52 protein-coding genes and 7 tRNA genes (2 of these 59 running past the window's edge) are annotated in these 55,468 nt (G+C 72.6%); 17 read left to right on the top strand and 42 right to left on the bottom strand.

Annotated elements, in window-relative coordinates:
• The 6 genes from ACFXMG_RS21700 to ACFXMG_RS21675 all read right to left on the bottom strand — a co-directional run.
• Positions 1-314: the 5' portion of a shikimate dehydrogenase gene (locus tag ACFXMG_RS21700; protein WP_383824553.1), read on the bottom strand. The gene continues 529 nt to the left of window position 1, outside the view; the window shows 314 of its 843 coding nt (coding positions 1-314); the start codon lies at positions 312-314; its stop codon lies beyond the left edge, outside the window.
• Entirely contained in the window at positions 295-2,139 is a 1,845-nt protein-coding gene (gene mltG, locus ACFXMG_RS21695) for an endolytic transglycosylase MltG (RefSeq protein ID WP_383824556.1), read from the bottom strand. The genes ACFXMG_RS21700 and mltG overlap by 20 nt, the downstream gene beginning before the upstream one ends.
• Positions 2,140-2,240: 101 nt before the next feature.
• The gene (ruvX, locus tag ACFXMG_RS21690; protein WP_383824661.1) at positions 2,241-2,705 is read right to left on the bottom strand and encodes a Holliday junction resolvase RuvX; all 465 of its coding nucleotides are present in this window, start codon (positions 2,703-2,705) and stop codon (positions 2,241-2,243) included.
• A gap of 2 nt (positions 2,706-2,707) precedes the next feature.
• Positions 2,708-5,377, bottom strand: a complete 2,670-nt coding sequence (alaS, locus tag ACFXMG_RS21685) for an alanine--tRNA ligase (protein WP_383824558.1) — start codon at positions 5,375-5,377, stop codon at positions 2,708-2,710.
• A complete protein-coding gene (locus tag ACFXMG_RS21680) occupies positions 5,377-5,727 on the bottom strand; it encodes a DUF6167 family protein (protein WP_383824561.1) in 351 nt (116 codons plus the stop codon). Before ACFXMG_RS21680 ends, alaS begins: the two co-directional genes overlap by 1 nt.
• An 8-nt stretch (positions 5,728-5,735) precedes the next feature.
• A complete protein-coding gene (locus ACFXMG_RS21675; RefSeq protein ID WP_383824564.1) occupies positions 5,736-6,173 on the bottom strand; it encodes a DUF948 domain-containing protein in 438 nt (145 codons plus the stop codon).
• A 181-nt stretch (positions 6,174-6,354) separates the two neighbouring features.
• Here ACFXMG_RS21675 and ACFXMG_RS21670 point away from each other — a divergent pair, with 181 nt between their 5' ends.
• Positions 6,355-8,514, top strand: coding sequence for an ATP-binding protein (locus tag ACFXMG_RS21670; protein WP_383824566.1), 2,160 nt, complete (start codon positions 6,355-6,357; stop codon positions 8,512-8,514).
• A gap of 33 nt (positions 8,515-8,547) precedes the next feature.
• Here ACFXMG_RS21670 and rpsD read toward each other — a convergent pair whose 3' ends face one another.
• The 5 genes from rpsD to ACFXMG_RS21645 all read right to left on the bottom strand — a co-directional run bounded on the left by rpsD (position 8,548) and on the right by ACFXMG_RS21645 (position 13,690).
• On the bottom strand, positions 8,548-9,162 hold the full coding sequence (gene rpsD / locus ACFXMG_RS21665) for a 30S ribosomal protein S4 (protein ID WP_383824569.1): 615 nt from the start codon (positions 9,160-9,162) through the stop codon (positions 8,548-8,550).
• A 401-nt stretch (positions 9,163-9,563) separates the two neighbouring features.
• Positions 9,564-10,916 carry a replication-associated recombination protein A gene (locus tag ACFXMG_RS21660; RefSeq protein WP_383824664.1) on the bottom strand — a complete coding sequence of 451 codons (1,353 nt, stop codon included), beginning with the start codon at positions 10,914-10,916 and terminating at the stop codon, positions 9,564-9,566.
• 45 nt (positions 10,917-10,961) lie between these two features.
• Entirely contained in the window at positions 10,962-11,567 is a 606-nt protein-coding gene (locus ACFXMG_RS21655) for a vitamin K epoxide reductase family protein (protein WP_383824571.1), read from the bottom strand.
• 142 nt (positions 11,568-11,709) lie between these two features.
• Positions 11,710-12,972: a histidine--tRNA ligase gene (gene hisS, locus ACFXMG_RS21650; protein ID WP_383824573.1), complete on the bottom strand. Its 1,263-nt coding sequence runs from the start codon at positions 12,970-12,972 to the stop codon at positions 11,710-11,712.
• 10 nt (positions 12,973-12,982) lie between these two features.
• Positions 12,983-13,690 carry an MBL fold metallo-hydrolase gene (locus tag ACFXMG_RS21645; RefSeq protein ID WP_383824575.1) on the bottom strand — a complete coding sequence of 236 codons (708 nt, stop codon included), beginning with the start codon at positions 13,688-13,690 and terminating at the stop codon, positions 12,983-12,985.
• A gap of 154 nt (positions 13,691-13,844) precedes the next feature.
• Between ACFXMG_RS21645 and ACFXMG_RS21640 the strand changes: the two genes are divergently transcribed.
• Entirely contained in the window at positions 13,845-14,588 is a 744-nt protein-coding gene (locus tag ACFXMG_RS21640; protein ID WP_383824578.1) for a peptidylprolyl isomerase, read from the top strand.
• A 227-nt stretch (positions 14,589-14,815) separates the two neighbouring features.
• Complete coding sequence (locus ACFXMG_RS21635) at positions 14,816-16,045, top strand: DUF349 domain-containing protein (RefSeq protein WP_383824579.1); 1,230 nt, start codon at positions 14,816-14,818, stop codon at positions 16,043-16,045.
• Positions 16,046-16,128: 83 nt separating this feature from the next.
• On the opposite strand, the gene ACFXMG_RS21630 is transcribed toward ACFXMG_RS21635, so the two are convergent.
• The 15 genes from ACFXMG_RS21630 to pgsA all read right to left on the bottom strand — a co-directional run bounded on the left by ACFXMG_RS21630 (position 16,129) and on the right by pgsA (position 31,451).
• Positions 16,129-18,573: a RelA/SpoT family protein gene (locus ACFXMG_RS21630; RefSeq protein WP_383824581.1), complete on the bottom strand. Its 2,445-nt coding sequence runs from the start codon at positions 18,571-18,573 to the stop codon at positions 16,129-16,131.
• 257 nt (positions 18,574-18,830) lie between these two features.
• Positions 18,831-19,382: an adenine phosphoribosyltransferase gene (locus ACFXMG_RS21625; protein ID WP_383824583.1), complete on the bottom strand. Its 552-nt coding sequence runs from the start codon at positions 19,380-19,382 to the stop codon at positions 18,831-18,833.
• Positions 19,379-20,455, bottom strand: coding sequence for a protein translocase subunit SecF (gene secF, locus ACFXMG_RS21620; protein WP_383824585.1), 1,077 nt, complete (start codon positions 20,453-20,455; stop codon positions 19,379-19,381). The genes ACFXMG_RS21625 and secF overlap by 4 nt, the downstream gene beginning before the upstream one ends.
• A 1-nt stretch (position 20,456) precedes the next feature.
• On the bottom strand, positions 20,457-22,244 hold the full coding sequence (secD, locus tag ACFXMG_RS21615) for a protein translocase subunit SecD (RefSeq protein WP_383824587.1): 1,788 nt from the start codon (positions 22,242-22,244) through the stop codon (positions 20,457-20,459).
• A 148-nt stretch (positions 22,245-22,392) separates the two neighbouring features.
• Positions 22,393-22,842, bottom strand: coding sequence for a preprotein translocase subunit YajC (gene yajC, locus ACFXMG_RS21610; protein WP_383824667.1), 450 nt, complete (start codon positions 22,840-22,842; stop codon positions 22,393-22,395).
• A gap of 202 nt (positions 22,843-23,044) precedes the next feature.
• Positions 23,045-24,136 carry a Holliday junction branch migration DNA helicase RuvB gene (gene ruvB, locus ACFXMG_RS21605; RefSeq protein WP_383824590.1) on the bottom strand — a complete coding sequence of 364 codons (1,092 nt, stop codon included), beginning with the start codon at positions 24,134-24,136 and terminating at the stop codon, positions 23,045-23,047.
• A 38-nt stretch (positions 24,137-24,174) separates the two neighbouring features.
• On the bottom strand, positions 24,175-24,807 hold the full coding sequence (gene ruvA / locus ACFXMG_RS21600; RefSeq protein WP_383457296.1) for a Holliday junction branch migration protein RuvA: 633 nt from the start codon (positions 24,805-24,807) through the stop codon (positions 24,175-24,177).
• Complete coding sequence (gene ruvC / locus ACFXMG_RS21595) at positions 24,804-25,334, bottom strand: crossover junction endodeoxyribonuclease RuvC (RefSeq protein WP_376602404.1); 531 nt, start codon at positions 25,332-25,334, stop codon at positions 24,804-24,806. Before ruvC ends, ruvA begins: the two co-directional genes overlap by 4 nt.
• Positions 25,335-25,469: 135 nt before the next feature.
• Positions 25,470-26,222, bottom strand: coding sequence for a YebC/PmpR family DNA-binding transcriptional regulator (locus tag ACFXMG_RS21590; protein ID WP_383824593.1), 753 nt, complete (start codon positions 26,220-26,222; stop codon positions 25,470-25,472).
• A gap of 63 nt (positions 26,223-26,285) precedes the next feature.
• Positions 26,286-26,879 (bottom strand): pyridoxal 5'-phosphate synthase glutaminase subunit PdxT, encoded by a 594-nt coding sequence (gene pdxT / locus ACFXMG_RS21585; protein ID WP_383824596.1) that lies wholly within the window; start codon positions 26,877-26,879, stop codon positions 26,286-26,288.
• Positions 26,880-26,885: 6 nt separating this feature from the next.
• Positions 26,886-27,794: a pyridoxal 5'-phosphate synthase lyase subunit PdxS gene (pdxS, locus tag ACFXMG_RS21580; RefSeq protein WP_383824599.1), complete on the bottom strand. Its 909-nt coding sequence runs from the start codon at positions 27,792-27,794 to the stop codon at positions 26,886-26,888.
• Between the two features lie 135 nt (positions 27,795-27,929).
• Positions 27,930-28,472: a hypothetical protein gene (locus ACFXMG_RS21575; protein ID WP_383824602.1), complete on the bottom strand. Its 543-nt coding sequence runs from the start codon at positions 28,470-28,472 to the stop codon at positions 27,930-27,932.
• Between the two features lie 260 nt (positions 28,473-28,732).
• The gene (locus ACFXMG_RS21570; RefSeq protein WP_383824604.1) at positions 28,733-29,887 is read right to left on the bottom strand and encodes a glycosyltransferase family 4 protein; all 1,155 of its coding nucleotides are present in this window, start codon (positions 29,885-29,887) and stop codon (positions 28,733-28,735) included.
• A complete protein-coding gene (locus tag ACFXMG_RS21565; protein ID WP_383824607.1) occupies positions 29,884-30,789 on the bottom strand; it encodes a phosphatidylinositol mannoside acyltransferase in 906 nt (301 codons plus the stop codon). The genes ACFXMG_RS21570 and ACFXMG_RS21565 overlap by 4 nt, the downstream gene beginning before the upstream one ends.
• Positions 30,786-31,451 carry a phosphatidylinositol phosphate synthase gene (pgsA, locus tag ACFXMG_RS21560; protein WP_383824610.1) on the bottom strand — a complete coding sequence of 222 codons (666 nt, stop codon included), beginning with the start codon at positions 31,449-31,451 and terminating at the stop codon, positions 30,786-30,788. The genes ACFXMG_RS21565 and pgsA overlap by 4 nt, the downstream gene beginning before the upstream one ends.
• 265 nt (positions 31,452-31,716) lie before the next feature.
• On the opposite strand from pgsA, the gene ACFXMG_RS21555 reads away from it, so the two are divergent.
• Complete coding sequence (locus ACFXMG_RS21555) at positions 31,717-33,924, top strand: elongation factor G-like protein EF-G2 (protein WP_383824613.1); 2,208 nt, start codon at positions 31,717-31,719, stop codon at positions 33,922-33,924.
• Positions 33,925-34,099: 175 nt separating this feature from the next.
• Entirely contained in the window at positions 34,100-35,758 is a 1,659-nt protein-coding gene (locus ACFXMG_RS21550) for a hypothetical protein (protein WP_383824615.1), read from the top strand.
• A gap of 77 nt (positions 35,759-35,835) precedes the next feature.
• On the opposite strand, the gene ACFXMG_RS21545 is transcribed toward ACFXMG_RS21550, so the two are convergent.
• Positions 35,836-36,399: an HIT family protein gene (locus tag ACFXMG_RS21545; protein ID WP_383824618.1), complete on the bottom strand. Its 564-nt coding sequence runs from the start codon at positions 36,397-36,399 to the stop codon at positions 35,836-35,838.
• A gap of 65 nt (positions 36,400-36,464) precedes the next feature.
• Here ACFXMG_RS21545 and ACFXMG_RS21540 point away from each other — a divergent pair, with 65 nt between their 5' ends.
• Entirely contained in the window at positions 36,465-37,178 is a 714-nt protein-coding gene (locus tag ACFXMG_RS21540; protein WP_383824621.1) for a potassium channel family protein, read from the top strand.
• Positions 37,179-37,190: 12 nt separating this feature from the next.
• On the opposite strand, the gene thrS is transcribed toward ACFXMG_RS21540, so the two are convergent.
• The 3 genes from thrS to ACFXMG_RS21525 all read right to left on the bottom strand — a co-directional run bounded on the left by thrS (position 37,191) and on the right by ACFXMG_RS21525 (position 41,160).
• Complete coding sequence (gene thrS, locus ACFXMG_RS21535) at positions 37,191-39,167, bottom strand: threonine--tRNA ligase (RefSeq protein ID WP_383824624.1); 1,977 nt, start codon at positions 39,165-39,167, stop codon at positions 37,191-37,193.
• 128 nt (positions 39,168-39,295) lie between these two features.
• A complete protein-coding gene (locus ACFXMG_RS21530; RefSeq protein WP_383824628.1) occupies positions 39,296-40,594 on the bottom strand; it encodes a hypothetical protein in 1,299 nt (432 codons plus the stop codon).
• Complete coding sequence (locus ACFXMG_RS21525; protein ID WP_383824631.1) at positions 40,594-41,160, bottom strand: DUF4365 domain-containing protein; 567 nt, start codon at positions 41,158-41,160, stop codon at positions 40,594-40,596. The genes ACFXMG_RS21530 and ACFXMG_RS21525 overlap by 1 nt, the downstream gene beginning before the upstream one ends.
• Before the next feature lie 121 nt (positions 41,161-41,281).
• On the opposite strand from ACFXMG_RS21525, the gene ACFXMG_RS21520 reads away from it, so the two are divergent.
• Positions 41,282-42,010: a 3'-5' exonuclease gene (locus ACFXMG_RS21520; RefSeq protein WP_383824633.1), complete on the top strand. Its 729-nt coding sequence runs from the start codon at positions 41,282-41,284 to the stop codon at positions 42,008-42,010.
• Between the two features lie 100 nt (positions 42,011-42,110).
• Here ACFXMG_RS21520 and ACFXMG_RS21515 read toward each other — a convergent pair.
• Positions 42,111-42,182 (bottom strand) — tRNA-Val (locus ACFXMG_RS21515).
• Between the two features lie 39 nt (positions 42,183-42,221).
• Positions 42,222-42,668 carry an SRPBCC family protein gene (locus ACFXMG_RS21510; RefSeq protein WP_383824636.1) on the bottom strand — a complete coding sequence of 149 codons (447 nt, stop codon included), beginning with the start codon at positions 42,666-42,668 and terminating at the stop codon, positions 42,222-42,224.
• Between the two features lie 80 nt (positions 42,669-42,748).
• Here ACFXMG_RS21510 and ACFXMG_RS21505 point away from each other — a divergent pair, with 80 nt between their 5' ends.
• Positions 42,749-45,181, top strand: a complete 2,433-nt coding sequence (locus ACFXMG_RS21505) for an SCO7613 C-terminal domain-containing membrane protein (RefSeq protein WP_383824639.1) — start codon at positions 42,749-42,751, stop codon at positions 45,179-45,181.
• Positions 45,182-45,247: 66 nt separating this feature from the next.
• On the opposite strand, the gene ACFXMG_RS21500 is transcribed toward ACFXMG_RS21505, so the two are convergent.
• Positions 45,248-45,322, bottom strand: a tRNA-Val gene (locus ACFXMG_RS21500).
• A 54-nt stretch (positions 45,323-45,376) separates the two neighbouring features.
• Positions 45,377-45,799, bottom strand: a complete 423-nt coding sequence (locus ACFXMG_RS21495; protein ID WP_383824642.1) for a TIGR02611 family protein — start codon at positions 45,797-45,799, stop codon at positions 45,377-45,379.
• A 189-nt stretch (positions 45,800-45,988) separates the two neighbouring features.
• Between ACFXMG_RS21495 and ACFXMG_RS21490 the strand changes: the two genes are divergently transcribed.
• Together ACFXMG_RS21490 and ACFXMG_RS21485 are read left to right on the top strand one after the other, a co-directional pair.
• Positions 45,989-46,402, top strand: coding sequence for an SsgA family sporulation/cell division regulator (locus ACFXMG_RS21490; RefSeq protein ID WP_030493555.1), 414 nt, complete (start codon positions 45,989-45,991; stop codon positions 46,400-46,402).
• A 193-nt stretch (positions 46,403-46,595) separates the two neighbouring features.
• Positions 46,596-47,153, top strand: a complete 558-nt coding sequence (locus tag ACFXMG_RS21485) for a CGNR zinc finger domain-containing protein (RefSeq protein WP_383824645.1) — start codon at positions 46,596-46,598, stop codon at positions 47,151-47,153.
• 37 nt (positions 47,154-47,190) lie between these two features.
• Here ACFXMG_RS21485 and ACFXMG_RS21480 read toward each other — a convergent pair whose 3' ends face one another.
• Entirely contained in the window at positions 47,191-47,373 is a 183-nt protein-coding gene (locus ACFXMG_RS21480; protein WP_383824647.1) for a hypothetical protein, read from the bottom strand.
• 132 nt (positions 47,374-47,505) lie between these two features.
• Positions 47,506-47,946: a hypothetical protein gene (locus tag ACFXMG_RS21475; protein ID WP_383824649.1), complete on the bottom strand. Its 441-nt coding sequence runs from the start codon at positions 47,944-47,946 to the stop codon at positions 47,506-47,508.
• Positions 47,947-48,138: 192 nt separating this feature from the next.
• Here ACFXMG_RS21475 and ACFXMG_RS21470 point away from each other — a divergent pair, with 192 nt between their 5' ends.
• Positions 48,139-48,654: a DsbA family protein gene (locus ACFXMG_RS21470; protein WP_383824651.1), complete on the top strand. Its 516-nt coding sequence runs from the start codon at positions 48,139-48,141 to the stop codon at positions 48,652-48,654.
• A 67-nt stretch (positions 48,655-48,721) separates the two neighbouring features.
• Here the strand turns inward: ACFXMG_RS21470 and ACFXMG_RS21465 are convergent, their stop codons facing one another.
• The 3 genes from ACFXMG_RS21465 to ACFXMG_RS21455 are packed head-to-tail and all read right to left on the bottom strand — an operon-like array spanning position 48,722 to position 51,513.
• Complete coding sequence (locus ACFXMG_RS21465; protein WP_383824654.1) at positions 48,722-49,561, bottom strand: GNAT family N-acetyltransferase; 840 nt, start codon at positions 49,559-49,561, stop codon at positions 48,722-48,724.
• Between the two features lie 42 nt (positions 49,562-49,603).
• A complete protein-coding gene (locus ACFXMG_RS21460) occupies positions 49,604-50,434 on the bottom strand; it encodes an aminotransferase class IV (RefSeq protein ID WP_383824656.1) in 831 nt (276 codons plus the stop codon).
• Positions 50,431-51,513 (bottom strand): chorismate-binding protein, encoded by a 1,083-nt coding sequence (locus tag ACFXMG_RS21455; RefSeq protein WP_383824658.1) that lies wholly within the window; start codon positions 51,511-51,513, stop codon positions 50,431-50,433. The genes ACFXMG_RS21460 and ACFXMG_RS21455 overlap by 4 nt, the downstream gene beginning before the upstream one ends.
• 325 nt (positions 51,514-51,838) lie before the next feature.
• Here ACFXMG_RS21455 and ACFXMG_RS21450 point away from each other — a divergent pair.
• From ACFXMG_RS21450 to ACFXMG_RS21430, 5 genes are all read left to right on the top strand, one after another.
• Positions 51,839-51,911: transfer RNA gene (locus ACFXMG_RS21450), tRNA-Gly, on the top strand.
• Positions 51,912-51,950: 39 nt separating this feature from the next.
• Positions 51,951-52,024 (top strand) — tRNA-Cys (locus ACFXMG_RS21445).
• A 1-nt stretch (position 52,025) separates the two neighbouring features.
• Positions 52,026-52,097, top strand: a tRNA-Val gene (locus ACFXMG_RS21440).
• Positions 52,098-52,131: 34 nt separating this feature from the next.
• Positions 52,132-52,203 (top strand) — tRNA-Val (locus ACFXMG_RS21435).
• Between the two features lie 28 nt (positions 52,204-52,231).
• Positions 52,232-52,303 (top strand) — tRNA-Val (locus ACFXMG_RS21430).
• A gap of 133 nt (positions 52,304-52,436) precedes the next feature.
• Here the strand turns inward: ACFXMG_RS21430 and ACFXMG_RS21425 are convergent.
• From ACFXMG_RS21425 to ACFXMG_RS21415, 3 genes are all read right to left on the bottom strand, one after another.
• Positions 52,437-52,724: a zf-TFIIB domain-containing protein gene (locus ACFXMG_RS21425; RefSeq protein ID WP_383826559.1), complete on the bottom strand. Its 288-nt coding sequence runs from the start codon at positions 52,722-52,724 to the stop codon at positions 52,437-52,439.
• Between the two features lie 47 nt (positions 52,725-52,771).
• On the bottom strand, positions 52,772-53,722 hold the full coding sequence (locus ACFXMG_RS21420; RefSeq protein ID WP_383826681.1) for a phosphotransferase family protein: 951 nt from the start codon (positions 53,720-53,722) through the stop codon (positions 52,772-52,774).
• A gap of 617 nt (positions 53,723-54,339) precedes the next feature.
• A complete protein-coding gene (locus ACFXMG_RS21415) occupies positions 54,340-54,507 on the bottom strand; it encodes a hypothetical protein (protein ID WP_031005464.1) in 168 nt (55 codons plus the stop codon).
• 514 nt (positions 54,508-55,021) lie between these two features.
• Between ACFXMG_RS21415 and ACFXMG_RS21410 the strand changes: the two genes are divergently transcribed.
• A protein-coding gene (locus ACFXMG_RS21410; RefSeq protein WP_383826684.1) for a serine/threonine-protein kinase crosses the window boundary here: on the top strand, positions 55,022-55,468 show its 5' portion. It continues 726 nt past the right edge of the window; 447 of the gene's 1,173 nt are visible here — the first part of the coding sequence; its start codon is at positions 55,022-55,024; its stop codon lies off the right edge, out of view.

The raw sequence follows: 55,468 nt of genomic DNA, 5'->3' as shown, positions 1-55,468 counted from the left end.
ACCCGGCGGCCGTCCTCGCGGAGGATCACCGTGTTGACCGCCTCCACGGAGGCCGCGGTGTCGCTGACCTCGTCGAGCAGCGGGATGATCGCCCGCTTGAGCGGCATGGTCAGCGACAGGCCGGCCCACGAGCCGTCGAGCTCCGCGACGAAGCCCGGCAGGGCCTCCTCGTCGATCTCGAAGCGGTCGTACGACCACTCGTCCAGACCGAGCTCCGCGTACGCGGCCCGGTGCAGGACCGGGGAGAGCGAGTGGGCGATCGGCGCGCCGAGGACGGCGGCGCGACGGCCCGTCTCACTGACCTGAGCTGTCATTGAACTTGTCCCTCAGCCTGTTGTGCTCGTCCAGCGTCTTGGCGAACTCGGTCTTGTTCATGCCGTCGGTCGCGACGAAGTACAGCCAGCCGTCGTTCGTCGGATCGAGCATGGCGGCCAGCGCCTCGTTGCCCGGGTTGCTGATCGGACCGGGCGGCAGACCCCGCTGCGTGTACGTGTTGTACGGGTCCTGGTTGGTGTTCGCCTCCTTCTCCGAGATCTTGATCTCGGACTGGCCCTTCAGGTAGTTCAGGGCCGAGTCGAACTGGAGCAGCTGGTTCGTCTGGACGTTGTCCGGCTGGAGGCGGTTGTAGATGACCTCCGCCATCTTGCGGAAGTCATCGTGCGTCTTGCCCTCCGCCTGCACCAGGCTCGCGACCGTCACCAGTTCCCAGGCGTTGTCGAGGCCGTGCTTCTTCGCCTGACCCTCCAGGTCCAGCTTCGTGTACTCCTGGTTGGCGCGGCTGACCATCTTCTTGAGGGCGGCCTCCGGGGTGTTGCCCTTCGCCACCGGGTAGCTCGCCGGGAAGAGGAAGCCCTCCAGCGGGTCCTTGACGTTCTCGTGGTTCTTGGCCCAGGCGGGCAGGCCGAGGGAGTCGGCCTTCTTGAAGGCGACCTCCTTCGTGGTGCCGGGCGCGAGGCCGAGGCGGGTGTCGAGCTGCTCGTACACCCAGACGTTGCGCTTGCCCTCGGGGATGATCAGGTTGGCCTGGCTCGCCGGGTCGAGCATCAGCGCGACCGCGCTCTCCGCCGACATCTCCTTCTTCAGCGTGTAGGCGCCGGCCTGGATCGAGTTGCCCTTGGCGTTCTTCTTCTGCGCCGCGACGAAGGCGTCGACGCTCTTCACGACGCCGGCCTGCTTGAGGATGTTGCCGATCTCGTTGCCGAACGCGCCCTTGGGGATCTCGACCTGGACCTCGCCGGCCCCGGCGCCCGCGAAGTCGGGCGCCTCGCCGAACTGGCCCTGCCAGAACTGGTAGCCGAAGTAGCCGATGCCACCGATGCCGCCGGCCAGGACCGCGGCCACGACGAGGCAGGCCACGCCGTTCTTGCCCTTGCGTTTCTTCTCCTTGCCGCGGCGCTCGCGGTCGCGGTCGTCGCCGCGCCCGCCCCGGCCCCGGCGACCCGAGGGCTCCTCGTCCGCGTAGCCGTCCTCGTCGTCGTCACCGGTGAAGAAGGGGTGCGACTCCTCAGGCTCCTGACGGGCGGGTTCCGGCTCCGGCTCGGGCTCCCAGTCGACGACCGGCTCCGGCGGCTGCTGCCGGCGGCCGGGCGGCTGGGGCGGCGGGTACGCCTCGGGCGTGCCGTAGAGATCGGGCTGCTGCCCGCCGTACGGATCGGCGGGCGGCGTGTTGTAGGCCATGGCGGCCTGGCCGGACTCCCAGTTGCCGTCATAGGCGCCGTCGTAGCCGCCGCCGTCGTACGTCTGTCCGTGCTGCCCGGGCGTGTCGTAGCCCTGGTTCCAGCCGGTCTGACCGTACGCCTGCGGCTGCTCCTGGCCCTGGTTCCCGTACGCCTGCGCCTGGGCCTGCGCCTGGTCCCCGTACGCCTGCGCGTGCGGGTCGGCATAGCCCTGCTGCGGGTGCTGGGGCTGCTGGTACTGCTGCTGGTACGCGCCCTGCTGCTGGTACGGGTCGGTCCCGTAGCCCTGCTGGGCGTACGGGTCCTGGTAGGTCTGGCCACCCTGCGCGTACGGCGTCGCCTGCTGAGGCTGCTGCGGCTGCTGCTGGTGGTACTGCTGCTGACCTTCCCACCCCTGGTCCCCGTACAGCGGGTCCGTGGGGTGCCACGGTTCGGGGCCAGGGCCCCGGCCATACTCAGTCATCGATCCCCAAACAGCCGCGAGGCTTCCGGACGATCCGCCTCTACGTAGTGCGGCACTTGTTCGAACACCGCCGCATCGCGCGGAACGTTACCGTATCGCGATCAGATGACCACTTCGACGCCCTCACCGGGCGGATTACCTGATACCCGTTCGGACTCAAGAGCGTTCTGAAGGATGATCACAGCGGCGGCCTGATCGATGACGGACCGGCCCTTCTTGGACTTCACGCCGGAGGCCCGCAGCCCCTGCGTCGCCGTCACCGTGGTCATCCGCTCGTCGACCAGGCGGACCGGCACGGGGGCGATCCCCCGCGCCATCTCCCGCGCGAAGGCCCGGACCTTGGTGGCCGCCGGGCCCTCCCGCCCGCTGAGCGAGCGGGGCAGGCCCACGACGACCTCGATCGGCTCGTACTCCCCGACGATCTGGCGGAGCCGCCGGTGGGCGGCCGGGACGTCACGTCCCGGCACGGTCTCCACCGGCGTGGCGAGGACCCCGTCGGGGTCGCACGAGGCGACCCCGATCCGGGCGTCCCCGACATCGACCGCGATACGGCGGCCGCGACGCATCGTCACGCCGTCTCCACCACGAGGCGCTCGACGGCGGCGATGGCCTCGCCGACGGCCTCCGGGTTCTGGCCGCCGCCCTGGGCGACGTCCGGCTTGCCGCCGCCACCGCCGCCGAGGGTCTTGGCGGCCGTGCGGACCAGCTCGCCGGCCTTGAGACCGCGCTCGCGGGCGGCCTCGTTGGTGGCGATGACCGTCAGCGGCTTGCCGTTGACCGTGGTGAACAGGGCCACGACGGCCGGGCGGTCCGAGGGGATGCGGCCGCGCACGTCGAGGACCAGCTTGCGCAGGTCGTCGGCGCCGGTGCCGTCCGGGACCTGGCCGGTGACCAGGGCGAGACCGCGGATGTCCTTGGCGGAGTCGACCAGGCCGGCGGCGGCCTGGAGGACCTTCTCCGCGCGGAACTTCTCGATCTCCTTCTCGGCGTCCTTCAGCTTGCCGAGCATGGAGGCGACCTTCTCCGGCAGCTCCTCCGGACGGCCCTTGACCAGCTCCTGGAGCTGGGCGACGACCGTGTGCTCCTTGGCGAGGAAGTTGTACGCGTCGACGCCGACCAGGGCCTCGATGCGGCGCACGCCGGAGCCGATGGAGGACTCGCCGAGCAGCTTCACCAGACCCAGCTGGGCGGTGTTGTGCACGTGGGTGCCGCCGCACAGCTCCTTGGAGAAGTCGCCGATGGTGACCACGCGGACCTGCTCGCCGTACTTCTCGCCGAACTCGGCGATGGCGCCCTGGCGCTTGGCCTCGTCGATCGGCATGACCTCGGCGTGGACCTCCAGCTCGCGCGAGAGAACCTCGTTGATCTTCTGCTCGACGTCGGTGAGGACCGTGCCGGGCACGGCGTTCGGCGAACCGAAGTCGAAGCGGAAGCGGCCGGGCTGGTTCTCCGAACCGGCCTGGGCGGCCGTCGGGCCGAGGGCGTCGCGCAGCGCCTGGTGGGTGAGGTGGGTGGCCGAGTGGGCGCGGGCGATGGCCCGGCGGCGGCGCACGTCGATGGTGGCGTACGCGGTGGAGCCCACGGTCACCTCGCCGACCTGGACCGAGCCCTTGTGCACCGAGACGCCCGGGACGGGCTGCTGCACGTCGCGGACCTCGATCACGGCGCCGGAGTGCAGCCGGATCCGGCCCTGGTCGGCGATCTGGCCGCCGCCCTCGGCGTAGAACGGGGTGCGGTCGAGGACGACCTCGATCTCGTCGCCCTCCGAGGCGGCCGGCGACGGGACGCCGTTCACCAGCAGGCCGACGACCGTGGACTCGCCCTCGGTGTTGGTGTAGCCGGTGAACTGGGTGGCGCCGGAGGAGTCGGCGATCTCACGGTAGGCGGAGACGTCGGCGTGGCCGGTCTTCTTGGCCTTGGCGTCGGCCTTGGCGCGGTCCCGCTGCTCCTTCATCAGGCGGCGGAAGCCGTCCTCGTCCACGGCGAGGCCCTGCTCGGCGGCCATCTCCAGGGTGAGGTCGATCGGGAAGCCCCAGGTGTCGTGGAGCAGGAACGCCTTCTCACCGGCGAGGATCGTGCCGCCGGCGGCCTTGGTCTCGGTCACGGCGGTGTCGAGGATGTTGGTGCCGCCCTTGAGGGCCTTCAGGAACGCGGCCTCCTCGGCGAGGGCGACCGTCTCGATCCGCTTGCGGTCGGTCTCCAGCTCCGGGTACTGCTCGCCCATGGTCGTGATGACCGTGTCGACCAGCGCGCCGACGACCGGGCCGGTGGCGCCGAGCAGGCGCATGTTGCGGACGGCGCGGCGCATGATGCGGCGGAGCACGTAGCCGCGGCCCTCGTTGCCCGGGGTGACGCCGTCGCCGATGAGCATGACCGAGGTACGCATGTGGTCGGCGACCACGCGCAGCGAGACGTCGCTGTCGTGGGCCTTGCCGTAGGCGACGCCGGTGAGCTCGGTGGCCTGGTCGATGACGACCTTGAGGGTGTCCGTCTCGTACATGTTCTGGACGCCCTGGAGGATCATCGCCAGGCGCTCCAGGCCGAGGCCCGTGTCGATGTTCTTCGACGGCAGCTCGCCGAGGATCGGGAAGTCCTCCTTGCCGGAGCCCTCGCCGCGCTCGTACTGCATGAAGACGAGGTTCCAGATCTCGACGTACCGCTCGTCGTTGACGGCCGGGCCGCCCTCGACGCCGAACTCGGGGCCGCGGTCGTAGTTGATCTCGGAGCACGGGCCGCACGGGCCGGGCACGCCCATGGACCAGTAGTTGTCCTTCTTGCCGAGGCGCTGGATCCGCTCGGCGGGGACGCCGACGACATCGCGCCAGATGCGCTCGGCCTCGTCGTCCTCCAGGTAGACGGTGATCCAGAGCTTCTCCGGCTCTAGCCCGTAGCCGCCGTGCTCGACCGGGGAGGTCAGCAGCTCCCAGGCGAGCTTGATGGCGCCTTCCTTGAAGTAGTCGCCGAAGGAGAAGTTGCCGCACATCTGGAAGAACGTGCCGTGGCGGGTGGTCTTGCCGACCTCTTCGATGTCCGGCGTACGCACGCACTTCTGCACACTGGAGGCGCGCGTGAACGGCGGCTTGACCTCGCCCAGGAAGTAGGGCTTGAAGGGCACCATGCCGGCGGGGACGAGCAGCAGAGTCGGGTCGTCCGCGATGAGCGACGCCGAAGGGACGACGGTGTGCCCGCGCTCCTCGAAGAAGCTCAGCCAGCGGCGGCGGATTTCAGCCGACTCCATCAGTGGTCCTCATTCCGGTTGTACGAGATCGTGCGCGACGAAAACGTGGTCGTGGTCTTGTGCGGGGTGGGGCCGAGGGCGGCCCTGCGGCGGGGCTCCGGGAGCTCCCGGTCCGCGGGAGGCGGTGCGTCGAGGCCGAGCGCCTCGCCCAGCTCGGCCTCCCGCTGGACCATGCCCGCCCTCACGTCGAGGGCGAAGTCCTTGAGCCGGTGACCCGCCTCGACCGCCTTGTTCGCGGCCTGCGCCGCGAGGCTCTCGGGGGTCAGCTGCTGGATCTTGCGGTTGACCTTGGTGGTGGCCCAGACGCCGGCGGCTGCGCCGGCCGTGAACCAGAACGTGCGGCGGAACATCGCGCCTCTCAGCCCTTCTGCTTCCGGCGCCGTGCCAGGGGCACGGTACGGCCGACGATCACAGTACGTCGCCCGGTGGCGGGCGGCACCTCCTCGCGGTCCCGGCCGCGGCCGAGCGCCCTGCGGACCCCGAAGCCGAACGCGGCGACCTTGACGAGCGGGCCGCCGAAGGTGGAGGCGACGGTCGTCGAGAGCGCGGAGGCGTTGGCGGTGACCTCCTGGACGTCGGACGCGATCGCGTCCACCCGGTCCAGCTGGGTCTGTGCCGAGCGGACGGTCGCCGACGCGTCCGCGAGCAGGGGAACGGCCTGCTCGGTCACGTCCGCCACGAGTTTGGTGGTCGCCTTGAGCGTCTGCGCCAGCCTCGCCAGCACCACGGCGAGGAAGGAGACGAGGATCGCCCAGAACACGGCCACCAGGATCCCGGCAACCTCTCCACCGGTCACTCCGCACCGCTCTCTGCTGTCGTCGTTGCTGTCGTCGTTGTCGTTCGGGTCGTGCGAGAAAAGTCGTCCTCCGACCCTATCGCGCCCACGCTGCCGACCCCTACCGCATTACCGCCCGTGGGGCGGGAGTTGCGCGATCAGATTGTACGGAGCGCGCGCGGATGAGTACGCTCCGTGTCCCATGCGACGCAGCAATCTCCCGGCGGAGCTCAACCGGTTCGTGGGCCGGGCCGCCGAGCGGGCCGAACTGGCCGCGCTCCTGGCCGAGTCACGCCTGGTCACCGTCCTCGGCGTGGGCGGGGTGGGCAAGACCCGGCTGGCCCTGAAGGCGGCCGCCTCAGCGCAGAAACGCTCCGGCGAGGAGGTCCGGCTCGCCGAGCTGGCCCCGCTGCGCGACCCCGGGCTGGTCGAGCACGCCCTCGTGGAGGCGCTCGGCCTCACCGACCACACGCTCCGCGCTCCCCGCGAGGTGCTGCTGGACCACCTCGCCGAGCGCCGGCTGCTCCTCGTCCTCGACGGCTTCGAGCACCTGGTGGAGACGTGCGCCCCGCTCGTCCACGAGCTCCTCGCCGCCGCCCCCGGGCTGACCGTGCTCGCCGCCGGACGCCGGCCGCTGCGGCTCCCCGGCGAGGCGGTGCTGACACTGGCGCCGCTGGACGAGGCGGACGCCCTCGCGCTCCTCGCCGAGCGGGCGGCCCTGGCCGGCGCGCCCGCCCTCACGGAGGACGGGAGGGTACGCGAGCTGTGCCGGCGGCTCGACGGGATCCCGCTCGCGCTCGAACTGGCCGCGGGACGGCTGCCGCTGCTGTCGGTGGACCAGCTCCTGGCCCGGCTGGACGACCGCTTCCGGCTGCTCGGCGACGGCGGGCGCGGGGTCCTCCCCCGCCACCGGACGCTGCGTACCGCGATCGGCTGGAGCCACGAGCTGTGCACGCCGCCGGAGCGCCTGCTGTGGGCACGCCTTTCGGTCTTCGCCGGTCCGTTCGACCTGGAGGCCGTGGAGTACGTGTGCGGGGGCCCCGACCTGCCGCAGGAGGAGATCCTCGACCTGATGGGCGGGCTGCTGGCGCAGTCGCTGGTGACCCGCGAGGACACGGCGGCGGGCCCGGGCTACCGGATGCTGGACACGGTGGCGGCGTACGGGGCGGAGTGGCTGGCGGCGCTCGGCGACACCGAGCGGATGCGGCGGCGGCACCGCGACTGGTACATGGGCCTGGCGACCTGGTGCGAGCTGGAGTGGTTCAGCCCCCGGCAGGCGGAGGTGGCGGCCCGGACGGCCGCGGCGTTGCCGAACCTGCGGGCGGCGCTCGACGTGTGCCTGGAGCTGCCGGAGGACGCGCACCTGGCCCAGCACCTGGCGGGCACGCTCTGGTTCGCGTGGGTGGGGTGCGGGCGGCTCTCGGAGGGGCGGCACTGGCTGGACCGTGCGCTGGCGCTGGAGTCGGGGCACGAGGAGGCGCGGCTGAAGGCGCTGTGGGTGCTGGGCTATGTGGCGATCCTCCAGGGCGACGCGACGGCCGCGGTGGCGGCGCTGCACTCCTGCCGGGAGCGGGCGCGGGCCTCGCGGAACCGGCTGGCGGAGGCGTACGCGACGCACCGGCTGGGCTGTCTGGCGCTGCTCTCGGACGACTTCCCGCGCGCCGAGGAGCTGCTGGGCCGGGCGCTGGACGCGTACGGCGAGCTGGGCGAGCTCAACAGCAATGTGCTGATGGGCCAGGTGGAGCTGGCGATGGCGCGGGCGTTCCGGGGCGATCTGGAGGGCGCGACGGCGATCTGCCGTGAGGTCCGGGAGGTCTGCGAGGAGCGCGGCGAGCGGTGGACGCGGGCGTACGCGCTCTACGTGCTGGCGTTCTCGGCGTGGACGCGGGGCGCGCTGCCGGAGGCGCGGGAGCTGCTGGTGGAGTGCGTGACGATCAACCACCTCTTCCGCGACCTGGTGGGGGTGGTGCTGGCGGTGGAGCTGCTGGCGCTGGTCACGGTGAGCGAGGGCGATCCGGTGGAGGCGGCGGTGCTCCAGGGGGCGGCGCTGCCGGTGTGGGACGCGGTGGGGGTCCAGCTCTTCGGGTCGGGTTCCTTCGACGGGCCGCGGGCGCTGTGCGCGGGGCGGGCGGTGGAGGAGCTGGGGGCGGAGCGGTACGAGGAGGCGTTCCGGCGGGGGCAGGGGCTCTCGCTGGACGAGACGGTGGAGCGGGCGGTGGCCGACCCGCCGGGCGCGGTCGCGGACGGGCGGCCGGGGGCGGCGGCGCCGCGGCCGTTCCGCACGGCGCGTCCGCCGGTGGTGCCGGGAACGCGGAAGCCCGCCGGCTCCCCCACCGGAAAGGGCGGGGAAGCGGCGGGCTGAAACACCGCGGGGGTGAGTCCTCCGACCGCTGGATCAGCGGGCGTAGTACTCGACGACCAGCTGCTCGTCGCAGATGACCGGGATCTCCTTGCGGTTCGGCTCACGGTCCAGGCGGAAGGCCAGGGCCTTCAGGTTCACCTGGAGGTAGCGCGGGATCTCGCCGTCGGGGGCGAAGCCACCCTCGCGGGAGACCTGGAAGAGGGTCTTCGCGCGGGACTTCTCGCGGACCATCACGACGTCGTCGGGACGGACGCGGAAGGACGGCTTGTCGACCTTGCCGCCGTTGACCTGGATGTGGCCGTGGACGACCATCTGACGGGCCTGGTAGATGGTGCGGGCGATGCCCGAACGCAGGACCAGGGCGTCGAGGCGGCGCTCGAGCTCGACGACCAGCGCCTCGCCCGTCTTGCCCTCGGCCTTCTTGGCGCGGTCGTAGGCGCGCGCCATCTGGCGCTCGCTGATGTCGTACTGGGCACGCAGACGCTGCTTCTCGAGCAGACGGACCTTGTAGTCCGAGTTCTGCTTGCGGCCGCGGCCGTGCTCGCCCGGCGGGTAGGGACGGGCCTCGAAGTACTTGACGGCCTTCGGCGTCAGCGCGATGCCGAGGGCACGCGACTTCTTGACCTTGGGGCGGGCCTGGTTCGCCATGAACCAACCTCTCTATCTGAACGAATACGGCTTCACCAGTGGTTAGGGAGGTCGCAATCCGCAGCCGGGAAAACCCGCCGGGCCCCGTGAGGGACCTGTCGGGCAGCCGCTTCCCGGTCTGGGCACGTACGTGCAGCACGCGAACGACCCACCGCCGTTCCCGGGAATCCGGGGGGTGGTGGGTGGCACGCGACACCTTCGAGGTGCGCGACGCTCCTGGAAACCCTGCCCGGGGGCCGGGTCTCCTGCTGACTGTCCCGCTCTGGTGGCGCCGGCCTGGGGCCGGACACGGGACGCAGCGATCCCGACCAGTGTACCGGCTCCCCGGAGCGCCGCGTCCCGGGGGCCGTGGTCCGAGGGCAGGAGGCGGCGGGCCGCTCCGCCCGTCAGCCGCCGTCCTGTCAGCCGCCGTCGTTCCGCAGGCGCTCGCGGACCTTCTCCACCACGTCCGCGTAGCGGGCCTCGGCGCCGTAGCGGGTGGGTTCGTAGTACCGCTTGCCGTGGAGGGCGTCGGGGGCGTACTGCTGGGCGGCGATCGCGCCGGGTACGTCGTGGGGGTAGACGTACCCCTGGGCGTGGCCGAGTTTGGCGGCGCCCTTGTAGTGCCCGTCGCGGAGGTGGGCCGGGACGGGGCCCGCGAGGCCGTTCCGCACGTCCTCGCGGGCGGCGAAGATCGCGTTGGTCGCCGCGTTGGACTTGGGGGCCAGGGCGAGGGCGATGGTGGCGTGGCTGAGGGTGAGGGCGGCCTCTGGGAAGCCGATCATGGCGACGGCCTGGGCGGCGGCGACGGCGAGCGGCAGGGCCTGGGGGTCGGCGAGGCCGATGTCCTCGCTGGCGGAGATCATCAGGCGGCGGGCGATGAAGCGGGGGTCCTCCCCCGCCTCGATCATGCGGGCCAGGTAGTGCAGGGCCGCGTCGACGTCGGAGCCGCGGATGGACTTGATGAGGGCGCTGGCGACGTCGTAGTGCTGGTCGCCGTCCCGGTCGTACTTCACCGCGGCGCGGTCGACGGCCTCCTCCACGGTCTGGAGGGTGATCTCCCGCTCGCTCTTGGCGAGGGCGCCGCCTGCGGCGGCCTCCAGCGCGGTCAGGGCGCGGCGGGCGTCGCCGCCGGCGATCCGCAGCAGATGGGCGCGGGCGTCGTCGGCGAGCTCCACGGCGCCGCCGAGGCCGCGCTCCTCGCTCACGGCCCGGTCCATGAGGCCGCTCAGGTCCTCGTCGGTGAGGGACTCCAGGGTGAGGAGCAGCGAGCGGGAGAGGAGCGGGGAGATCACCGAGAAGTACGGGTTCTCGGTGGTGGCGGCGATGAGGGTGACCCAGCGGTTCTCGACGGCGGGCAGCAGGGAGTCCTGCTGGGCCTTGGAGAAGCGGTGGATCTCGTCGAGGAAGAGGACGGTCTCCTTGCCGTAGCCGCCGGAGGCGCGGCGGGCGCCGTCGATGACGGCCCGGACCTCCTTGACGCCGGCGGTGATCGCGGAGAGCTCGACGAAGCGCTTGTCGGTGGCCTTGGAGACCACGTACGCCAGGGTGGTCTTGCCGATGCCGGGCGGGCCCCAGAGGATCACCGAGGAGGCGCCCGCGGGGCCGCTTCCCTCCCCGACGAGCCGCCGCAGCGGCGATCCGGGCTTGAGCAGGTGCCGCTGGCCCACCACCTCGTCGAGGGTGCGGGGGCGCATCCGGACCGCCAGCGGGCTGCTGGACGGGTCCTTCTCCTGGCGTTCTTCGGCGGCTGCGGTAAAGAGGTCGGGCTCCACGTCCATGAAGCCTAGGTCACGCCACCGACAAGCGGGCGGGAGCGGTCAGCTCGTCCAGAAGTCCCACCAGCGGGTCAGGATCAGCATGCCGATGATCCCGAGGTGCAGGACGGGCAGGACCCAGGTGAACTCGGTGAAGAAGGTCCGCAGTCCGGCCGGGGCGGGGATGACGCCCTTGCGGACGTTGTGCGAGGTCACGTACCAGAACATGACGATGGTGGCGGTCCAGGCGAGGCAGCACCACAGGCAGAGCGAGTTGATCTCGTACAGGGACTGCTGCATGAGCCAGGTGCAGAAGACGACGCCGAAGAGGGTGCCGGCGTTGAGGCCGAGCCAGAACCAGCGGCGGTAGCGGGCGCCGGCGAGGAGGGCGACGCCGATGGCGATCACCATGCCGTAGGTGACGAGGCCGAGCATGGGGTTGGGGAAGCCGAAGACCGATGCCTGCTCGCTCTTCATGATGTTCCCGCAGGACACGATGGGGTTGAGGCTGCACCCGGGGACGAAGTTCGGGTCCTCCAGGAGCTTGAACTTGTCGAGGGTGATGATCCAGGCGGCGAGGAGTCCGGCCGCGCCGGTGATCACCAGGAGCCAGGCGAGGCCCTTGCTCGCGCCGATGGTCCCCGTCGTCTCGGTATCGGCTTTCGTCATGCCTGCCTGTCCTCTTCCGTCACTCGCGGGCCCGGTGGCCCTGGTCATTCTGCAACAAGGCGTACGCCATCGGCCGTTCGCGGGGCATAAGGAAGGGCCCGGACCGCGTGCGCGGACCGGGCCCCTGCCCCGCTTCGGGACGTCAGGCGAGCTGGGCGCGGACGGCGTCCAGGACCTCGTCCAGGGCGACGGCGCGCTGCTCGCCGGACTCCATGTCCTTGAGCTGGACGACGCCCTCGGCGAGGTCGCGCTCGCCCGCGACGAGCGTGAGGCGGGCGCCGCTGCGGTTGGCGTCCTTCATGGCGCCTTTGAGGCCCTTGCCGCCGAAGGAGAAGTCGGCGGCGATGCCGGCCCGGCGCAGCTCGGTGACCTTGCCGAAGAGGACGCGGCGCGCCTCCTCGCCGAGGGCGACCGCGAAGACGCTGGTGGTGGCGGGCAGGTCGAGGGTCACGCCCTCGGCCTCCAGGGCGAGGACCGTGCGGTCGACGCCGAGGGCCCAGCCGACGGACGGCAGCGCGGGGCCGCCGATCATCTCGGAGAGGCCGTCGTAGCGGCCGCCGCCGCCCACCGCGGACTGGGAGCCGAGGCCGTCGTGGACGAACTCGAAGGTGGTCCGGGTGTAGTAGTCGAGGCCGCGGACCAGCTTGAGGTCGTCCTCGAAGACCACGCCGGCGGCGGTGATCAGCTCGCGGACCTGCTCGTGGTACGCCTTGCACGCGTCGCACAGGTAGTCGCGGAGCAGCGGCGCGTCGACGAGCTGCTTCTGCACGTCGGCCCGCTTGTCGTCGAGGACCCGCAGCGGGTTGATCTCGGCCCGGCGCAGGGTCTCCTCGTCGAGGTCGAGGCCGCGCAGGAAGGTCTGGAGGGCCTCGCGGTAGACGGGGCGGCACTCCTTGTCGCCGAGCGAGTTCAGCAGGATGCGGTACTGGCGCAGGCCGAGGGCGCGGTACGCCTGGTCGGCCAGGATGATCAGCTCGGCGTCGAGCGCCGGGTCCTCGGCGCCGATCGCCTCGGCGCCGACCTGCGAGAAGTGGCGGTAGCGGCCCGCCTGGGCCCGCTCGTAGCGGTAGTACGAGCCGGAGTACCAGAGCTTGACCGGCAGGTTGCCCTGCTTGTGCAGGTTGGCCTGGAGGGCCGCGCGCAGCACGGAGGCGGTGCCCTCGGGGCGCAGGGCGAGCTGGTCGCCGCCCTTCGTGGTGAGGGTGTACATCTCCTTGGTGACGATGTCGGTGGACTCGCCGACGCCGCGGGCGAAGAGGTTCACGTCCTCGAAGCCGGGGGTCTCGACGTAGCCGTAGCCGGCGTTCCTCGCCTGGGCGGAGATGGCGTCCCGGACCGCCAGGAAGACGGCGGAGCGGGGCGGGATCAGGTCGTACGTGCCCTTGGGGGCCTGAAAGGTGCTCACGAAAGTCTCGTCACATTCCTCGTCGGGGAGCCTGTTCGCTCCCGAGGCCGGAGGCCACCTGCCGCAGATACGGGTTGGTGGCGCGCTCCTGGCCGATGGTCGTCTGGGGACCGTGGCCGGACAGGACGACGGTCGAGTTGTCGAGCGGCAGGACCACGCGGGCCAGCGATCCGAGCATCTCGTCCATGTCACCGCCGGGCAGGTCGGTGCGTCCGATGGAGCCGGCGAAGAGCAGGTCGCCGGAGAAGAAGACGGAGGGGATCTCCGAGGTCTCCGGCGTCCGGAAGGTCACCGACCCCTTGGTATGACCGGGCGCGTGCGCGACCGAGAACCGCATGCCGGCGAGGTCCAGCGCGGCCCCGTCGGTGAGCTCGCGCACCTCGCCCGGCTCCCCCACGGTCAGCTCGCCCATGAGCGGCATCCCGATGGAGCGGCCGAGGGCCTTCTCCGGGTCGCTCATCATGTACCGGTCGGCGGGGTGGATCCACGCGGGTACGTCATGGGCGCCGCAGACGGGGACGACGGACGCGACATGGTCGATGTGGCCATGGGTGAGGACCACCGCGACGGGCTTGAGCCGATGCTTCCTCAGCGTCTCCTCGACTCCCTGGGCGGCCTGGTGGCCCGGGTCGATGATGACGCACTCCTCGCCTGCGGCGGGGGCGACCACGTAACAGTTGGTGCCCCAGGCCCCGGCGGGGAACCCGGCAATCAGCACGATCGTCCTTCTGTGTCGTCCGGCAGATGACTGCGGCCTTGCGGAATGCAGCAGATCAGAGCCTACCGGCGCTGCGTATTCCACAGCCAACCCGTATACGGTACGGGCACATCCGGCCAGGACAGGAACACACGAGCGACAAGGAGCGGACCCGGTGGTCACCAGCGATCAGCGGCGGCGGCAGCTCGCCAGGGACAAGTACGCGCGGCAGCAGCAGCGGCGGGCGGAGACGCAGCGCAAGGCCAAACGCCGCAACACCGTGATCGCGGGCTCCCTCGCGGTGGTGCTCGCCGCGGGCGGAGCGGTGTACGCCTCCGTGCAGCTGCTCGGCGACGACGCCAAGAACACGGACACGGGCGGCGAGCCGAAGATGAGCATCGCCGCCGAGGGCACGTACGACCTCGCCCTCACGACCAACGAGGGCGACATCACCGTCACCATGGACGCGGCGAAGACCCCGCGCACGGTGAACTCCTTCAAGCACCTCGCCGACAAGAAGTACTTCGACGGTACGAAGTGCCACCGGCTCACGACCGCCGGGATCTTCGTGCTCCAGTGCGGCGACCCGGAGGGCACCGGCATGGGCGGCCCCGGGTACACCATCCCGGACGAGAACCTCGACTCCCTGGGCAAGCCCGGCGCCGACGGCAAGGTCACGTACAAGGCGGGCACGGTCGCCATGGCCAACACCGGGCAGCCCGGCACCGGCGGCTCGCAGTTCTTCCTCGTCTACAAGGACTCGCCGCTGCCGCCGCAGTACACCCCCTTCGGCACGATGGACGCGGCCGGTCTCGCGGCGGTGCAGAAGGTCGGCGCCGCCGGGGCCGACGGCGGCCAGGGCGACGGCGCCCCGAAGAAGCCGGTCACCGTGGAGAAGGCGACCGTCACCGAGAAGTGAGACGGGGCGCTCCGCGGGACGGCGGCCCGGAGGTCCGCACGCACGTGACCGTGGAATTTCGGTCGCGCTGAGTGCGGACAGCCGGGCCGCCGTTCGCCTAGATTGGCGTTGTGCAGCGCGGTCCGATCCGTCGGCCGCGCGGCGGAAGGCGGGCGAGGCCCGCCCAGGAACTGTGGACGATGCCCGGGGGCCACCACCCCGCGAGGGCATCATGGTGAGGAGGCGCTGTGAGCAGCGACCCGTGGGGCCGCGTCGACGAGACGGGCACCGTGTACGTGCGGACGGCCGAGGGTGAGAAGGTCGTCGGATCCTGGCAGGCGGGCACTCCAGAGGAGGCGCTGGCCTACTTCGAGCGCAAGTACGAGGGCCTGGTTGTCGAGATCGGCCTCCTCGAGAAGCGGGTGAAGACCACCGACCTCTCGTCGAAGGACGCCCAGACGGCGATCGAGCACATCCGGCACCAGGTCGACGAGCACCACGTCGTCGGCGACCTGGCCGCGCTCACCGCCCGTCTGGACAAGCTGGTGGAGTCGGTCGACTCGCGCCGCGAGGAGCGCAAGGCGCAGAAGGCCAAGCAGGCCGACGAGGCGCGTTCCGCCAAGGAGGCCCTGGTCACCGAGGCGGAGGAGCTGGCGCAGAGCGAGCAGTGGCGGTCCGCCGGCGAGCGGCTGCGGGCGCTCGTGGACACCTGGAAGGGCCTGCCCCGGCTCGACCGCAAGTCCGACGACGAGCTGTGGCACCGCTTCTCGCACGCCCGCTCGGCCTTCTCCAAGCGCCGCAAGGCCCACTTCGCCCAGCTGGACGCGCAGCGCGAGGACGCCCGCAAGGTCAAGGAGCGCCTGGTCGCCGAGGCCGAGGCGCTGCGGAACTCCAGCGACTGGGGTACGACCGCGGCCCGCTACCGCGAGCTGATGGCCGACTGGAAGGCCGCCGGCCGGGCGCAGCGCGAGCACGAGGACGACCTGTGGAACCGCTTCCGCGGCGCCCAGGACGTCTTCTTCGCGGCCCGGTCCGAGGTCTTCGCCGAGCGGGACGCGGAGCAGACCGAGAACCTCACGCTGAAGGAGGAGCTCGCCGGCGAGGCCGAGAAGCTGCTCCCGGTGACGGACCTGAAGGCCGCCCGTGCCGCCTTCCGGAGCCTCAACGAGCGCTGGGAGGCCATCGGCCACGTGCCGCGCGACGCCCGCCCGAAGGTCGAGGGCCGGATGCACACGGTGGAGCGGGCGATCCAGGAGGCCGAGGAGGCCGAGTGGCGCCGGACCAACCCGGAGGCACGCGCGCGTGCCGCGGGTCTGACCGGCCAGCTCCAGGACGCCGTCGAGAAGCTGCGCAAGCAGGTCGACGCGGCCCGCACGGCGGGCAACGACGCCAAGGCCGACAAGCTCGCCAAGGAGCTGGAGGGCCGCCAGGCCCTGCTCGACCAGGCGCTGAAGGGCCTGGAGGAGTTCGGCGGCTGACCTCGCCGTCGTACGGACACGGGAAGGGCCCCCGGCGCGTGCCGGGGGCCCTTCCGCGTACCCGTACGGCTACGGGGCTGCCGCTACGGCCTGCGGGCGCTGGTCACACGGTAGACGTCGTACACGCCCTCGACGCCCCGGACCGCCTTGAGGACGTGCCCCAGGTGCTTGGGGTCGCCCATCTCGAAGGTGAACCGGGAGGTGGCCACCCGGTCGCGGGAGGTCTGGACGGCCGCCGAGAGGATGTTGACGTGCTGGTCCGAGAGGACCCGGGTGACGTCCGAGAGGAGCCGGGAGCGGTCCAGCGCCTCGACCTGGATGGCGACCAGGAAGACCGAGGACTGCGTCGGGGCCCACTCGACCTCCAGGATCCGCTCCGGCTCGCGGGAGAGCGAGTCCACGTTGACGCAGTCGCTGCGGTGGACGGAGACGCCGCTGCCGCGGGTGACGAAGCCGATGATCGGGTCGCCGGGCACCGGGGTGCAGCAGCGGGCCAGCTTGACCCACACGTCCTCGACGCCCTTGACGACCACGCCCGGGTCGGCGTTGGAGCGCCGCTTGGAGCGGCCGCGGGTCGGCGGCGCGGCCTCCTCGATGTCCTCGGTGGCGGCCTCCTCGCCGCCGAGCGCCTGCACCAGCTTCTGCACGATCGACTGGGCGGTGACATGGCCCTCGCCGATCGCCGCGTACAGCGAGGAGATGTCGTTGTACCGCATCTCGTGGGCGAGGGTGACGAGGGAGTCGCCGGTGAGGATCCGCTGGATCGGCAGGTTCTGCTTGCGCATGGCCCGCGCGATGGCGTCCTTGCCCTGCTCGATGGCCTCGTCCCGGCGCTCCTTGGAGAACCAGGCGCGGATCTTGTTGCGGGCGCGCGGGGACTTGACGAAGCCCAGCCAGTCGCGGGAGGGCCCGGCGCCGGCGGCCTTGGAGGTGAAGACCTCGACCAGGTCGCCGTTGTCGAGGGTGGATTCGAGCGGCACGAGCCGCCCGTTCACCCGCGCTCCTATGGTGCGGTGGCCGACCTCGGTGTGGACGGCGTAGGAGAAGTCGACCGGGGTGGCGCCGGCGGGCAGCGCGATGACGTCGCCCTTGGGCGTGAAGACGAAGACCTCGTTGCGCGAGAGGTCGAAGCGCAGGGACTCCAGGAACTCGCCCGGGTCCTCGGTCTCCTTCTGCCAGTCGAGCAGCTGGCGCAGCCACGCCATGTCGTTGAGGTGGTCGTCCTTGCCCGCGTTCTTCGGCACGTCGGTGCGCACCTTGGAGGCGCCGGCGACGGCCTCCTGCTTGTACTTCCAGTGCGCGGCGATGCCGTACTCGGCGCGGCGGTGCATGTCGAAGGTCCGGATCTGGAGCTCGACCGGCTTGCCGTTGGGGCCGATGACCGTCGTGTGCAGCGACTGGTACATGTTGAACTTCGGCATCGCGATGTAGTCCTTGAACCGGCCGGGGACCGGGTTCCATCGCGCGTGGACGGTGCCGAGGGCCGCGTAGCAGTCGCGGACGGTGTCCACGAGGACGCGGATGCCGACCAGGTCGTAGATCTCCGCGAAGTCACGGCCGCGGACGATCATCTTCTGGTAGACGCTGTAGTAGTGCTTGGGGCGGCCGGTGACGGTCGCCTTGATGCGGGCGGCGCGGAGGTCGGTCTGGACCTCGTCGGTCACTATGGCGAGGTACTCGTCCCGCTTGGGGGCGCGCTCCGCGACGAGCCGGACGATCTCGTCGTACATCTTGGGGTAGAGGATCGCGAAGGCGAGGTCCTCCAGCTCCCACTTGATGGTGTTCATGCCCAGCCGGTGGGCCAGCGGGGCGTAGATCTCCAGGGTCTCGCGGGCCTTCTTCTCCTGCTTCTCCCGCTTGAGGTAGCGCATGGTGCGCATGTTGTGCAGGCGGTCGGCGAGCTTGATGACGAGGACCCGGGGGTCCTTGGCCATGGCGACGACCATCTTGCGGACGGTCTCGGCCTGCGCGGCCTCGCCGAACCTGACCTTGTCGAGCTTGGTGACGCCGTCGACGAGGAGCGTGACCTGGTCGCCGAAGTCGCGGCGCAGGTCCTCCAGGCCGTACTCGGTGTCCTCGACCGTGTCGTGCAGGAGGCCGGCCATCAGGGTCGCCGGGTCCATGCCGAGCTCGGCGAGGATGGTGGTGACCGCGAGGGGGTGGGTGATGTACGGGTCGCCGCTCTTGCGCTTCTGGCCGCGGTGCCAGCGCTCCGCGACCTGGTAGGCCCGCTCGATCTGGCGCAAAGTGGCCGTTTCGATCTTGGGGTCGTTGGAGCGGACGATCCGCAGCAGGGGTTCGAGGACCGGGTTGTACGGCGACGAGCGCTGCACACCGAGCCGGGCGAGGCGGGCGCGCACCCGGTTGGAGGAGCCGCCGGAGCGGGCGGGGGCCGGTGCGGGAGCGGGCGCAGCAGGCTTCGGCCTGGTCTCCGCGGGCTTGTTCTGGGGCGTGCCGGTCCCCTGCGCGGCCTTGTCGGCCTCGGGGTCGGGCTGCGCGGCGGAGAGTGACTGGGCCTCGTCTGGCAAAGAGCGCTCCTCTGGAGGTCTCCCCGGACGGAGTCTGGGGGAGGTTCCGGGTCCCCCGGTCAGGCCCGGAAAGGCCATCGTATCGAGCCACGGAGCCCGCTGCTCACGGGCCCGGGGGACGGACGGGGGCCAGGGGGGCCGCTCTCGCGGCGGGCACCGGCCCACCGGCGGGGACGTACCGGGGCAAACGCGAGAGGCGCCCCGGGAATTCCCGGGGCGCCTCTGGCCGGAGGTCGGTGGACTCTTCCGGAGGTGCCTCAGACGGTGATGAGCGCGGTGAGCGGGGCGCCCTGGAGGGCCGGCTCCAGCCGGGCGCGGCCCGGGAGGAAGCCGAGCTCCATGAGGACCGCGACGCCCGCGACCTCGGCGCCCGCGCGGCGGATCAGTTCGAGGGACGCCTCGGCGGTGCCGCCGGTGGCGAGGACGTCGTCGATGACCATGACGCGGTCGCCCGCGGCGAGGTCCTCGGCGTGCACCTCGATCTCGGCGGTGCCGTACTCCAGCTCGTACGCCTGCCGGAGCGTGGCCCCGGGCAGCTTGCCGGCCTTGCGGACCGGGATGAAGCCCAGGCCCGCGCGGACGGCGACCGGTGCGGCGAGGATGAAGCCGCGGGCCTCCAGGCCGACGATCTTCGTCGCGCCCCGCGCGTGGCAGAGGGCGGCGAGGGCGTCGGTGAGGGCCGTGAACGCCTCCGGGTCCGCGAGCAGCGGCGTGATGTCCTTGAACAGCACGCCCGGCTTCGGGTAGTCGGGGACGTCGCGGATCCGGCTGAGCAGCAGGTCGGTCACGTCCTGGGCCTCGGCGGTCATCCTCGGCGCTCCTGGGCGCGGCCGCGGCGGGCCGCGGCGCGCTGGCCGACGACGGCGGCCTCGGCCTCGTCGCCGCCGTCGTCCGGGCCGTCCTCGCCGCGGGCGGCGGCGGAGGCGCGCTTGGCCTGGACGCGCTTCTTCAGCGCCTTGATCGCCGGCTCGCGCTCCTTGAGGTCGGCGACGAGCGGGGTGGCGATGAAGATCGAGGAGTAGGCACCGGCGGCCAGACCCACGAAGAGCGACAGCGAGATGTCGTTCAGCATGCCGGCGCCGAGGACGCCGCCGCCGATGAAGAGCAGGCCGGCGACGGGCAGCAGGGCCACGACGGTGGTGTTGATGGAGCGGACCAGGGTGCCGTTGATCGAGCGGTTGGCCATCTCGCTGTAGGTGAAGCGGGTCTGCTTCGTGATGTCCTTCGTCTGCTCCTTGAGGGAGTCGAAGACGACGACGGTGTCGTACAGCGAGTAACCGAGAATGGTCAGCAGACCGATCACCGTGCCGACCGTGACCTCGAAGCCGACCAGTGAGTAGATGCCGACCGTGATCGTGAGGTCGTGGATCAGCGCGATCAGTGCCGCGACGGCCATTCTCCACTCGAAGGCGATGGCCAGATAGATCACCACGAGGATCATGAACACGCCGAGGCCGGTCCATGCCTTGTTGGCGATCTGCTCGCCCCAGCTGGGGCCGACGAGCTCGGCGGCGATCTTCTCCTCGGGGACGTTCAGGTCCTTGGCCAGCTCGGTGCGGACCTGGTCGGACTGCTCGGTGTCGAGGCCGCCGACCTGGATGCGCAGGGAGCCGTTGCCGAGCTGCTGGACGATCGCGTCGTGGCCGGACGCCTCCTCCGCGTACTCCTGCGCCTGGCTGACGGAGACGTCCGACTTCGGGGTGGTGAAGACGGCGCCGCCCTGGAACTCGATGCCCATGTTGAGGCCGCGGACGGCCAGGGCGACGATGGCCGTGATGGTGATCAGGACGGAGAGGCCGTACCAGATCTTGCGGTTCCCGATGAAGTCGTAACCGACCTCACCGCGGTGGAGCCGGGCGCCGAGATCGCCGAGCTTCGACATCTCACGCCTCCTTCGGTTCGACGGTGCCGGCGGCGCCGGCTGCGGGGGTGGTACGGCGGGAGCGGCGCAGCGGCGGCTGGGCGCCCAGGCGCTTCGGGTCCAGGCCGGACCACGGGTGTCCGTCGCCGAAGAACTTGGTGCGGGCGAGCAGCGTCATCAGCGGCTTGGTGAAGAGGAACACCACGACGACGTCGAGGAGGGTGGTGAGGCCGAGCGTGAACGCGAAGCCCTGGACCTTGCCGACGGTGACGATGAAGAGCACCGCGGCGGCGAGGAAGGACACGAAGTCGGAGACCAGGATGGTGCGGCGGGCGCGCGGCCAGGCGCGCTCGACGGCCGGGCGCAGGGTGCGGCCCTCGCGGATCTCGTCGCGGATGCGCTCGAAGTACACGATGAACGAGTCGGCGGTGATGCCGATGGCGACGATGGCGCCGCAGACGGCCGGCAGGTTCAGCGCGAAGCCGATGCCCGGGCCGAGCAGGGCCATGATCACGTAGGTGAGCAGGGCGGAGACGCCGAGGCTGAGGATGGCGATGAACGACAGGCCCCGGTAGTAGACCACCAGGTAGAGGATGACCAGCGCGAGGCCGATGGCGCCGGCGATGAGGCCGGCCTCCAGCTGGTCGCCGCCGAGGGCGGCGGTGACGGTGTCGACGCTCTGGGTGTCGAAGGAGAGCGGCAGGGCGCCGTAGGCCAGGATGTTGCCGAGGTCCTGGGCGGACTGCTGGTTGAAGCTGCCGGAGATCTGCGCGTTGGCGCTCAGCGTGGTCTGGACGCGGGGGGCCGAGACGACCTCGCCGTCGAGGACGATCGCGAACTGGTTCTGCGGCTCGGTCTGCTGCGAGAGCTTGCTGGTGATCGACTGGAACTTCTTCGAGCCGGCGTCCGTGAACGTCATGTCGACGATCCACTGGCCGGACTGCTGGTCGATGGCGGCCTTGGCGTCGTCGACGTCACGGCCCTCGACCTCGGCGGGGCCGAGGAGGTACTTCTCCCACTGCCCGATCGAGTTCTTGCCGCAGGCGACGATGGTGTCGGCCGGCTTGGTGCCCGCGGCGGCGGCGGTGCGCTGCTTGGGGTCCAGGCAGTTCAGGGTGGTGAACTTCTGCTGGAGGGCGGCCGTGGCGGCGTCCGCGGTCGGGGTCGCCTGCGGGGTGCCGCTCGCCTTCGGCGTGGGCTTGGCGGAGGCGCTGCCGGTGGGGGTGGGCGTGCCGGTGGCGTTCGGGGCCTTGAGGGCCTCGGAGAGCGCGCGGCCCTGGGTGGAGGCGGTGGCGGTGGCGGTCGGCGTGGCCGACTTCTTCTCGCCGACGGAGGCGGACGCGGAGGGCTTCGGCGTGGCCGTGCCCGAGGGGTTCGCGGTGGGCGCGGTCTCGGGCGAGGCGGCCGCGACGGTGAGCACGGGCCGGAAGTAGAGCTGGGCGGTGGTGCCGACCTGCTCGCGGGCCTGCTTCTCGTTCGTCCCCTTGGGGATGTTGACGATGATGTTCTCGCGGCCCTGCGTCTGGACCTCGGCCTCGGAGACGCCGAGACCGTTGACACGGCGCTCGATGATGCCGACCGCCGTGTTCATGTTGGTCTCGTTGACCGCGGACTCCTGGCCGGGCTCCGCCTTGGCCTTGAGCGTGATCGACGTGCCGCCGGCGAGGTCGATGCCGAGGCGCGGGGTGGTGTGCCCCGACCAGAACATGCCGCCGGTGAGCGCGACCATGGCGATCAGAATGAGTGCCAGGGCGCGGCCCGGCCGGCTCTGTCCCCCCGCCGGCCTTCGGCCCTTCTTCGGTGCTGCCACCTGTCGTTTCTCCCTGTCCAAACCGTCCGGGCGCCGGGTGGGCGCGCGGAGGCCACCAAGTGTGTGTGGGGACCCATCCCCCGCAGACGTCGGACCGTTCCCGGCCGCGGCCACGCCGGTGGGCGTGGGCCGCGGGGCCGGGGGCGCGTTACTTCGCCTCGGTCTCGCCGTCCGCCTTGCCGTCCTTCTCGACCTCGGTCTCGGCCGCGTCCGACTTCTTCGTCAGGTCGGCCTTGGGGGCCTCGTCGGCGACGTCGGCGGTCTCGGTCAGCGAGGAGGCGTCGTCCGGGACGACGGCGTCGGAGCCGGTGGCGCTGTCGTCCTCGGTGTCACCGTGGACGATCCGGTTGTACTCGGCGTCGTCGAGGACCGCACCGATGGCGTTCTTCGCGTAGACGGCGTGGACGCCGGGCGCGACCTCCAGCAGGACGGTCTCGTCCTGGATCTCCTTGACGGTGGCGTACATTCCCCCGATCGTGCGTACGCCGGTGCCGGGCTGCATCTGGTTGCGCATCTCCGCGGCCTGTGCCTGCTTCTTCTTGGCAGAGCGGGTCATCAGGAACATCGCCCCGATGAGCACGATGAAGGGGAGGAGCATGCCGATGTTATTCACGGGACGGAAATCCTTCGCACGGTCACGGAGAACCCGCGGCCTGATCTTCGGGGGTGGGCACGCCGACCGGAAAGGGCGGCATCGGCGGAGTCTAGGCGAGTCCGCATCGATGGAACAACGCCCAGCATGGCACCGTGGTTCCTCGTCGGGCGAGACTCCGCGCCGTCACTCCCCCGTCACAGCCGCCTCAGGCGCCGAAGAGCCCCTGTTGTCCCGATCCCGCCCCTCCGGGAGCCCCCGCCGGGCCCGCTGCCTGCGGCGGGACCAGTCCGAGGTGGTTCCACGCGGCGGGCGTGGCGACCCGGCCACGGGGCGTGCGCGCGAGCAGTCCCTCCCGTACGAGGAAGGGCTCGGCGACCTCCTCGACGGTCTCGCGCTCCTCCCCCACGGCGACGGCGAGGGTGGAGAGGCCGACGGGTCCGCCGCCGAAGAGCTTCAGCAGGGCTTCGAGGACCGCGCGGTCGAGGCGGTCGAGGCCGCGGGTGTCCACCTCGTACACGCCGAGGGCGGCGCCGGCGATGTCGCGGGTGATCACTCCGTCGGCCCTGACCTGGGCGTAGTCGCGGACGCGGCGGAGCAGGCGGTTGGCGATGCGGGGGGTGCCGCGGGAGCGGCCGGCGATCTCGGCGGCGCCGGCGGTGTCGATCTCGACGTCGAGGAGTCCGGCGGAGCGGGTCACGACGCGCTCCAGCTCGTGGGGCTCGTAGAACTCCATGTGGGCGGTGAAGCCGAAGCGGTCGCGGAGCGGGGGCGGCAGCAGGCCGGCCCGGGTGGTGGCGCCGACCAGGGTGAAGGGCGGCAGGTCCAGGGGGATGGCGGTGGCGCCGGGGCCCTTGCCGACGATGACGTCGACGCGGAAGTCCTCCATCGCCATGTAGAGCATCTCCTCGGCGGGCCGGGACATCCGGTGGATCTCGTCGAGGAAGAGGATCTCGCCCTCCTGGAGGGAGGAGAGGATCGCGGCGAGGTCGCCGGCGTGCTGGATGGCGGGGCCGGAGGTGATCCTGATCGGCGCGTTCATCTCCGCGGCGATGATCATCGACAGGGTGGTCTTGCCGAGGCCGGGGGCGCCGGAGAGCAGGACGTGGTCGGCGGTGGCGCCGCGCTGGCGGGCGGCCTTGAGGACGAGGTCGAGCTGCTGGCGGACCTTCTCCTGGCCGATGAACTCGCCGAGGTCCTTGGGGCGCAGGGCGGCCTCGACGGCCTGGTCGTCGCCCTCGGCGGCGGCGCCGACGATCCGCTCCTCGTGGGCGGATGCCGTCTCGTCGTCCCAGTTCACGGTGGTGTCTTCCTTCGTACGGGAGGGTCTGCGAGCGGTCAGCGGGCGCGGTTGAGCGTCTGTAGGGCGGCGCGCAGCAGCTGGGGCACGGGCGCGGAGCCGGTCTCGGCGAGCGCGGCCTCGGCCTGCGGGGTGACGGCGGCGACGGCCTCCTCGGCCTCGCGGCTCGCGTAGCCCAGGCCGACGAGGGCGGCGGCCAGCTGCTCGGTCCAGGGGGCCGGACCGGTGGCGACGGCGCGCTGCTGGCCGACGAGTCCGCTGCTGCCGAGCGGCTGGCCGAGCTTGTCCTTCAGCTCCAGGAGGAGCTTCTGGGCGCCCTTCTTGCCGATGCCGGGGACGGCGGTGAGCGCCTTCTCGTCGCCGGTGGAGACGGCGAGGCGGAGCGCGTCGGGGCTGTGCACGCCGAGCATGGCCTGGGCGAGGCGGGGTCCGACGCCGCTGGCGGTCTGGAGCAGTTCGAAGACCTGGCGCTCGTCGTCGTCCGCGAAGCCGTACAGGGTGAGGGAGTCCTCGCGCACGACGAGGGAGGTGGCGAGGCGGGCGTGCTCGCCGAGGCGGAGGCCGGCGAGGGTGTTCGGGGTGCACTGGACGGCCATGCCGACACCGCCGACCTCGACGACGGCGGTCGTGGGGGCGAGGGCGGCCACGGGGCCGCTGACGAAGGCGATCATGACGTGCGGCCTTTCGAGGCGTGCAGGGCGACGGCCTGCTGGAGGCGGTTCTGGGCGGGGGCGCGCCAGATGTGGCAGATGGCGAGGGCGAGGGCGTCGGCCGCGTCGGCCGGTTTGGGCGGGGCGGCGAGCCGGAGGAGCCGGGTGACCATGGCGGCGACCTGGGCCTTGTCGGCGCGGCCGGAGCCGGTGACGGCCGCCTTGACCTCGCTGGGGGTGTGCAGGGCGACGGGGATGCCGCGCCGGGAGGCGCAGAGCATGGCGACGGCGCTGGCCTGGGCGGTGCCCATCACCGTGCGTACGTTGTGCTGGCTGAACACCCGCTCCACGGCGACCAGTTCGGGCTGGAAGCGGTCGATCCACTCCTCGATGCCGCGCTCGATGCCGACGAGGCGGGGGCCGATGTCGGCGTCGGCGGGGGTGCGGACCACGCCGACCCCGAGCATGGTGAGCGGCCGTCCGGCGACGCCTTCGACGACGCCGACGCCGCACCGGGTGAGCCCCGGGTCCACCCCCAGTACGCGCACGCCCGCCCCTCCCTGTCCTCGACCGGTGTCCTCGACCGCTCGCAAGTCTGTTTGTGCAGGCTATCCGCTGCCACTGACAACGCAGCGGGCCGACGGGGTGTGTCCCGTCGGCCCGCTGCGGTGGAGGGGCGTGGATCAGGCGTCGACCTTCTCCATGACCTCGTCGCTGACGTCGAAGTTGGCGAAGACGTTCTGCACGTCGTCGCTGTCCTCGAGGGCGTCGATCAGCTTGAACATCTTGCGCGCGCCGTCCTCGTCGAGCTCGACCTGCATGGTCGGGACGAAGCTGGAGTCGGCCGAGTCGTAGTCGATGCCGGCCTCCTGGAGCGCGGTGCGGACCGCGACCAGGTCGGTGGCCTCGCTGATGATCTCGAAGGACTCGCCGAGGTCGTTGACCTCCTCGGCGCCCGCGTCGAGCACGACCTCCAGGACGTCGTCCTCGGCCAGCTCGCCCTTGGGGAGCACGACGACGCCCTTGCGGTTGAACAGGTACGAGACGGAGCCCGGGTCGGCCATCGAACCGCCGTTGCGGGTCATGGCGACGCGTACGTCGGAGGCCGCGCGGTTGCGGTTGTCGGTGAGGCACTCGATGAGCACCGCGACGCCGTTGGGGCCGTAGCCCTCGTACATGATCGTCGCGTAGTCGACGCCGCCGGCCTCCAGGCCGCCGCCGCGCTTGACCGCGGAGTCGATGTTCTTGTTCGGCACCGAGCTCTTCTTCGCCTTCTGGATGGCGTCGAAGAGGGTCGGGTTGCCCTCGGGGTCGGCACCGCCGGTGCGGGCGGCGACCTCGATGTTCTTGATCAGCTTCGCGAAGAGCTTGCCGCGCTTGGCGTCGATCACGGCCTTCTTGTGCTTCGTCGTAGCCCATTTAGAGTGGCCGGACATCTGCCTGTCTCCTTCGCGTAACCATTTCCTTGAACGAACCCGAGTGATCCTACCGGGAGTCGCTCATCCCTCGCCGCGCACCATGTCGACGAAGAGCTGGTGGATCCGGTGGTCACCCGTGAGCTCGGGGTGGAACGAGGTGGCCAGCACCTTGCCCTGCCGTACGGCGACGATGTGGCCGCCGTGCTCGGCGAGCACCTCGGTCCCGGCTCCGACCGACTCCACCCAGGGGGCCCGGATGAAGACGCCCTCGACCGGGCCGTCCTCGATCCCGGTGACGGCGACGGCCGCCTCGAAGGACTCGTTCTGCCGCCCGAAGGCGTTGCGGCGCACGATCATGTCGATGCCGCCGAAGGTCTCCTGGCCCGAGCGCGGGTCGAGGATCTTGTCGGCGAGCATGATCAGGCCGGCGCAGGTGCCGTACACGGGCATGCCCGCGGCGATCCGCTGGCGGATCGGCTCCATGAGGCCGAAGAGCACGGCCAGCTTGGAGATGGTGGTGGACTCGCCACCGGGGAGGACCAGGCCGTCGACCTCGGCGAGCTCTTCGGGGCGCCGGACCGGCCTGGCCACGGCGTCCGCCGCGGCCAGGGCGATCAGGTGCTCCCGTACGTCGCCCTGGAGGGCCAGGACACCGATCACGGGGGTGGTGCTCATCGGTGCTTACCAGCCCCGGTTGGCGTAGCGCTCGGACTCGGGGAGGGTGTCGCAGTTGATGCCGACCATGGCCTCGCCCAGGTTGCGGGAGGCGTCCGCGATGATCTTCGGGTCGTCGTAGAAGGTGGTGGCCTTCACGATGGCGGCGGCGCGCTTGGCCGGGTCGCCGGACTTGAAGATGCCGGAGCCGACGAAGACGCCCTCGGCGCCGAGCTGGCGCATCAGCGCGGCGTCGGCGGGGGTGGCGACGCCACCGGCGGAGAACAGGACGACGGGGAGCTTGCCGAGCTCGGCGACCTCCTTGACGAGCTCGTACGGCGCGCGCAGGTCCTTGGCGGCGGCGAACAGCTCGTTGTTGTCGAAGCCGCGCAGCCTGGCGATCTCGTTCTTGATCTGGCGCAGGTGGCGGACGGCCTCGACGACGTTGCCGGTGCCGGCCTCGCCCTTGGAGCGGATCATGGCCGCGCCCTCGGCGATGCGGCGCAGGGCCTCGCCCAGGTTGGTGGCGCCACAGACGAAGGGGGTGGTGAAGGCCCACTTGTCGGAGTGGTTGACCTCGTCGGCCGGGGTGAGGACCTCGGACTCGTCGATGTAGTCGACGCCGAGGGACTGGAGGACCTGGGCCTCGACGAAGTGGCCGATGCGGGACTTGGCCATGACCGGGATGGAGACGGCGCCGATGATCTCTTCGATCATGTTCGGGTCGGACATGCGGGCCACGCCGCCGTCCTTGCGGATGTCCGCGGGGACCCGCTCCAGGGCCATGACGGCCACGGCGCCGGCGTCCTCGGCGATCTTCGCCTGCTCGGCGTTGACCACGTCCATGATCACGCCGCCCTTGAGCTGCTCGGCCATGCCGCGCTTCACGCGCGCGGTGCCGGTCTCGGCGGACTGGGGGGTGGTGGAGCTGGACACGGGGACCTCACTCGTGACAACGGGTTCAACGGGACGTTGACGACTAGAGCGAGGAAACAATCCGCGAGCGGTCCACAGCAAGGGCCAATGTGGAGCCTGTGGATCGTTTTCGCGGGAATCCGAGGCCGGAGTGGCTCAGGAAGGACGATCGGCCAGGGCCACTGGCGGTTCGTCGTCCATTTCGAAGGCCATCGGGAAAGGCGCGTGGCCCGCGAGGCGGAACCAGCGGACCTTGCGGTGGCGGCGCAGGGCGCGGGCCGCGCGTACGGCGTCGTTGTGGAAGCGGCGGGCCATGGGGACGCGCCGGACGGCCGCGGCGAGCTCCCCCGCCGCCTCCTCGCCGCCGGGCGCCTCCCGTACGAGCTCCACCTGCTCCTGCTCGCCGAAGACCGCGCGCAGGGCCTGGCTCAGCTCGCTCTCCGCGACCTCGCGGTGGTCCTCTTCGGCCTGGCGTGCCGCGTGCGCCGCCTCGTACAGGACGATCGACGCGGCCGGGTCGAGGACGCCGGAGGTGGCCAGTTCCTGGGTGACCGAGGCCCGCCGCAGCAGCTGGGCGTCGAGCGCGGCGCGCGCCGCGTCGATGCGGGTGTGCAGCCGGTCGAGCCGTCCGGCGGTCCAGCTGAGATAGACGCCGATGAAGATCAGCGCGACGACGGTCCAGATCAGGGTTTCGGTCACGGGCGCACAGGCTACCCGGGCGGCGACAGCACACCTTCCCAAAGGCCGTGGTCATGGGCGAACAGGACACGAACCGTCCGCCCGCCGGCGAGCGCGGCGAGCCGCCCGAGCCTCGGTGCGGGTTCAGGCGCGGGAGCCTGGGCGCGGCAGAGGGCGCCGTCCCGGTGTGCCCACCCGTTCCGCCCCGGCGGAACGCATGCCCACACCGGGGGCGGCGGGGCGCGACAGGCCCGGCGGCGCGCCGTGGCGCCGGGAAGGCGCTACAGGCCCAGTCTTGCTCGGAGGCCGCCTGTTTTTTCGTCTGTGTCTACTGCTGCCGCGCCGTCCGCGACCGTTTCGTAGACCGCGAGGATGTCCGCCCCGACCGTGGACCAGTCGAAGCGGCGGACGTGCGCGGAGCCCCGCGCGCTGAGTTCCGCGCGCCGGGCCGGATCGCCGAGGAGCCGGATCGCCGCCTCCGCCAGCGCGTCCGCGTCCTCGTTGGCGAAGAGCTCGCCCGCCGCGCCCTGGTCGAGGACCTGCGCGAAGGCGTCGAGGTCGGCCGCGAGGACCGGCGCCCCGGCCGACAGCGCCTCGACGAGGATGATGCCGAAGGACTCGCCGCCGGTGTTGGGCGCCACGTACACGTCGACGCTGCGCAGCAGCCGCGCCTTGTCCTCGTCGCTGACCATGCCGAGGAACTCCACCCGGGAGCGCATCTCGCGCGGCAGCGAGGCCACCGCCTCCTCCTCGTCGCCGCGCCCGGCGACCAGGAGCCGGGCGCCCGGCCGCTCGGTCAGGATCCGGGGCAGGGCCCTCATCAGGACCGGCAGGCCCTTGCGGGGCTCGTCGATCCGCCCGATGAACCCCAGCGTCTCGCCCTGCCACTCCTCCTTCGGCGCCGCGTCCGCGAAGAAGCCCACGTCGACGCCGTTGGGGATCACGACGGCGTCGCCGCCGAGGTGCTCGACCAGCGTGCGGCGCGCGTACTCGCTGACCGCGATCCGCGCGCTGATCTTCTCCAGCGCCGGCTGGAGGATCGGGTACGCCGCGATCATCGCCCGCGAGCGCGGGTTCGAGGTGTGGAAGGTGGCCACGATCGGGCCCTGCGCCGCCCAGCAGGTGAGCAGCCCCAGCGAGGGCGAGGTCGGCTCGTGGATGTGGACGACGTCGAAGGTGCCGTCGTGCAGCCACCGCCGCACGCGCGCGGCGGACAGGAAACCGAAGCTGAGCCGCGCCACCGAGCCGTTGTACGACACGGGCACGGCGCGCCCGGCGGAGACCACGTACGGCGGCAGCGGGGTGTCGTCGTCGGCGGGGGCGAGGACGGAGACCTCGTGCCCGAGCCGGATCAGGTGCTCCGCGAGGTCGCGGATGTGGAACTGGACGCCGCCCGGTACGTCCCAGGAGTACGGGCAGACGATTCCGATCCTCACGGCGTGCGCTCCTCCAGGTCGGCCAGCCAGAGGCGCTGGAGCATGTGCCAGTCCTCGGGGTGGTCCGCGATGGCCCCGGCGAAGGTGTCGGCGAGGGCCTGTGTCATGAGGGACGCCTTTTCGGCGCGGGTACCTGACTCGGGTACCTCCACGGGCGCGTGCACCCGCCCCTGCATGACCTCGGAGTCGTCGTACCAGAGGGTCACCGGCAGCAGCAGCGCGCCGGTCTGCGTCGCGAGCATGGCCGGGCCGGCGGGCATCCGGGTCGCCTCGCCGAAGAAGGACACCTCGACGCCGGACGCGGACAGGTCCCGGTCGGCGACGAGGCAGACCAGCCCGCCGGCGCGCAGCCGCCGGGCGAGGGTGCCGAAGGCGGCGCCGCCGGTGTGCGGCAGCACCTCCATGCCGAGGGACTCGCGGTAGGCGACGAAGCGGTCGTAGAGCGACTCGGGCTTGAGCCGCTCGGCGACGGTGGTGAAGGGCACGCCGAGCACGCGGGTCACCCACACGCCGGCCAGGTCCCAGTTGCCCATGTGGGGCAGGGCCAGGACGACGCCCCGGCCGGAGGCGAGCCCTTCCTTCAGGTGGTGCGTGTCCTTGAGCGCGAAGCTGTTCGCGGCCCGCTCGCTGCTCCACGTCGGGAGCCGGAAGGACTCCATCCAGTAGCGCATGTACGAGCGCATGCCGGCCTTCGACAGCTCGGCGAGCCGCTCGGGCGTGGCGTCCGGCACCACGCGCGCGAGGTTGGCCTCCAGCCGGAGGACGCCCTTGCCGCGCCGCTTCCACACGGTGTCGGCGATCTTCCGGCCGAGGGCCTTGGCCACCGGCTCCGGGAGCTTCTTGACCGCCGCCCAGCCGAGCCCGTACAGGCTGTCGGCCGCCTTGTCCTTCAGCGTGCTCATGTCGCCGCCCCGCTCCCCCCGGTGGCCGCGGCGGCGTCCGCCTCGGCCGATTCCCTGCGTACCGTCACGACCCGCTGTCCCAGGGTCACCGCCGAGCCGACGGCCACGACCCACAGCGCGATCGGCAGCAGCACGTCGATGCCCGGCACGCCGAAGGCGTGCAGTCCGGCGAGACCGGCGGCGACCAGCGAGATCACGAGCCGCTCGGCCCGCTCGATCAGGCCGTTCACGGCGACCGGCAGGCCAATCGATTCACCACGCGCCTTGGTGTACGAGACGACCTGACCGCTCGCGAGGCAGAAGATCGACACCGCGCAGAGCACGTTGTCGTCCCCCTTGCCCGCGTACCAGAGGGCGAAGCCGCCGAAGATCGCCCCGTCGGCGACGCGGTCGAGGGTCGAGTCGAGGAAGGCGCCCCAGCGGCTGGAGATCCCGGCCTGCCGGGCCATGTTGCCGTCGACGAGGTCGGAGAAGACGAAGAGCGTGATCACGATCGTGCCCCAGAAGAACTCGCCCCTGGGGAAGAAGACCAGCGCACCGGCGACCACTCCCGCCGTGCCGATCAGCGTCACGGCGTCGGGGCTGACCCCCCGGCGGAGCAGAAACGCGGCGAACGGTGTGAGGACACGCGTAAAAAACGCACGCGCGTACTTGTTCAGCATGGCCTTCCCGGAGGTTTCGGCGGGCCGCGCGGTCCCATGACCACCGGCTCACCCATCGTAGCCACGCGCGTGGCGCGGCACGGGAGCGCACCCACCCCGCCGCGTCGGCCTACCCCTCGGAGTCCGGCCGCGTACGACGTATGGACGCGTCCCGGCGTCGGTGCAAAGCTCGAAGGAGCACGCCGCGGGCACCGCAGGAGCCGCACCGCGATGCCGCTCCCCCGCGCCCGCTCCCCCTCACCGCCTCGCAGCCGGGAGGACCACCATGGGCGACAAGGCGCACACCCCCGCCGGAGCCGCCGGCAGGGCACCGACGGCCGACCGGCCCTCGGAGGTACGGAACGTGGTGCTGGTCGGCCACAGCGGATCGGGCAAGACGACGCTCGTCGAGGCGCTCGCCCAGACCGCCGGGGCACTGAGCCGGCCCGGCCGGGTCGAGGACGGGGCGACCGTCTCCGACTACGACGAGATCGAGCACCGGCAGCACCGCTCCGTCCAGCTCTCCCTCGTCCCGGTCGGCTGGGACGGCTTCAAGATCAATCTGCTCGACACCCCCGGATACGCCGACTTCGTCGGCGAGCTGAGGGCCGGTCTGCGCGCGGCGGACGCGGCCCTCTTCGTCGTCTCGGCCGCCCAGGAGGCCGACGCGGTCGCCGCCTCCACCCGCATGGTCTGGGAGGAGTGCGCGGCCGTCGGCATGCCCCGCGCCATCGTCGTCACCCACCTCGACACCGCCCGCACCGGCTTCACCGAGCTCACCGGGGTCTGCGCCGGGCTCTTCGGCCACGACGACCCCGACGCCGTCCTGCCCCTCTACCTGCCGGTGCACGGCCCCGAGGGCTCCGACGGCCACGCGCCCGCGACCGGTCTGATCGGCCTGCTCTCGGAGCGGGTCTTCGACTACTCCACGGGCGAGCGCGACGAGCGGGAGCCCGGCGATGCCGAGCGGGAGCTGATCGCCGGGGCGAGGGCCCGGCTCATCGAGGGGATCATCGCCGAGAGCGAGGACGAGACCCTCATGGAGCGCTATCTGGGCGGCGAGGAGATCGACTTCGGGACCCTCGTCGGCGACCTGGAGAAGGCGGTCGCCCGCGGCGGCTTCCACCCCGTGCTCGCCGCCGCCCCCGCCGCCGAAGGCGGCGGCCAGGGACTCGGCACGGTCGAACTCCTGGAACTGATCACCCGCGGCTTCCCCTCCCCGCTGGAGCACGATCCGCCCGACGTCACCACCCCCTCCGGCGAACCCCGGCCGCCGCTCGCCTGCGACCCCGACGGGCCGCTGGTCGCCGAGGTCGTCAAGACCGCCGCCGACCCCTACCAGGGCCGGATCTCCCTCGTCCGGGTCTTCTCCGGCACCCTCCGCCCCGACGCGACCGTGCACGTCTCCGGGCACGGCCTGGCCGACCGGGGCCACGAGGACCACGACGTCGACGAACGCGTCGGCGCCCTCACCTCCCCCTTCGGCAAGCAGCAGCGGCCCATGCCGCACTGCGTCGCCGGGGACCTCGCCTGCGTGGCCCGGCTCGCGCGCGCCGAGACCGGCGACACCCTCTCCGCCAAGGACGACCCACTCCTGATCGCGCCCTGGACCATGCCCGAGCCGCTGCTGCCGCTCGCCGTGGAGGCGCACAGCAAGGCCGACGAGGACCGGCTCTCGCAGGGCCTGGCCAAACTGGTCGCCGAGGACCCGACCCTCCGCCTCGAACAGAACCAGGACACCGGCCAGGTCGTCCTCTGGTGCCTGGGCGAGGCCCACCAGGACGTCGTCCTGGAGCGGCTGCGCGGCCGCTACGGCGTGCGCGTCGACGCCGTCCCGTACCGGGTGCCGCTGCGCGAGACCTTCGGCGCCCCCGCCTCCGGCCGCGGACGGCACGTCAAACAGTCCGGCGGACACGGGCAGTTCGCGATCTGCGAGATCGACGTCGAACCCCTCCCGCCGGGCAGCGGCATCGAGTTCGTCGACAAGGTGGTCGGCGGAGCGGTCCCCCGCCCGTTCATCGGCTCCGTCGAGAAGGGCGTACGCGCCCAGGCGGCACGGGGCCTCGCCGCCGGCCACCCGCTGGTCGACGTCCGGGTCACCCTCAAGGACGGCAAGGCCCACTCGGTGGACTCCTCCGACGCCGCCTTCCAGACCGCCGGCGCGCTCGCGCTCCGCGAGGCGGCGGCCGACGTACCGGTCCACCTCCTCGAACCCGTCGCGGAGGTGCGGGTCCTCGTCCCCGACGAGTACGTGGGCGCCGTCATGAGCGACCTGTCCGGACGGCGCGGCCGGGTCGTCGGCACCGACCAGGCGGGACCGGGCCGCACGGTCGTCCGGGCCGAGGTCCCGGAGATCGAGATCGGGCGGTACGCCATCGACCTGCGCTCCGTCTCGCACGGCACGGGCCGCTTCGACCGCAGCTACGCCCGACACGAGCCGATGCCCCCTCAACTCGCCGAACGCCTTCGCGAACAGGCCGGAAAGCGCCCCTAGTTGACGCGACGACAGCGGGTCCCGTCCGCCCGGCCCGAACCGGGCGGACGCGTTCCGGCCGCGGTTGTCCACAGCCCGTGACGCATACCACGCCGCCCGGTTACGCTGTGGTGCCCAGCTCGGAAGGTGTGCGGGGCGCGGCAGTCGGGAACAGCCCGCACAGGTACTCGCGGTGATGGGGGCGCAAGTGGCGATCGACGGTTTCGGACCGGGAGCACAGATCCCGCTCCAGGGCGGCAGCGGGCTGACCGGTGCGACGAACGCGCTGGCCTCGGCCGCGTACCGGGACAGCCCCCTGGAGACCATCCAGGAAGCCGACAACGAGTACTACAAGACCGGGGTGAAGAAGGGGAAGTGGGAGAAGCTCTTCCGCCCCGACCTCGGCGAGGCGTTCTCCCGCGCCGTGCAGGTCCGCATGCTCGGCGGCGGCCGCAAGGCCCTCATCCAGTCCTTCGGCGCCGAACCCCAGCCGATCGTCGAGCACTGCCTCGCCGCCACCCACATCCGCCGCCGCCGCGACATCAAGCTCACGCTGGTCACCTTCGTCTGCGGCGTGCTCTTCCTGCCCGGACTGCTGCTCTGGCTCGCCGTCATCTATCTGCGCCGCAAGGCCGCCGGCTCGGCGAACAAGCGGACCAGCGCCCTCGGCACCACCCTGCTCGTCGCCGCGGGCATCGTCGCCTTCCTGTTCCTCCTCAAGCTCCCCTTCGACGGTCTGCTGCCCAACTACCTGCGGGCGATGATCGTCGCCCCGGTCGTCGGCTGGTACCTCGCGAGCCGGATCTGCCTCACCGCCGCCGTGGACCTCCGCGACCGCTGGACCGGCCTGCTCAGCGGCGGCGGCGTCGGCGCCCACGTCCCCAAGTCCGTCCCCACCGACCCGGGCGAGAAGTCCGCCGAGGAACTGCGGCTCAACCTGGAGAAGCTCTCCGCCGAGCAGCAGTCCAACGTCGTCTTCTACGCCGGCCCCAAGGGCATCCTCGGCCTCGGCACCCGCTGGGGCAGCTGGACACTGGCCGAGGAACTCGTCCCCGTGGACGGCCACGAGATGCACGACTTCCGCGCCTGGGACCTGGTCCGCAAGATCCACGACGAGCTCACCCTGCTGGAGCGCGGCTCCCTCAAGACCGGCTTCCCCAAGCCGACGGTCAAGCACTGGATCGTCTCCCCCGTCGGCGAGGGCGCCGACGAGGTCAGCCGCCCCGAGGGCGACAACATCGTCCACTACCAGGTGAAGCCGCACGAGATACAGCGCATCTGCAACGAGCAGCAGTTCGGCGCCGGCAACCGCCACTACCTGGGCGTCCAGTTCACGCTCTGGGACGGCAATGTGGTCCTGACCATGATGGTCACCGTCACCTCGCTCCTGCACACCCTGCGCATCGAGGTCACCGGCCACGCCCTCGGCCCCGTCCACGGCCTCTTCACCACCAAGCCCAAGGCGAAGACCAAGGAGGTCTCCAAGAGCGTCCGCTTCTGGGAGACCAAGGAGATCCCGCAGCCGCTCCTCGGCACCGACGACATCGTCCGGCTCGCCGTCCGCGCGCCGCTCACCTGGTACCCGCCGGTCCTGGAGTTCCTCGGCGGCAAGATGAGCCTGCCCGAGCCCTTCGGCCTCCGGCACGTCTGGGCCGGCCCGCTCTGGAAGAACCGCTTCATGGCCGACGACGCCCTCCGGATGGCCACGCCCGTGGTCCGCGCCGTCCACGCGGCGACCGTCCGCTTCCTCGACGAGCACAACGTGAACACCGAGCGCTTCACCAACCGCACCCTCTTCATGAGCGGCATGCTCCAGGAGCCCGCCCCGAGGAAGGCCGACGTCTACGACGCCTGACCGGCCAAGCCGCCGGTACGCCCCCGGTACGCCGACGGCCCCGGGGCGCATGCCTCGGGGCCGTACGGACGAGCAGGTCAGACGGTGGCCGGCCAGGCGTCGGCCAGCATCGCGCGGGTGTCCGCGAGGAGCTGCGGCAGCACCTTGGTGTGCCCGACGACCGGCATGAAGTTGGTGTCGCCGCCCCAGCGCGGCACCACGTGCTGGTGCAGGTGCGCGGCGATCCCGGCACCGGCCACGGCACCCTGGTTCATGCCGATGTTGAAGCCGTGCGCGCCGGACGCCGCCCGCAGGGCGATCATCGCCCGCTTGGTGAAGTCCGCCAGCTCGGCCGTCTCCGCCGCGTCCAGGTCCGTGTAGTCGGCGACGTGCCGGTACGGGACGACCATCAGGTGGCCGCCGTTGTACGGGTACAGGTTGAGGACCGCGTACACGCTCTCGCCACGGGCGATCACCAGCCCGTCCACGTCCGACTTCGACGGGATCGAGCAGAACGGACAGCCGTCGTCGGCCCCCGGCCCGGTCGGCTTGTTCTCCCCCTGGATGTAGGCCATCCGGTGAGGCGTCCACAGGCGCTGGAACGCGTCCGGCGCCCCCACTCCGATCTGCTGCTCCGGCTCAGTCGTCATGCTGTGCAGCATATTGCGTCGCCCGTTCGGAACGTGTCGGCGGGGCGAGGGAAGCCCACTCGGGTGATCCTGATCCGATGAGCGACAGGCCCCCGAAACCGCCCCGCCAGGAACGCTGGGACCGCCGCATGGAGCTCCCGCTCGCCGTGGCCTCCCTCGCCTACCTCGCCGGGTACGCGGTCCGGGTCCTCGCCCGCGAACAGCTCCCCCGGCTCGGGGTGGACCTCTGCGTCGGGGTCGTCCTCGCCGCCTGGGCCGTCTTCGCCGCCGACTACGCGGTACGGCTCCGGCTCAGCGGCCTCCGCCCGCACCGCTTCGTCCGCACCCACCTCCTCGACACGGTCGTCCTGCTCCTGCCGCTGCTGCGCCCGGTCCGGATGGTGACCCTCTACGACCGGGTCCAGCGCCGCCGGGACCAGCCGCGGCTCAGCCTCTACGCCCGGGTCATGGTCTACTCCGGCCTCTCGGTCTCCCTGCTCGGCTTCGCCGCCGCGCTCACCGTCTACCACCACGAGGCCGACGCCCCCGGCGCCACGATCACCACCTTCGGCGACGCGGTCTGGTGGGCCTGCGCCACGCTGGCCACGGTCGGCTACGGCGACGTCAGCCCGGTCACCCCGATCGGCCGCCTGGTCGCGGTCGGTCTGATGGCCTGCGGGCTGGCTCTGCTGGGCGCGGTGACGGGTTCGTTCTCGTCCTGGCTGATCCAGGCGTTCACCCGCGAGGACGAGAAGCCGGGGAAGCCGGGGAAAGGGGAGAGGCCCCCGGGGGATTCCCCGGGGGCCTCCTGACGCGTCCGGCCGTCAGACCTGGACGCGCTCCTCGACGATCTTGGCGATCTTGGCGATGGCCTCGTCGGCGGGGATGCCGTTCTCCTGCGAACCGTCGCGGTAACGGAAGGAGACGGCACCGGCGGCCATGTCCTCGTCACCCGCGATGATCATGAAGGGGACCTTCTGCTTCTGCGCGTTGCGGATCTTCTTCTGCATCCGGTCCGAGGAGGAGTCGACCTCCACGCGCAGGCCCTGCTTCTTCGCCTTGGCGGCGAACTCCTGGAGGTACTCGACGTGCGCGTCGCCGATCGGGATGCCGGTCGCCTGGACCGGGGCCAGCCACGGCGGCATGGCGCCCGCGTAGTGCTCCAGGAGCACGGCGAAGAAGCGTTCGATCGAGCCGAAAAGCGCGCGGTGGATCATGACCGGGCGCTGCTTGGTGCCGTCCGGGGCGGTGTACTCCAGGTCGAAGCGCTCCGGCAGGTTGAAGTCGAGCTGGACGGTCGACATCTGCCAGGTACGCCCGATGGCGTCCCGCGCCTGCACCGAGATCTTCGGGCCGTAGAAGGCGGCGCCGCCCGGGTCGGGGGTGAGCGGCAGGCCCTGCTTCTCGGCGACCTGCTGGAGGACGGCGGTGGCCTCCTCCCACACCTCGTCGGAGCCGACGAACTTCTCCGGGTCCTTGGTCGACAGCTCCAGGTAGAAGTCGGTCAGGCCGTAGTCGCGCAGCAGGTTCAGGACGAAGGTGAGGGTCTTGTCGAGCTCCTCCGCCATCTGCTCCTTGGTGCAGTAGATGTGCGCGTCGTCCTGGGTGAAGCCCCGGGCGCGGGTCAGACCGTGCACGACGCCGGACTTCTCGTACCGGTACACGGTGCCGAACTCGAACAGGCGCAGCGGCAGCTCACGGTAGGAGCGTCCGCGCGCGTCGAAGATCAGGTTGTGCATCGGGCAGTTCATGGGCTTGAGGTAGTAGTCCACGCCCTCGTCGAGCTGCATGGGCGGGTACATGCCCTCGGCGTACCAGTCGAGGTGACCGGACTTCTCGAACAGCTTGCCCTTGGTCGCGTGCGGCGAGTAGACGAACTCGTAGCCCTCCTCCTCGTGCCGCTTGCGCGAGTAGTCCTCCATCACCCGGCGGATGATGCCGCCCTTGGGGTGGAAGACGGCGAGGCCGGAGCCGATCTCGTCCGGGACGGAGAAGAGGTCGAGCTCGTTGCCGAGCTTGCGGTGGTCGCGCTTCTCGGCCTCGGCGAGGAAGTCGAGGTGGGCCTTCAGCTCGTCCTTCGACGGCCAGGCGGTGCCGTAGATGCGCTGGAGCATGGGGTTCTTCTCGCTGCCGCGCCAGTAGGCGGCCGCGTTGCGCATCAGCTTGAACGCCGGGATGTTCCGGGTCGTGGGCAGGTGGGGACCGCGACACAGGTCCTTCCAGCACAGCTCGCCGGTCTTCGCGTCCAGGTTGTCGTAGATGGTCAGCTCGCCGCCGCCCACCTCGACGTTCGCGCCGTCGTCGGTGGACGCGGAGCCCTTGATGCCGATGAGCTCCAGCTTGTACGGCTCGTCGGCGAGCTCCTCGCGGGCGTCCTCGTCGGTCACCACGCGGCGGGCGAACCTCTGCCCCCGCTTCTGGATCTCCTGCATCTTCTTCTCGATGGCCTTGAGATCCTCGGGCGTGAACGGCTTCTCGACGTCGAAGTCGTAGTAGAAGCCGTCACGGACCGGCGGGCCGATGCCCAGCTTGGCCTCGGGGAAGAGCTCCTGCACGGCCTGCGCCATGACGTGCGCGGTCGAGTGGCGCAGGATGTTCAGGCCGTCCTCGGAGCCGATCTCGACGCCCTCGACGACATCGCCCTCGGCGAGCTCGTACGAGAGGTCCTTCAGCTCGCCCGCGACACGGGCGGCGATGACGGTGCGGTCGTCGGCGAACAGGGCGCCGGCCGTGGTGCCCGCGCTCACCGTCCTCTCCTCGGATCCTGAGGCGGTCGGGACGGTCACACGGACTTCGGACACGGGTACTCCATGCATCGGGGCGCCGGCAGACACGAGGTGCCGGCGTCGGTGGCGCGCGGCAGAGACGAGGTGCCGCGTCAGCCTCGATCTTACGGGGGCCCGGGGACCCCCACCCGACGCGCCCTCGCTCACTCCCCCGGCCCGCACTCCTCCTCGAAGAAGGCTCCATCCTCGACGGTCCCCTGGAGCGACTTCATCAGCCGGTCCCGCTCCGCCTCGTCCACCTGCACCGGGACCACCCCGGAGGGGTCGGTGAGGCGGCGGAAGCCGCCGCGGCTCTCCAGCCGGCCGACGACCCGGATGGGGAGGCCGACGAGGTGGGCGTGGCCGGCGGTGCGGTACGCCTCCTCGTCGAGGGTGACCCGGACGTGGCCGACCTCCGCGCCGCCGAGGACCCTGAGCTTGACCCTGCCCTCGCCGCGCGGCCCGGAGCGGCGCAGCCGGACGACGGCGCCCGTGATGCGTACGGGGACGGAGGGCTCGTCCGTGAGGTAGCGGGCGCTCGCCTCCCGGAGCGCGGGCAGGTCGCCGGGCGAGAACTCGACGGGCTCGGGCCGGGCGGCGCAGCCCTCGGGGGTGCCGGCGGCCGGTGCCCAGGCGAGGGCGATGCGGGCGCCCTCCGTACCGCGGACGAGGGCGACGAGCGCCTCGGTGAGTTCGCGGCTGACACCGGCCTCGACGGCGGAGTCGAAGGCTTCCATGCCGCCGGTGGCGCGCTGGTAGTCGACGGCCTCGCGGGCGGCGTGCAGGGCGTGGTGGAGCCGTACGGCGACGGGGCGGCCGGGCGGGACGGGCAGGAAGGCGGTGAGGGCGCGGCCGCCGGGGTCGGTGCCGACGACGACGGGTTCGAGGGCGGCCTGGGCGGCGGCGCGGTGCCGGGAGCCGTGGTAGCCGGCCCGGCCGCGCACGGCGAGGGCGCCGGCGAGGAGGATCTTGCGGGCGGCGGAGCGGAGCTGCTCCTGCACGGGCCAGGGCACGGTGCCGGCCGGTCCCGGGGGCACCTCGCGCCACCAGCGGATCTCGTCGCTGGGGACCGCGAGGCCGGTGAGGACCTCGCGGGCGGAGGGCGTGCCGCTGCGGGCGAGGGCGGTGAGGGCCTCGCCGATCAGGTCCTCGCAGTCGGGGAAGGCGAGGCTGTCGGGGACGAGGAGGCTGGTGCCGCCGCCGCCCGGGCCGCTCCCGGGCGGGGTCCAGCGGCCGTAGCGGCCGGCGGCCCCGCCGCGCCGCCGCCAGCCGTGCCGGGCGAGGAGCGCGCCGAGGACGCGCGGGTCGACCCGGCCGGGGTCGGGCACGCCGTCGCCGGGCTCCGCCCAGGCGCCGGTGGGGTCGGCGGGGGGCACCGGGTGGGGCCGGTACGGCGGCGGGACGGGGCCGCGCCCGGCCCCGTCCCCCGCCCCGTGTCCGGGCTCGTCGATCGGTCGGTGCATCAAGGTCTCCCTCCCCGGCCGACCCGGGTCATGATCTCGCAGAGCGCCCGGTCGTCGAAGATCCGCGCCGTGGGGACGCGCACGGTGGTCCGGCGGCGTCCGGTGACCGGGTGCCCGGCCAGGTTCATCCAGTAGCAGCAGTGCCGCAGGTCGAGCCGGTCGTGGCTCGCCCTCAGCCAGTCCTCCGGGTCTCTCGGGACGATCATCACGACCAGGATCTTGTGCACGGCCACGGGGGTCCGGGCGAGTTTCACCAGGTGGTCGTTGTCGAGGGTGAAGGGGAAGGTGCTCCCCGCGGGGTGGGCCGGCAGCTGGTAGGTGCACTTGAGCTGCACCTTGATGGTGACCTCGTCGTCGACGGTGTGTCCGGGCGAGCCGTGGCTCACGTGCCAGTCGACGCCGTTGTCCGGGAAGGGCTGCCCGAGCGAGCAGCCCGCCGCGGCGGCGACGGCGTGCAGGTATCCCACCTGGAGGGTCTCCATGCAGGCGGTGGTGGCGAGTGAGCCGCGTGCCGGGGCCGCCCGCTGGGGCGGCAGCCCTCCCGACTCGGGCTGGGCGAGCGCCATGTGAACGTCCTTCCCCGTCCCCTGTGTTGTGACCGGTCCGCGTACGCCGCAAACAGTCCGGGTATCACCGGATCGGGGCAGGGGGTTGGCCATCTGCCGCGCGGGTGCGAGGAGTTCGGGTATGACGACGAACTGGTACGAAGGGCCCCTGGCCGCTTTCGACACGGAGACCACCGGAGTGGACGTCGAGCAGGACCGGATCGTGTCCGCGGCGCTCGTCGTCCAGGACGCGCCCGGCGCGCGCCCCCGGGTGACCCGCTGGCTGGTCAATCCGGGGGTGCCGGTGCCGGAAGGGGCCACGGCGATCCACGGACTGACGGACGATCACCTCCAGCGGAACGGGCGGTGGCCGGCGCCCGTGATGGAGGAGCTGGGGCGCGCCCTGGCGGAGCAGAACGCGGCGGGCCGGCCGCTGGTGGTGATGAACGCGCCGTTCGACCTGACCATCCTGGACCGGGAGTTGAGGCGCCATCGGGCGTCGACGCTGGGCCGGTACCTGGAGCACACCTCGTTGTGCGTGATCGATCCGCGGGTCCTGGACAAGCATCTGGACCGGTACCGCAAGGGCCGCAGGACGCTGACCGACCTGTGCGCGCACTACGAGGTGGAGCTGGAGGGGGCGCACGACGCGGCGGCGGACGCCACGGCGGCGCTCCAGGTGGTACGGGCGGTGGGGCGCCGGTTCGCGGCCCGGCTGGAGCGGCTGTCGCCGGCGGAGCTGCACACCCTCCAGGCGGTGTGGCACGCGGCGCAGGCGCGGGGTCTCCAGGCGTGGTTCACGCGGCAGGGGACGCCGGAGCTGGTGGATCCCGCGTGGCCGCTGCGCCCGGAGCTGCGGAAGGCGGCGTGAGGGGCGTCGCGTGAGGCGTGGCGTGAGGGGCGTGCGTGGCGTGAGGGGCGCCGGAAACGGCTGAGGCCGGTCCGTCTGCTGACGGACCGGCCTCTCCCGGTGGGCGATACTGGGATCGAACCAGTGACCCCTTCGGTGTGAACGAAGTGCTCTCCCGCTGAGCTAATCGCCCGGGAACGGGTTGAACCATACAGGGCTTCCGGGCCCGGGTTCAAACCCGTCGCAGGTGGGCGGCGAGCCCGCGCCTCCCGCCGCGCATCATCAGGGCGTGGTTGGCGCGGAAGAGGGGCCGGCCGGGGACGGCGAGGAGCCGCAGCAGCCGGGCGCGGACCACGACCTCCTGCTCGTAGAGGGCCTGGGTGCCGGTGCCGTCGGGGGTGAGGGTCCAGCGGACCCAGCCCTCCAGGTCGCCGTGGAGCCGGGCCTCCAGGACGCGGGCGTCGCGGGCGTGGCGCACCGCGTGGGCGGTGACCTCGATGTCGTACGGGAGCAGGGAGCGGAAGCGGGCGGTGCCGGTGGTGTCGTCGTGGGGGACGACGGCGCGGACCTGGGGCCACCAGAGGGGGTAGTCCTCGGCGCGGGCGAGGGCCGCGTAGACCCGTTCCGGCGGGGCGTCGAGCCGCCAGACGCTGCGGAAGCGGTACCGGCACCAGTCCATGGGTCCAGTGTGGGTACTCGGTACGGATCTGAGTAGCAGCGCGCATTCCCGGGGCGGGGACACGGCGCGACACTCCGGTCATGGACATGAATCTGCCCCCGGTCGAGGAGCTGCGGCGCGTCGACGTCGAGCTGGCCCGACTCGACGCGCGCCGTGCCGAGTTGCTGGCCCGGCGGGCGTGGCTGCTGGGTGTGCTGTACTCCCCCGCCGGCCGGCCGGCGGCCGCTCCGTTCGCGGTCGGTGCGGCGCCGGCGGAGACCTCGCCGCGCGGTGCGCAGAACGTACTGCTGACGCTGGGCGGGACGCTGCTGGCGATCGCCGCGCTCGCCTTCACGCTGCTGAGCTGGGGCTCGATGGGCATCGGTGGGCGTTCGGCGGTGCTGCTGGCGGTGACCTCGGCGGCGCTGGCGGCGCCCGCGGTGCTGCTGCGCCGGGGGCTGGCGTCGACGGCGGAGGCGGTGGGCGCGCTGGGGCTGGTCCTGACGGTCCTGGACGCGTACGCCCTGCACCGGGTGGCGCTGCCGGACACGGACGGCCTGGGGTACACGGCGGTCGCGTCGGCGGTCCTCGCGGGCCTGTGGGCGGGGTACGGGGGGCTGCTGCGGGGGCTGCGGCTGCCGTTCCCGGCCGCGGTGGCCGCGGCGCAGCTCCCGCTGCCGCTGGGCGCGCTGGCGGCCGGTGGCGGTCCGGCGGTGGTGGCGTGGGCGGTGGTCCTGACGGCGGCGGCGGACGTGCTGCTCGCGGCCCGTCCGGTGGGGGTCGCGGCGCGGATCACGGCGGGGGCGTCGGCGGGCGTCCTGGGTTCCTGGGCGCTGCTGACCGGCGGCTGGCTCTCGCTGACGAGCCCGTGGACGGGCGCCCCACTGCTGCTGGGCTGCGCCGCGCTGTGCCTGTACGCGGTCCGGGCGGCCCGTCCGGCGGCCTCGGCGCTCGCCGCGGTGGCCGGTCTGGCGGTGGTGGCGGCCGCGGGCGGACCGGCGCGGGCGGCGCTGCCGGTGGAGTGGGCGGTGCCGGTGTACGTGGTCTGCTGTCTGGCTCTGGCGGCGCTGTGGCGTCCGGTGCGGGCGGCGTGGATCCCCGAGGCGGTACGAGCCGGGTTCGGGCCCGCCGGGGGCGGGGTCGCGGCGCTCGGCGTGCTGTGGGCGCTGCCGCCGGTGCTGGGGGGCCTGCTGGGGCCCGCGGACCGGAGCGCGGGCGTCTGGTCCGGGGCGCACGCGGCGCCGGTGCTCGCGGGCTATCCGGCGACGGCGGCTCTGGTGCTGCTGCTCGGCGCGGGCGCGGCGGCGACGGCGGGGCGGCTGTGGGGCCGGTGGGGCGCGGTGGCTCTCGGCTGGGCGCTGCTGATGGCGCTGCCGGTCGTCCTGGAGCTGTCGTACGCGGCGGGGCTGGCCGTGCGGCTGGTGGCGACGGGCGCGGGTCTGGCCCTCGCGGTGTGGCCGGGGGCGCCGGCCCGGGGCCTGCCGGAGCCCGCGCCGCGGGCGGAGGGGCCGGAGCGGGCTCCTGAGGGGGTCTGGGGGGCTGCCTGGGCGGTGGGGGCGCCGGTGGCGCCCGTGGCGCCGGGTGCCCTGTTCTCGCGGACGGGGCTCGTGGCCGGGCTCGCCTCGGCGGTCTCGGCGCTGCTCCTGGCGCTGGACGTGCGGGCGGCGACCTTCGTGGTGCTGGGTGTGCTGCTGGGGCTGTTCGTGGCGGCGGCCGTGCTCGGTGCCGGGGTGGTGCGCGAGGCGGCGGCCGGTGCGGCGGTGCTGGCGGCGGCGTGCCTGGTGGGGGCCGGGGTCGCGGCGGCGGGGGCCGGCGCCTCCATGGCGGGTCTGGTGCTGCTGGTGGTCCCGGCGGGCACGGTGGCCCTGGCGGCCCGGGTCCGATCGGTCACGGCGGAGCTGACGGGGGTGGCGGTGGGCGCTCTGGCGCTGGCCCTCACGGTGCCGCGTCCGGCGCTGCTGGCCCTGGCGCTGGCGCTGGGCGGGGTGATCGCGTCGGCGGCGGCGCTGCGGCCGGAGCGGCGCCGGGCGGCCTCGTGGACGGCGGGCGCGCTGTTCCTGGCCGCGGTGTGGGTGCGCCTCGCGGTCTGGGGCGTGACGGTGCCGGAGGCGTACACGCTGCCGGTGACGGTGCCGGCGCTGGTGGTGGGCTTCCTGCGGCGGCGCCGGGACCCGGCGGCCTCGTCCTGGGCGGCGTACGGCCCCGGGCTGGCGGTGACGCTGGTGCCGAGCCTGGTGGCGGTCTGGTCGGATCCGTACGAGGTGCGTCCGCTGCTGCTGGGGGCGGGGGCGCTGGCGGTGACGCTGCTGGGGGCGCGGTACCGGCTCCAGGCGCCGCTGGTGCTCGGCGGGGCGGTGCTCGTCCTGGTGGCGGCGCACGAGCTGGCGCCGTACGTGGTGCAGCTGGTCGGCGCGCTGCCGCGCTGGCTGCCGCCGGCGGCGGCGGGTCTGCTGCTGCTCGCGGTGGGGGCCACGTACGAGCGGCGGCTGCGGGAGGCGCGGGCGCTGCGGGAGCGGCTGGCCCGGATGGGGTGAGCCGGGCGCCCCGGGAACGCGCCGAGGGCCCGGAGACGGTGGTCGTCTCCGGGCCCTCGGTCCGGGTGGTGGGCGATACTGGGTTCGAACCAGTGACCCCTTCGGTGTGAACGAAGTGCTCTCCCACTGAGCTAATCGCCCGGGCGCACCGCAAACATTACCGCATGTCAGCGGGGCTCCCGAACCATCCCCGGGTCACTCGTCGATCTTCCAGGGCATGACGATGCCGAACTTCCAGAGGTACCAGCCGAGCAGCGCGGCGATGATCACCACACCGATGACGGTGAGGGTGATGTTGCGGCGCCGGACCTTGGGGTCGAGGGCGCGCTGGGCCGCCTCGGTGACCTTGCGCTTGGTCCATCGGAGCACGATCTGCGCCCAGACGAACTCGGTGGCCCAGATCGCCATGCCGGCGAAGATGACCAGCCAGCCCGGTCCGGGGAAGACGAGCATGAGGATGCCGGCCCCGATCACGGCGAGCCCGACGATGAAGACGCCGACCTGCCAGCTCAGGTGCAGGCCCCGGCGGGCCTTGATGAACTCCGGTGCCCGGGATCCCAGTTCGGCGTCTTCGGCCTTCTGGGGCTCGGGGGCGCGCTCGTCACTCTCCGCATTCATGAGGCCAATTTACCCGACTCACCAGCCCCACCGGTATGGCAGCGTTACCCAAAGTTACATACCGCCGTACGAGCTACCTGAACGACCACAAAACCGACAGAGGGGTTTACAACGGCACCGGAGGTGGCATGTCGATTTCGCCGACGTGCGAATCCCCGAGCGCACACTGAGCGAAAGGCCCTGGCGCTTATGAACACCGTGGTGAGCTGCGAGCTGCACCTGCGCCTCGTTGTGTCGAGCGAGTCCTCACTGCCTGTACCCGCGGGCCTGCGGTATGACACGGCGGATCCGTACGCCGTGCACGCCACCTTCCACACCGGAGCCGAGGAGACGGTCGAGTGGGTCTTCGCCCGCGACCTTCTCGCCGAGGGGCTGCACCGGCCCACCGGCACGGGCGACGTCCGAGTCTGGCCTTCCCGTAGTCACGGCCAGGGAGTCGTCTGCATCGCGTTGAGCTCGCCCGAGGGCGAGGCCCTGCTCGAGGCCCCGGCGAGGGCCCTGGAGTCGTTCCTCAAGCGGACCGACGCCGCGGTGCCACCGGGCACCGAGCACCGGCACTTCGACCTCGATACCGAGCTGTCCCACATCCTGGCCGACAGCTGAGCCAGGGCCACAGGCCGCACGGCGCCGTCCGACTCGGGGCGACGGCGCCGCGCGGGCAGTGACACCCGCACGACCCCAGGCGCTCCTCACCGCGCAGCCGGCGCGGTGAAGGGCGCCGTCGCGCGTTTCCGGGGCGCGCTAGAGTCGTCGCCAATCCGCGGGCGCCCGCCCGCGGCCGGCCAGGGAGCGAAGCGTGCTCATCCCCCACGACACCCGGATCGCCCTCGACACCGTCGTCGATCTGATGAACACCGCCGCTCAGGGCGACCGTGCGGACACGCTCGCGGACCTCACCGCGCTCGGCGTCTTCGTGCGCGAGCACCGGATCAGCGACGTGGGCGACCTGGACGCCGAGGACCTGCGGGGCGTCCGCGAGGTGCGCGACCGCTTCGCCGCGGTCTTCTCCGCCCCGGACGCGCGGATCGCGGCCCCTCTGATCAACCAGCTGGTGGCCGCCGCGGGCACCACCCCGCAGCTCACCGACCACGACGGCTACGACTGGCACGTGCACTACTTCGCGCCGGGCGCCTCGGTCGCCGACCACCTGGCCGCCGACTGCGGGATGGCGCTCGCCTTCATCGTGGTCTCGGGCGAGCGCGAGCGGCTGCGGCGGTGCGAGGCGCCGGACTGCGGCCGGGCCTTCGTCGACCTCTCCCGCAACCGCTCCCGCCGCTACTGCGACAGCCGCACCTGCGGAAACCGGCTGCACGTGGCCGCCTACCGGGCCCGCCGCAAGGAAGCCGCCGGCTGATCCCGGCCGCGGCCCCGCGCCTCGGCGGGCGCCCGCCTCAGAGCACGTACAGGTCGTGCAGGGCCGCCATCAGGAGCAGGGCGCCGATCACCGTCAGGAAGATCATCAGCGGTGGCTGCGACAGCGCGAAGAGACAGCCCTTCGGCTCGTCGACCGGGCTGTCGGCGGCGGGGGCGGGCTCGGCGGAGGCGGGGGCGGGTTCCCGCGAGGTATCCAGCATCTCGGGGGGATGATCGCGCACCCCGCATGCCCGGGAGGCCGGAAACCGCCCCGCCCCGGGGCGGTTCATCCCTTCCCGTGGATCTCCGGATCACCGCCCGGTCGCGGCCCGGCAGGCAACGGCCAGAAGCGGTCAGATTCCGTGCTTCTTCAGAATCTCCTCGATGTCGCTGAAGTCCTCGGCCTCGCCGCCGCGGGCCGGTGTGCCCGGAGCGCGCGTGCCGGGCGCGGGACGGGTCAGAGCCTCTCTGGCCGGGGACGAGGCGCCGGGCGCGACCGCCGCGGGCTCCGCTCCCCCGCCGGCCGCCTTCCTGCCGCCCCGGCGCCGCTCGACGCCCCGGGTGGTCAGCAGGAGCAGCCAGGCCACCCCGAGCACGCCGAAGCCCGCCCAGGCGACCGGGCTGAAGACGGTGTCGAAGGCCCACTCGACGGCGCCGGTCATCACCAGGCCCAGGGGCACCAGCGACCAGCCGGCGATCCGTGCCGCGGACAGGTACTTCTTCCGGTACGCCGTGATCGCGGCGATGCCCAGGCCCGCCGCGGACACCGCGGAGCAGATGGTCTCGGCGAGCATGCGATCCTCCAGTTCCCGGGTGATACGTCCCTTCCATCCTGCACCGACACGGCCGCCTCAGGCCATGCCCCCGGCCCGGTCTCAGGGAGATCTCCGGGTCGTCCCGGACGGGATCTCCTCCTCAGGCCCCGGTGCGGTGCCGGTGCGGTGCCGATTGGGGCCCGGGGCGGCGCGGCTGGAAGACTGCCGGTCATGAGTGACTCCACCACCGCCCACGCCTCCCCGGTCGTCCTGGAGGCGTGGTTCGACCTCCAGTGCCCGGACTGCTTCCAGGCCCTCGACGACGTCCACGCGCTGCGCGCGCAGTACAGCGATCGGCTCGACGTACAGCTGCGCCACTTCCCGCTGACCAAGAACAAGCACGCCTACGCCGCCGCCCAGGCGGCCGAGGAGGCGTACGACCAGGGGCAGGGCTGGGCGTACACGGAGGCGCTGCTGGCCCGGACCGCCGACCTCGCCGACCGGGGCGAGCCGGTCCTCCTGGAGGTGGCGGCCGGACTCGGCCTGGACGCCGAGGAGTTCGACACCGCGCTCATCGACGGCCGGCACCTGCTCACCGTCGACGCCGACCAGGCCGAGGGCCAGGCCCTCAAGGTCACCGGCACCCCGACCTACGTCATCGGCGGGGAGCGCCTCGACGGCGGCAAGAGCCAGGAGGGGCTGCGGGCCCGGATCGAGGAGATCGCCGACCGCCTCCTGGCCGGCTGACCACCGGCTGACCACCGGCTGACCACCGGCTGGCCACCGGCCGGCGGCGGGTTGCCGGCCCCGGACCTCAGAGCAGCGGCTTGGAGCTGTTGACGTGGGTGGTCCGGTAGCCGAGCGACTCGTACAGGCGGATCGCCGGGGTGTTGCCCGCGAAGACGTGCAGTCCCAGCAGGGTCTCCCCGGCCTCCCGCGTCACGCGCTCGGCCAGCAGCATCAGCGCCCGGCCGTAGCCCCTGCCGCGCTGCTCGGCGGCGACCTCGATGTCGTACACGTATCCGGCGCTCACGCCCGGCTCCAGCTCCCGCACCCCGGTCCAGACGTGGCCGACGACCCGCCCGTCGTGGACGACGACGTGGATCGCGGTGCCGGGGGTGGCGAGGCCCTCCGGGAGCAGGTCGCGGTGGCTGGCCGCCGCCTTCGCGCGGGCCTGCTCCTCGGGGACGCCCCGGTCGATCCAGCTCCGGGCGAAGGAGTCCCTGGCCCTGGTCTCCCAGGCGGCGTACTCCTCCTCGGTCATCGACCGGACCCCGATGCCGGACGGCGGCGCGGGGGTCCCGTCGGCGAGCTCCTTGAGCATGTTCCTGCTGCGCTCGGTGTAGCCGAGGGCGCGGGCCAGGCCGAGCGCGGGCACCGCGTCGGCGGGCACCGATATCTGCACCTCCGAGCAGCCCCAGCCGCGCAGCACCTCCTCGGCGGCGAGCGCCGCCACGGTGCCCCGCCCCCGGCCGCGGTCCGGCTCGTCGACCCGGAGGCGTTCGATCCGTCCCGACGCGGCTCCGAAGTCCGGATCGGTGGCGACGCGGACGGAACCGACCCGGCGGCTGTTCACGCAGATGTCGTAGGTGCGCGAACGGCCGCCGTCGGCGGGCTGCTGAAGCGGCTCGGTCGGCCGCAGGGTGGTGGTCATCAGGGGTGTTCTACCCATCCGGGAGACCCCCGTCATCCGGATTTACCCGAGCTTCGGGTCCCGGTCGGCGGCGGCCCGCTCCTCGAAGATCCGCATGGCCTTGGCGGTCACCGGTCCGGGGGCGGCGGCGAGTTCGCGTCCGTCGACGCGGGGGACGGCCTGGACGTCGCGCAGGGTGGAGGTGAGGAAGATCTCCTCGGCGGTCTCCAGGACGTCGAACGGCAGCTCCGTCTCGACGGCGCCGGTCCACTCGGCGGCCAGCGCGCGCGTGATGCCCGCGAGGCAGCCGGAGGAGACGGGCGGGGTGTGGATCCGGCCGTCGAGCACGACGAAGACGTTGGAGCCGGTGCCTTCGCAGAGCTGCCCGACGGTGTTGGCGAACAGGGCCTCGGTCGCGCCGTGCTCCCTGGCCCTGGCGAGGGCGACGACGTTCTCCGCGTACGAGGTGGTCTTCAGGCCCGTCAGGGCGCCGCGCTCGTTGCGGGTCCAGGGGACGGTGACCACGGCGGTGGTGTCGGAGCGGCGGGAGGAGGCGCCGACCGCGACGACGAGGCTCGGGCCGGCGTCGCCGCGCTCCGAGCCGAGCGGGGAGAGGCCGCCGGTGTAGGTGATCCGGAGTCGGCCGAGCTCCAGCGGGTTGGCCTCCAGGACGGCGGCGCAGGCCCGGCGGACCTCGTCGAGGTCGGGGTCGGGCAGTCCGAGGCCACGGGCGGAGCGGGTCAGCCGCTCCAGGTGGAGGGTGAGGGCGAACGTTTCGCCCCGCTCGGCCTTGACCGTCTCGAAGATGCCGTCGCCGACGGTCAGTCCATGGTCCAGGACGGAGACCCGGGCGGTCTCCTCTTCGTGCAGTCCGCCGTTGACCCACAGTTTCATCGAGAGATGGCCTTTCCGCTCGCCCCTGGGACGTCCTCGTCCGGGGCGCCCGACTCGTAGGCGCCCGACGCTATCGCGACCAGCCGGGCCGCCTTCAGCTCGGTCTCCTCCCACTCCCGCTCGGGGTCGGAGCCCCAGGTGATCCCGGCGCCGGTGCCGAAGCGCAGCACGCCGAGCGGGCGGTCGATCCAGAAGGTGCGGATGCCGACGGCCAGCTCGCCGCGGCCGCTGTCGGCGTCCACCCAGCCGACGCCCCCGCAGTACGGGCCCCGGGGCGCGGTCTCCAGGGCCTCGATGATCCGCAGGGCGCTGGACTTGGGGGCGCCGGTGACGGAGCCGGGCGGGAAGGTGGCGGCGAGCAGCTCGCGCCAGCCCGCGTCCTCGGGCAGTACCCCGCTGACGGTGGAGACGAGGTGGACGAGACCCGGGTGCTCCTCGATCTCGCAGAGGGCGGGGACGGCGACGGAGCCGGTCTCGCAGACGCGGCCCAGGTCGTTGCGGACCAGGTCCACGATCATCACGTTCTCTGCGTGGTCCTTGGGCAGGAGGTCGGCGGCGGTCCTGCCGGTGCCCTTGATGGGGCCGGAGGAGACCCGGGCGCCGTCGCGCCGGAGGTACAGCTCGGGCGAGGCGGTGGCGATCTCCACGCCGTGCGCGGGCAGCCGGATCGTCCCGGCGTACGGGGCGGGGTTGCCGGCCGCGAGCAGCGCGGTGAGGGCGTCCACGTCGGCGGCGGCCGGATCGGGCAGCGGCGCGGTCATCACCCGGCAGAGGTTCGCCTGATAGACCTCGCCGCGCTCTATGTGCGCGCGCACCGTCCGCACGCCCGCGGTGTACGCGGCGCGGTCGAGCGACGACGTCCAGTCGCCGGGGCGTGGGCCGGCCCACGCGCCGGGGACGGCGGCGGGCACCGGCGCCGTGCGGACGTCTCCGAAGCGGGCGCAGGTGAGCCGGCCCTCGAAGTCGGCGCAGACGGCCCAGAAGCCGGTGGAGTCCAGTGCCTCGGGATCGTGGGTGACATCCCGGAGGTCGGTCGCGACGAGGCCGCCGAAGCGGGCCAGGGGAGCAAGGTCGTACACGCATCGAGTCTAGGTCGGCGGGGTGCGGGGAGGCGGGGCGAGGCGGAGGGGGCCGGTACGGGCACGGGCCGCGGCGCGGGGGACACGGCGGGTGACGGGGGCGGACCGGGACGCGCGACCGGGGTGGGTGACCGGGGTGGGGAGCTGCGCCACGGGTGTCCCGCGTGCCCCTCCGGCCCCACCCGTGGGCCCGGTCCGGGGGTCGTTCCGGCACCCCGCTCGGGCCGCGCCTCGGCGAGCTGCGGAAACGCGTTTTTGTACTGGGCGAGGAATCCGCTAAAGTTCAACACGTCGCCGGGACGCGCAAGCGAAACGGAAACGACAAGCGGACGTGGCTCAGTTGGTAGAGCATCACCTTGCCAAGGTGAGGGTCGCGAGTTCGAATCTCGTCGTCCGCTCGAGTAGGGGGATCTTCCCGACCCCCCTGTGACACTCCTGGTGGAGTGGCCGAGAGGCGAGGCAACGGCCTGCAAAGCCGTCTACACGGGTTCAAATCCCGTCTCCACCTCCAAGGACGATTAGCTCAGCGGGAGAGCGCTTCCCTGACACGGAAGAGGTCACTGGTTCAATCCCAGTATCGTCCACTGGACCTTCGGGTCCTGGATCTTCGGATCCCCCGCGCGATTAGCTCAGCGGGAGAGCGCTTCCCTGACACGGAAGAGGTCACTGGTTCAATCCCAGTATCGCGCACGCAGTACCACGCCCACGGGTGTGTCCCGCGCGATTAGCTCAGCGGGAGAGCGCTTCCCTGACACGGAAGAGGTCACTGGTTCAATCCCAGTATCGCGCACAGGATGACGAAGCCCCCGGCCGCAGCTCGCGGCCGGGGGCTTCGTCGTCGTGCCGGGGCGTCGGGCCGGATCGCCGTGCCGGGCGGGCGGGCGCCGGCCGGGCCCGCGGGTGGCGGGCCCGGCCGGGACGGCTCAGGAGGAGAAGAGCATCCGGCCGAAGCCGCGCTGCCGGTGGCCGCCGTGGTGGCCGCCGTGCGGCGCGCCCCACGCGGGAGCGGCCGGGGCGTGCTGGGCCGGGTACGCGGCCGGCGGGGCCGGGGCCGGCGGAGCGGGCGGGGCCTGCCACTGGGACTCCAGGCGGGTCAGGGCCTCCAGCTCGCCGTAGTCCAGGAAGATCCCGCGGCAACCGCTGCACTGCTCGATCTGGACGCCGTTGCGGTTGTACGTGTGCATCGCCGCGTGGCACTTGGGACACTGCATGCTCGGCTCAACTCCCCTGCTGTCGCCGTTCGAATGATGGCCTCAGCTTAAGAGGACGCGGCGGAGCCCGGGGCGGTTCGGGTATCCGTGATCCGGGCGCAGGTGTCGATCATCACGCTCTCGACCTCGTCGAGTTCGCGTTCCTCCGCCGTGGACTTGGCGAGCGCGAGGGCCGCGGTCTGCACGGTCAGGGCCCGGGCGGGCAGATCGAGCCGGGCCCAGGGGTCGTCCCTGTCGGTGGCCGGACCGCCCGCCTCCTCGTACGCGCCGAGGAACCGCGCCCACACGTCCGCCGGGAGCAGCCCTGCGGCGAACCAGGCGGCGGGGCGGGCCAGGTCCCAGGCGGGGTCGCCGAGTCCGGCGTCGTCGACGTCGATCAGCCGCCAGTCGCCGCGGAAGTCCCGGACGAGCTGGCCGAGATGGAAGTCGCCATGGCACAGGTACGCGCGCGTGCCGCCGGTCCCGTCCCTCGTCCCGGCCTTCTCCTCCCCCTCGGTGACGGTCCGCCAGGCCGCGAGGACGGTGGGCGCGGCCGGGTGGTCCGGCGCGGTGCGGAGCATCCGGCCGACCGCCAGGGCCGCCTTCTCGGGGGCGCGCATCGGGGGCAGAGGGTCGGCGCCGGCCGGGGGTGGGGTGCGGTGGAGCCGGGCGAGGAGCCGGGCCGCCTCCTCCCAGGGCGCCGCCTCGGGATCGCCCGGGTCGACCGGAGGCCCGTACGGCCAGACCGTCACCGGCCGTCCGGCGACGCGCCGAGGGGCCGGGACCGGGGCGGGCGGAAGGAGAATCCCGTCAAGCCCCGGGTGACCGGCGAGGGCGACGCGGGCCCGGTGCGGCGCACCGCCGGTACCGGGCGCGTGCGCCTTGGCGACGACCCCGCCATGCCGCACGACAGCCCCGTCCTCCCGATCCGCAAGCACCCCGACCGCCCCCTCCGGACACCGGCAGACACCCCCACCGTGCACGGCATCACGAGCGACCCGAGCAAGCTCCCCGAGCACGTCGCCGGGTGCGGGCCGGGGGCCCGGTATCGGCCCGGGCGCGCTGTCCCCGTCGCGGTCCTCTGCGGCCGAGGCGGGCGGCTTCCGGGTCGGAACGGCCGGGGTGCCGGTGTCTGGCGTGTCCATCCGGCGAGGGTACGCGGCGAGGGTGGGGTGTAGGTGTGCGGAGGGGCGGGCGGGCGGCGGCGCCCCGACGCGGTGTGCGGGCGCGCGGAGGGGCCGGGCGGCGGGACCAGCAGGGGCCGTGTCCCGCCGCGCGGCGTGCGGGCAGGCGGGAGCGGGGGGGCGGGACAGGCAGAGGCGGTGTGCGGACCCACGGAGAGGCCGGTCGGCAGGACGGGCGGTGGCGGTGTCCGGACGCGGCGGGCGGGGCGGTGTCCCTACGCGCGGAGCGGTCGGGCGGCGGAGCGGGCCTCCGCGCCCGACGCGCGGAGGGGTCCGCCAGCGGGGCGGATGGGCCGTGTTCCTACGTGTGGCGGGACCGGGCGGGTGCGCGGAAGGGCCGGTCGGCTCCCCGGCCGACCGGCCCCTGCGCTGTCGTCCGCCGCACCCCCGTCCCCACGGGGCTGTCGGCCGATGTCCCGACCCGGGCCGCTCTCCCGGGTCCGGGGCGCCGCTCAGCGCCCCAGCATCACACCCACGGACGACGCCTGTGTGACCACCGCTTCCCAGCCGCCGAAGACGACCACCAGCAGGGCCGCGAGAGGGAGGACCATGGCGGTGGCCACCAGGGGGTGACGGCGTCCCGCGGGGCGGGGGGTCGACCGGTGTGCCGTGAAGGCCATGGTCCTCTCCTGTCGCTCTGTGTTCCGGATCTCGGTGCGGTGGGCGCGTGTTCCTCGGGGGACGAGAGTCGCGCCCACCGCATGACCTCAACACTAGGCAGCGGGAGGGCCCGGGGCGTCATGCCCGCGTACCGGCTTTCGGGCCTACGCGAGGATGACGCCGCTCCTTCCGGAGTACTCCCCTGGGTGGAGACGGGGGCGCGCGGGTGGGGGTCTTCCCGGAGGGGACGCGCCCCCCGGCCCCGGGAGGAGGGGGCCTGGGTGACATGGGTCACGTCGGGTGGGTAGGGGGGTGCGGGGCGGGCGTGGTGGAGCGGTCGGGGGCACGGGAGTTGTCGGATGGGGAGGTCAAGTGGGTGGGAGGGAAGGGGTGTTGGGCGGGCGGGTCCGGTGGGGGTGCGGTCCTGGTGGCCTTCAGCACTGACAATCGATGCCGGTGGGAGGGCGCGGCCTATGAGCGCGCGGGGGCGGCACTACGTAAGCTGTGCCACGTCGAACGGACGAGGGGACGGACATGGCGATGATGCGGCTCCGGCGCGAGGACCCGCGGATCGTCGGGGCGTTCCGGCTCCACCGCAGGCTGGGCGCCGGAGGGATGGGGGTCGTGTACCTCGGCTCCGACCGGCGCGGTCAGCGGGTGGCGCTGAAGGTGATCCGGCCGGATCTGGCCGAGGACCAGGAGTTCCGGTCGCGGTTCGCCCGTGAGGTGTCGGCGGCCCGGCGGATCCGGGGCGGCTGCACCGCCCGGCTGGTCGCCGCCGATCTGGACGCCGAGCGGCCCTGGTTCGCCACCCAGTACGTGCCCGGCCCCTCGCTGCACGACCGGGTCGCCGAGGAGGGCCCGCTGCGCGCCGCCGACGTGGCGTCGATCGGCGCCGCGCTCTCCGAGGGCCTGGTCGCCGTCCACGAGGCCGGGGTCGTACACCGCGATCTGAAGCCGTCGAACATCCTGCTCTCCCCC

Source organism: Streptomyces sp. NPDC059201 (assembly GCF_042754585.1).
GTDB lineage: Bacteria > Actinomycetota > Actinomycetes > Streptomycetales > Streptomycetaceae > Streptomyces.
The sequence above is the reverse complement of the archived record's forward strand: the minus strand, read 5'-3'. Positions and strand labels throughout refer to the sequence as shown.

Excerpts from the sequence above, each read along its gene's own strand:
- secF (WP_383824585.1), bottom strand. The coding sequence starts at position 20,455 with ATGTCGAAGCTCGGCGATCTCGGCGCCCGGCTCCACCGCGGTGAGGTC.
- rpsD (WP_383824569.1), bottom strand. The coding sequence starts at position 9,162 with ATGGCGAACCAGGCCCGCCCCAAGGTCAAGAAGTCGCGTGCCCTCGGC.
- ACFXMG_RS21490 (WP_030493555.1), top strand. The coding sequence starts at position 45,989 with ATGAACACCGTGGTGAGCTGCGAGCTGCACCTGCGCCTCGTTGTGTCG.
- ACFXMG_RS21540 (WP_383824621.1), top strand. The coding sequence starts at position 36,465 with ATGAGCGACAGGCCCCCGAAACCGCCCCGCCAGGAACGCTGGGACCGC.
- ruvX (WP_383824661.1), bottom strand. The coding sequence starts at position 2,705 with ATGCGTCGCGGCCGCCGTATCGCGGTCGATGTCGGGGACGCCCGGATC.
- ACFXMG_RS21530 (WP_383824628.1), bottom strand. The coding sequence starts at position 40,594 with ATGCACCGACCGATCGACGAGCCCGGACACGGGGCGGGGGACGGGGCC.
- ACFXMG_RS21550 (WP_383824615.1), top strand. The coding sequence starts at position 34,100 with ATGGGGGCGCAAGTGGCGATCGACGGTTTCGGACCGGGAGCACAGATC.
- ACFXMG_RS21465 (WP_383824654.1), bottom strand. The coding sequence starts at position 49,561 with ATGACCACCACCCTGCGGCCGACCGAGCCGCTTCAGCAGCCCGCCGAC.
- ACFXMG_RS21520 (WP_383824633.1), top strand. The coding sequence starts at position 41,282 with ATGACGACGAACTGGTACGAAGGGCCCCTGGCCGCTTTCGACACGGAG.
- ACFXMG_RS21470 (WP_383824651.1), top strand. The coding sequence starts at position 48,139 with ATGAGTGACTCCACCACCGCCCACGCCTCCCCGGTCGTCCTGGAGGCG.
- ACFXMG_RS21625 (WP_383824583.1), bottom strand. The coding sequence starts at position 19,382 with ATGACCGCCGAGGCCCAGGACGTGACCGACCTGCTGCTCAGCCGGATC.
- ACFXMG_RS21565 (WP_383824607.1), bottom strand. The coding sequence starts at position 30,789 with ATGAGCACGCTGAAGGACAAGGCGGCCGACAGCCTGTACGGGCTCGGC.
- ACFXMG_RS21525 (WP_383824631.1), bottom strand. The coding sequence starts at position 41,160 with ATGGCGCTCGCCCAGCCCGAGTCGGGAGGGCTGCCGCCCCAGCGGGCG.
- ACFXMG_RS21460 (WP_383824656.1), bottom strand. The coding sequence starts at position 50,434 with ATGAAACTGTGGGTCAACGGCGGACTGCACGAAGAGGAGACCGCCCGG.
- alaS (WP_383824558.1), bottom strand. The coding sequence starts at position 5,377 with ATGGAGTCGGCTGAAATCCGCCGCCGCTGGCTGAGCTTCTTCGAGGAG.
- ACFXMG_RS21680 (WP_383824561.1), bottom strand. The coding sequence starts at position 5,727 with ATGTTCCGCCGCACGTTCTGGTTCACGGCCGGCGCAGCCGCCGGCGTC.
- ACFXMG_RS21425 (WP_383826559.1), bottom strand. The coding sequence starts at position 52,724 with ATGCAGTGTCCCAAGTGCCACGCGGCGATGCACACGTACAACCGCAAC.
- ACFXMG_RS21495 (WP_383824642.1), bottom strand. The coding sequence starts at position 45,799 with ATGAATGCGGAGAGTGACGAGCGCGCCCCCGAGCCCCAGAAGGCCGAA.
- ACFXMG_RS21590 (WP_383824593.1), bottom strand. The coding sequence starts at position 26,222 with ATGTCCGGCCACTCTAAATGGGCTACGACGAAGCACAAGAAGGCCGTG.
- ACFXMG_RS21555 (WP_383824613.1), top strand. The coding sequence starts at position 31,717 with ATGGGCGACAAGGCGCACACCCCCGCCGGAGCCGCCGGCAGGGCACCG.
- ACFXMG_RS21480 (WP_383824647.1), bottom strand. The coding sequence starts at position 47,373 with ATGCTGGATACCTCGCGGGAACCCGCCCCCGCCTCCGCCGAGCCCGCC.
- ACFXMG_RS21510 (WP_383824636.1), bottom strand. The coding sequence starts at position 42,668 with ATGGACTGGTGCCGGTACCGCTTCCGCAGCGTCTGGCGGCTCGACGCC.
- pdxT (WP_383824596.1), bottom strand. The coding sequence starts at position 26,879 with ATGAGCACCACCCCCGTGATCGGTGTCCTGGCCCTCCAGGGCGACGTA.
- ACFXMG_RS21545 (WP_383824618.1), bottom strand. The coding sequence starts at position 36,399 with ATGCTGCACAGCATGACGACTGAGCCGGAGCAGCAGATCGGAGTGGGG.
- yajC (WP_383824667.1), bottom strand. The coding sequence starts at position 22,842 with ATGCTCCTCCCCTTCATCGTGCTCATCGGGGCGATGTTCCTGATGACC.
- ACFXMG_RS21505 (WP_383824639.1), top strand. The coding sequence starts at position 42,749 with ATGGACATGAATCTGCCCCCGGTCGAGGAGCTGCGGCGCGTCGACGTC.
- mltG (WP_383824556.1), bottom strand. The coding sequence starts at position 2,139 with ATGACTGAGTATGGCCGGGGCCCTGGCCCCGAACCGTGGCACCCCACG.
- ACFXMG_RS21670 (WP_383824566.1), top strand. The coding sequence starts at position 6,355 with ATGCGACGCAGCAATCTCCCGGCGGAGCTCAACCGGTTCGTGGGCCGG.
- ACFXMG_RS21655 (WP_383824571.1), bottom strand. The coding sequence starts at position 11,567 with ATGACGAAAGCCGATACCGAGACGACGGGGACCATCGGCGCGAGCAAG.
- pgsA (WP_383824610.1), bottom strand. The coding sequence starts at position 31,451 with ATGCTGAACAAGTACGCGCGTGCGTTTTTTACGCGTGTCCTCACACCG.
- ACFXMG_RS21475 (WP_383824649.1), bottom strand. The coding sequence starts at position 47,946 with ATGCTCGCCGAGACCATCTGCTCCGCGGTGTCCGCGGCGGGCCTGGGC.
- ruvA (WP_383457296.1), bottom strand. The coding sequence starts at position 24,807 with ATGATCGCCTTCGTCAGCGGCCCCGTGGCCGCCCTCGCCCCCACGACC.
- ACFXMG_RS21415 (WP_031005464.1), bottom strand. The coding sequence starts at position 54,507 with ATGGCCTTCACGGCACACCGGTCGACCCCCCGCCCCGCGGGACGCCGT.